Raw genomic sequence first — 55543 nt, 5'->3', positions numbered from 1 at the left:
GCCGGACCGTGCGCGTCGCCGCCACGCATGAATTGCACCGCCGGCGGCGTCCGCAGGAAACGCAGCGTGCCCGTGGAAGGCAGAAAGCCTTTCTCCGGATTCTCGGCATAGATCCGCGCTTCGATCGCATGCCCGTCGATGCGCAGCTGTTCCTGCGTCAATGGCAGCGGCTCGCCCGCGGCAACACGCAGTTGCCACTCGACGAGGTCCTGCCCCGTGATCATTTCGGTCACCGGATGCTCGACCTGCAGCCGCGTGTTCATCTCCATGAAGTAGAACGAGCCGTCCTGATTCGCGATGAACTCGACCGTACCCGCGCCGACATACCCCACCGCGCGCGCCGCGGCCACGGCCGCCTCGCCCATCGCGCGGCGGCGTTCCTCGGTCATGCCCGGCGCCGGGGCTTCCTCGAGGACCTTCTGGTGACGGCGCTGCACCGAGCAGTCGCGCTCGAACAGGTACACGCAATTGCCATGCGTGTCGGCAAACACCTGAATCTCGATATGGCGCGGCCGCGTGAGGTACTTCTCGACGAGCACCTTGTCGTCGCCGAAGCTCGCCGACGCCTCGCGCCGGACGGATGCCAGCGCGGCCTCGAAGGCGTCGCCGGACTCGACGACGCGCATGCCCTTGCCCCCGCCGCCGGCGCTGGCCTTGATCAGTACCGGATAGCCGATGCGATCGGCCTCCGCGCGCAATAGCGCGGGGTTCTGGTCCTCGCCGTGATACCCGGGCACCAGCGGCACCCCGGCACGCTCCATCAACTGCTTGGCCGCGCTTTTGCTGCCCATCGCGCGAATCGCGGACGCGGGCGGGCCGATGAAGACCATGCCCGCCTCGGCGCAGGCCTCGGCGAACGCGTCGTTCTCGGACAGGAACCCATAGCCGGGGTGAATGGCGTGCACCCCGGCATCGCGCGCCATCTCGATGATGTGGTCCGCGCGCAGATAGCTATCGCGCGCGGCCGCGCCGCCGATATGGATCGCTTCGTCGCAATACGCGACATGCCGCGCTTCCGCGTCGGCATCGGAATAGACCGCCACCGTGCGAATGCCTAGACGGCGGCACGTGGCGGCCACGCGGCAGGCAATCTCGCCGCGGTTGGCGATCAGGACCTTCTGAAACATGGCTCTCCTCCTTCTTGTGGTCGGGGGCGGCCAGTCTGCGTTGCACCGTCGGGTATTACCCCGCGTAGCCTTCCGCGCGAATGTCGAGGCGCGCGAGCAGCGCGCGATCGCGATCGGCCTGCGGGTTGCCGGTGGTCAGCAGCTTTTCGCCATAGAAAATCGAATTGGCGCCGGCCATGAAGCACAGCGCCTGCAAGGCTTCGTCCATGGCCTCGCGGCCAGCGGACAGACGCACCATCGCGCGCGGCATGGTGATGCGCGCCACCGCGATCGTGCGGACGAACTCGAACGGGTCCAGCGCCTCGGTGCCGGCCAGCGGCGTGCCTTCCACCTGCACGAGGTTGTTGATGGGCACCGACTCCGGATACGGATCCATGTTGGCCAGTTGAGCGATCAGGCCCGCGCGCGCCGCGCGCGACTCGCCCATGCCGACGATGCCGCCGCAGCACACGTTGATGCCCGCGTCACGCACGTGGCCGATCGTGTCGAGACGATCCTGATACGTGCGCGTGGTGATGATCTTGCCGTAGAACTCGGGCGACGTGTCGAGGTTGTGGTTGTAGTAGTCGAGACCCGCGTCCTTCAGGCGCTGCGCCTGCTCGGCCTTGAGCATGCCAAGCGTGACGCAGGTTTCCAGCCCCATGGCCTTGACCTCGCGCACCATGTCGATCACGGGCTCGAGGTGACGCTCCTTCGGGCTGCGCCAGGCGGCGCCCATGCAGAATCGCGTGGCGCCGTTGGCCTTGGCGGCACGCGCGGCCTCCAGGACCTCGTCGAGCGCCATCAGCTTCTCGGCCTTCACGCCAGCGTCGTGGTGCGCGCTCTGCGGGCAATAGCCGCAATCCTCTTCGCAGCCGCCGGTCTTGATCGACAGCAGCGTCGACAGCTGCACGGCGTTCGGGTCGAAGTTCTCGCGATGCACCTGCTGCGCGCGGAACAGCAGATCGTTGAACGGCAGCGCGAACAGCGCGGCCACGTCGTCGACGCGCCAGGCATCGGTGTCCTTGGGCGCGCCCGCGGCGATGTTGCGGGCGGACTGGCGAAGCGCGTCGGCGGAGACGGTGGCGACGGTGGTGTGGGTGGTTTGCGTCATGATCGTTTCAGTTTTCGTATTCGGTGGTGGACGGCTGGCCCATGCGTTCCATATCGCGAATGGTCGCATAGAGCGGGCCGAGATCGATCTGGCTCGCGGCAATGGCCGGTGCGACCTGCCACGGCAGCTGGCCGAGAAGGGGCACGCCGAGCGCGCCGAGCATGTCAATCAGCGTGACGATGTTCTCGTCGGGCAGCAGCATGTCCGGATCGATGCGATTGGCGATCCAGCCCGCAAGCCGCAGCCCGCGCGCGCGGATCGATTCCGCGGTGAGCATCGCGTGGCTCAGGCAGCCGAGGCGTACGCCGACGACCATCACGACAGGCAGGCCCAGCATGACCGCGAGGTCCGCGGTGCTCCAGCGCGCGGCGCCCACATCGAGCGGCACCTGGAAGCCGCCGACGCCCTCGACGACGACCGCATCGGCACGGCCTTGCAGCGCGTGGAAGGCATCGAGGATCGGTTCGGGCGCGATGCGCATCCCTTCCATCGCGGCGGCCAGATGCGGCGATACGGGCATGCGCATCAGGAACGGACACATCTCTTCCTGCGGCGCGATGACCGAGCCGGCCGCGCGCAGCTGTTCGACGTCGTCGTTCTGCCAGCGCTCGTCGAGCCATTCGCCGCCGCTCGCCACCGGCTTCATGCCCGTGGTGCTGTAGCCGCCGTGATGCAATGCATGCAGCAGCGTGGCGCTCGCGTGCGTCTTGCCCACGCCGGTGTCGGTGCCAGTGACGAAGCAGGCCACGCGTTCGGGACGCAATGCGGCGTTGCGTTCCTTCGTTTGCGACGTCACGTTCGTTTGCGACATCAGGCGGCCTCCTTGCAATCGATGCTGGCGCTATCGCGCTGCGTGAACGGCGCCGTCGCGCGCGTCAGGGCATCGAGCAGCCGGTGGACGTCGCCCTCGGTATGCGACGCCGACAGCGTGATGCGCAGGCGCGCGGTGCCGGCCGCGACGGTCGGCGGGCGAATCGCGCCCACGCGAATGCCTTCGGCCTCCAGCGCGGCGGAGAGCGCCAGCGAGAGCGCGTTGTCGCGCACGATCAGGGGTTGGATCGCCGTGTCGCTGTCGCCCAGCTCCCAGCCCGCCTGCGCGGCCAGCGCGCCAAGGCCTTCGCGCAATTGCGCGATGAGCCGCGCCAGGTGCGCGCGCCGGACGTGCCCTTCATCGCCTTCGATCAGGTCCAGGCTCGTCAGCAACGCATGCGCGACGGCGGGCGGCGCGGCCGTCGTGTAGATGTACGGGCGTGCCGTGTTGATCAGATGCTCGATGATCAATTCATGCGCGGCGACGAAGGCACCCGCCACGCCCGCGGCCTTGCCGAGCGTGCCGAGATAAATCAGCCGCTCGGACACGAGGCCCAGATGCTCGAGCACGCCGTGGCCCTGCTCACCGAGCACGCCGAAGCCATGCGCATCGTCGAGGATCAGCCACGCGTCATGCGTTTCCGCGAGGGCGAGCAGCGCCGACAGCGGTGCAATGTCGCCGTCCATGCTGAACACGCTGTCGGTGACGATCAGCTTCAGCGCGCTCTTGCTCTCGGCGAGCTGGTCGCCGAGCGCGGCCACATCGCCATGCGGATAGCGCACGACATCGGCCTTGGCGAGACGCGCCCCGTCGATCAGCGATGCATGGTTCAGCGATTCGCAGAACAGCGTCGCACCGGCCGAGCCAAGGGCGGTGAGCACCGCGAGATTCGCCATGTAGCCCGTGCAGAAGTACAGCGCGCGCGCGTTCGGAATGGAAGGCGCGAGCCATTGCGCCAGACGCTCCTCCAGCTGCGCATGCGCGATCGAATGCCCGCTGACAAGGTGCGACGCGCCGCTGCCCGCGCCATAGCGGCGCGCGCCATCGGCCATCGCTTCCGCGAGCGCGTGGTGATCGGCGAGGCCAAGGTAGTCGTTGCTGCAGAACGTCAGCAGCGAGGCCGGCGTCTCGCCCAGCGGGCCGACCGATTGATGCGGCGCGCATGCCGTGTGGGCAATGCGGCGGCGGCGCGTCAGCGCCTGGGCCTCGCGTTCGGCGGCCGCGCGTTTCAGATGATCAAGCAACACGGCGCACCTCCGGTTCGGGTTCGGTCACATGGGCGGACACCTCGTCGAGGGTGGCCAGCAGTTGTTCGCCAAGCCAGCGCGCCTGCGCGGCATCGAACACGTACGGCGGCATGACGTAGAGCGTATGGCCGATCGGGCGGACCAGCACGCCACGCGCGAGTGCCGCGCGGTGGAAGCGCACCGCGAAGTCGGTGCCCGCCGCGGCCGCGTCGATATCGGCGGCCCAGATCATGCCTTGCTGACGCGCGTTGCGCAGGCGCGCGTCGGCCGCCAGCGGCGTGAAGGCTTCCGCAAGCCACTGCGCGCGCTCGCGGTTGCGCGCCAGCACGCCGTCCTGCTCGAACAGGTCGAGCGTGGCCAGCGCCGCACGGCACGCGAGCGGGTTGCCCGTGTACGAATGCGAATGGAGGAAGCTGCGTGCAAGGTCGTCCGATACGAACGCGCGCTGGATCTCGGGGCGCGACAGCACGAGCGACAGCGGCAGATATCCGCCGCTGATGCCCTTGGACAGGCACAGGAAGTCGGGCCACGCATGGGCGGGCAGTGGCTCCGCGCCGGAGGCCGCATGAGTGGCGTCACGGGCGGGGTCATCCGCCTGCGAACCCGAACGCGACTGCTCCCACGCGAAGAACGTCCCCGTGCGGCCGCAGCCGACGGCAATCTCGTCCGCGATCAGGTGCACGCGATAGCGATCGCACAGCGCGCGCGCCCCTTCGAGGTACGACGGGTCGTACATCGCCATGCCGGCCGCGCACTGCACGAGCGGCTCGACGATCAGCGCGGCGATTTGCCCGGCGCGCTCGCGCAGCAACGCTTCCAGCTCGTCCAGCGCGCGCGCGGCCACGTCGGCGGCGGTCTCGCCCCGGCGGACCTGCCGCGCGTCGGGCGACATCACCACATGCGCGCGGCGCGTCAGCGGGTCGTACGCATCGCGAAAGACCTCGAGATCGGTCACCGCGAGCGCGCCGACCGTTTCGCCGTGGTAACCGTCGCGCAGGCACACGAACTCGCGCTTGGCGGAGAGGCCCGTGTTGCGCCAGTAGTGGAAGCTCATCTTGAGCGCGATCTCCACGGCAGACGCGCCATCGGACGCGTAGAACGCATGACCGAGCGCGCCGCCAGTCAAAGCCGACAGCCGCTCCGCGAGCGCGACGGCGGGCTCGTGCGTGCAGCCCGCGAGCATCACGTGCTCGAGCGTCTGGAGCTGATCGACCAGCGCGGCATTGATGGCCGGGTTGGCATGGCCGAACAGATTCACCCACCAGGAGCTGATGGCGTCGAAATAACGCTGGCCATTGGCATCGATGAGCCATGGCCCTTCGCCGCGCGCGATCGCGAGCGGCGGAATATTGCCGTCGGGCCGCAGGCGCGTGCACGGGTGCCACACGGCACGCGCGCTACGGGCGGCAAGTCCGGCCGGGGGGGACTGGTGTTCCAAGAGGACCCTCCTGCTACGTTGGCCGCCCGCATGCGCGCCGGGCCGGACGGAGCTGGCCGGGGCGGGATGAGCGGGCGGATTGGGGAGCCTCATGGTAGGGACGTTAGCAGGGTCTTGGCAAACCAAGGCCGGCCGGCGAGTTAGCGTCATGTTGCCGGGAGTTGCGCGATATTGGGCGCCTACGCAGCCCCGCGCTGGCCAAGCGCGCGCGTTCTGCGGGCTTTTCGCCGGAAAAGCGCCAAAAACCCGATGCGTCGCTGTGCACTCGCATTGCCGCGCTCAAGCGGGACGCCATGCGGGCGCCCGCTTTTCGAGGAACGAGCGCACGCCTTCGCGCCCTTCTTCCGACGACCGGATCTGCGCGATGCGGTCCGCCGTCAGCGCGAGCAGATCGTCGTCGATGGGCGCGCCGGCCACGTCCTGCACGAGCCGCTTGCTCTCCCGCACGGCGTTGGGGCTGTTGGCCACCAGCGCACCCGCGATCTCGGCGACCCTGGCGTCGAGCGCATCGGGCGCCGCCACCGCATGGACGAAGCCGAGCCGCAGCGCTTCGGCGGCATCGAACCGTTCGGCCGTGATGAAGTAGCGGCGCGACGCCTGCTCCCCCATCGCGCGGATCACGTAAGGGCTGATCGTCGCGGGCATCAGGCCGAGGCGCGCCTCGGACAGGCAGAACTGCACAGGCTGCGCCGCCACGACGATGTCGCACGCCGCGACGAGACCCACGCCGCCGGCGTACGTGTCGCCATGCACGCGCGCGATCACGGGCTTGGGGCAGGCCCAGATCGTGTGCAGCATCTGCGCGAGGGTCAGGGCGTCGGCACGGTTCTCGTCGTCCGAGTAGCCCGCCATCTTCTTCATCCAGTTCAGGTCGGCGCCCGCGCAGAACGCCGGGCCATTGCCCGCCAGCACGATCGCGCGCACGTCGGGCGTATCGCCGAGCGCGCGGAAGGCGCCGGTGAGTTCCGCGATCACGGTCTCGTTGAAGGCATTGCGCACGTCGGGCCGGTTCAGCGTGACCGTGGCGACGTGCGACGCGACGGTGACGGTAAGCGTGGTGAAGTTCATGCGGGCTCCAGATAGAGGGATGAGGTCACTCGGCGGGCATGCCCACGCGGCGCAGAAATGCTTCCACGGGCGGGAGCCACACACGAATGCCGTTGCGGCTGCTGAACAGCCGGTGCGAATCGAACTCGAAGTCCCCGACATCGACGAAGGTCGCGTCCATGGCCGAGCCGCTCACGGTGGACTTGTAGCTGTTGAACATCTTCTCGGGCAGCGGCCAGGGCCAGAAGCTGTCGTTGCTGCCGTAGATCCACAGCGACGGATACCGCGCGGTGCGGCCGTAGTCGGCAAAGGCGTCCACGAGATTGTTCTCCCAGCCATCGCAGCTTTCGTTGCGCAGGCCGCCCGCGAAATTGATCACGCCACGCACACCTGGATAGCCGATCGCGTTGAACGCCATCGTAGACAGCCCGCCATGCGACTGGCCGATCATCACGATGCGCTCCGCATCGACATACGACTGGCGCGTCAGGTAGTCGAGCGCGGCCACGAGATCTTCCGCCTGCACGAGGCCGTTGGCCTGTACGTTGCAGCCGCCCCCGATATACATGCCGCCCGAGCGCGAGAACCCCTGCCGCATCGGCAGCGCGACCACGTAACCGCGCTTCAGGAACTCGGCGCTCTGCGCCGCGAAGCGCGCGCGGCCCTGGAAAGCGGGCTTGCCGGGCGCCTTGCCGTGGCTGATGACGACGAGCGGAAACGGCCCCTCGCCCGGCGGCCGGAAGATCGTCGTCTCCAGCTCCACCGTGAACAGCGTGCCGACCTTCGGCACCATCACCACCTGCTCGGTCACACGCGGCGGCAGCGCGGTCTGCGCATGCGCGGACGTTGCCATTCCCGGCACCGCCACCGCTGCCGCCGACACCGCTACCGACACGAACGCTCGCGCCATCATCCGCGCGAGGCCACGAAACACGAAAGACATCGAAGGATTCCGCTCGGCCTCACATCCGGAACACGCCGAACTTCATGTCGTCGATCGGCGCGTTGAGGCTGGCCGAGAGGCCAAGGCCGAGTACCGTGCGCGTCTGCGCGGGGTCGATCACGCCGTCGTCCCACAGCCGCGCGCTCGCGTAATACGGATGGCCCTGCAGCTCGTACTGGTCGCGGATCGGCGCCTTGAAGGCTTCTTCCTCCTCCGCGCTCCACTGGCCGCCACGGCCCTCGATGCCGTCGCGCCGCACCGTGGCCAGCACGCTCGCGGCCTGCTCGCCGCCCATCACCGAGATCCGCGCGTTTGGCCACATCCACAGGAAGCGCGGCGAATACGCGCGACCGCACATGCCGTAGTTGCCGGCGCCGAAAGAGCCGCCGATGATTATCGTGAACTTGGGAACCTGCGCCGTGGCCACTGCCGTCACCATCTTCGCGCCATTGCGCGCGATGCCTTCGTTCTCGTATTTGCGGCCGACCATAAAGCCCGTGATGTTCTGAAGGAACACGAGCGGAATCTTGCGCTGGCAGCACAGCTCGATGAAATGCGCGCCCTTGAGCGCGGACTCCGAGAACAGGATGCCGTTGTTCGCGATGATGCCGACGGGGTAGCCCCAGATGCGCGCGAAACCGCAGACGAGCGTCGTGCCGTAGCGCGCCTTGAACTCGTCGAACTCGGAGTCGTCCACGATGCGCGCGATGACCTCGCGCACGTCGTACGGCTTGCGCGTGTCGGTCGGGATCACGCCGTACAGCTCTTCCACCGGGTAGCGTGGCGGCACGGGCTCGTGCAGGCGGATCTGGTCCGGTTTGCGGCGATTGAGGTGCTGCACGATATTGCGCGCGAGCGAGAGCGCATGCGCATCGTTCTGTGCGAAGTAGTCGGCCACGCCGGAGAGCCGCGTGTGCACGTCCGCGCCGCCGAGGTCTTCCGCGCTGACCTCCTCGCCCGTGGCCGCCTTCACCAGCGGCGGGCCGCCGAGGAAGATCGTGCCCTGATTCTTGACGATGATGGACTCGTCGCTCATGGCCGGCACGTATGCGCCGCCCGCCGTGCACGAGCCCATCACCACGGCGATCTGCGGAATGCCCTGCTTCGACAGGTTCGCCTGGTTGTAGAAGATGCGGCCGAAGTGATCGCGGTCCGGAAACACGTCATCCTGGTTCGGCAGGTTCGCCCCGCCCGAGTCCACGAGGTAGATGCAGGGCAGATGGTTCTGCTCCGCAATCTCCTGCGCGCGCACGTGCTTCTTGACGGTCATCGGGTAGTAGGTGCCGCCCTTGACCGTCGCGTCGTTGCAGACGATCACGCATTCCTGCCCGGCCACGCGTCCAATGCCCGTGATGATGCCCGCGCCCGGCGCCGCGTCGTCATACATGCCGTAGGCCGCGAGTTGCGAGAACTCGAGGAACGGCGTGCCGGGGTCCAGCAGTTGCTGCACGCGATCGCGCGGCAGGAGCTTGCCGCGCGACAGGTGCTTCGCGCGGGCGTCCTCACCGCCGCCCTGCGCCAGTCCCGCGATCTTCGCCTTCAGGTCCGCCACGAGCGCCTGCATGGCATCGGCATTCGCCTTGAAGGCTTCCGAACGCACGTTGAGTTTGGTTTCCAGCGTGGGCATGCGCTTTCCTCTCGTCTCTTCCTGTCGTTTCTTTTTGATATCGCCGTCAGGCGGCCTCGCCCAGCATGTCGCCGTCGACGTAGAGCCACCGCGCGGCTTCACCCGGTTCGCGCGACTCGAACACGAAGCGGCTGCGCTCGTGCAGGCGCCACGCGCGCCCGCCGATCTTGTAACGTGCGACGAACTCCACCGTCGCGTGCGTATCGTCCTGCTGCGCGTGCGCCTTGACCGTCAGGCCGAGCCAGCGCGTGCCCGCGTCGGGCGACACATCCGCCGGGCACGTACTCGCGTGCCAGGTCTGGCGCAGCCAGTCCGCGAGCCCGAGCACGTAGGCGCTGTAGCGCGACCGCATCAGCGCCTCGGCCGTGGGCGGCGATGCCTCGCCGCGATGAAAGCGTCCGCAGCATCCCGCATAGCTCGCATGCCCGCACGGACACGCGTTCGCGCCGGAACCGTTGGACGCCTTCTGGCGCGCGCTCATGCAACGAGCTCCGGCAGTGCGCGCATGTCCGTGAACGTGGTCGACGCGCCGGCCTCGCGCAGCATCGCCGCGTCGTTGCGCGCTGCATAGCCGAACACCGTCATGCCCGCGGCCACGCCAGCGGTAATGCCCGCCGGGCTGTCCTCGACGACCGCGCAGCGCGACGGATCGACACCCATCGTGCGCGCGGCCAGCAGATACACATCCGGCGCGGGCTTGCTGCGCTCGACTTCCGTCGAGGAGAAAATGTGCTCGCGGTCGTCCTGCCGGAACAGCTCCACGAGTCCCGTGCGCGTCAGCTGCAGCTTGACCTTGACGCGGTCCGCGCCCGAGGCCACGCAGATCGGCATGCCCGTGGCGGCAATCGCGGCGATCGCTTCCCGCACGTGCGGAATGGCCTCGACCTCCGCCTCCAGCATCGCATTGCGGCGCGCGAGCCAGGTCGACAGCCAGTTCTCCGGCAGCGGGGCGCCGCGCCGCCGTTCGATCTCGGGCAGTTCCTCGCGCACCGTGCGGCCGAGAAACCAGCGCACGGACTCCTCGAGCGTGATCTCGATGCCCAGTTCATTCAGCATCTGGTTGAGCAGCCGATGCACGAGCGGCTCGCTGTCGACGAGGACGCCGTCGCAATCGAAGATCACGCAGTCGAAACGGGAGGAGGCTTTCTGTACAGCAGTCATGCGGGTTTCTTTTCCTTGTTGATGTCGGGCACGGCGCGCAACTCGGTCAGGCGACCTTTCGCCAGCGCCTTCAGGTGCTCTTCCACCTGATCGAAGCGGTCGAAGCCCCAGAACGGTTCGCCGTCGACGATCACGAACGGCGAGCCGAACACTCCCTTGGCCAGCGCCACGTCGACTTCGGCTTTCAGCTGGTCCTTGATCTGGTAGCTCGACGCCCCTTCATTGAGTTCGTTGCCGTCGATGCCGAGCGACTCGGCGATGCGGGCGATCTCGGCCGGCTCCGCGATGTTCACGTCTTCCGCGAACAACGCACGGTAGACGGCCTTGCCGAACGCCGTCGCGAGATCGGCGCCGCGATGATTCTGCAGCCACAGCATCGCGCGCGCCGCATGCTGCGTCGGCAGCGGAAAGTGCGACGGGCGCTTGTAGTCGATGCCATGGTACTGCGCGGTGCGCTCGAAATCGCGCCAGCAGTATTCGCCCTTGAGCGGAATGCTCGGCAGCGGCGCCGACCCGGTCGTCTTGAACACAACGCCCAGCAGGATCGGATGCCACGCGACATACCGCCCGTACTTCTGCGCGATATCGTCGATGCAGGTGCTCGCGAAGTAGCCGTAGGGCGAGGAGAAGTCGAAGTAGAAGTCGATCGGTGCGGTCATGGCTGGGGGGCTCCGTGGGTCAGGGTAACGATGGGCGTGTAACCACTACCGCGCGCCTCATGCGAGCGCGCGCGCAATCAGTATCTTCTGGATGTCGCTGGTGCCTTCGTAGATCTGGCACACGCGCACGTCCCGATAGATCCGTTCCACCGGGAAATCGTTCACGTAACCATAGCCACCGAACACCTGGATGGCATCCGAGCATACCCGCTCGGCCATCTCGCTGGCGAACAATTTGGCCATCGCGGCTTCTTTCAGGCATGGCTTGCCCGCGTCGCGCAGCGCGGCGGCGTGCCAGACCATCTGGCGCGCGACGTCGATGCGCGTGGCCATGTCCGCGAGCCGGAACTGCACCGCCTGATGCGCGAAAAGCGGCTGGCCGAAGCTCTCCCGTTCCTTCGCGTAGGCCAGCGCCGCCTCGAACGCCGCGCGCGCCATCCCGACGCTCTGCGACGCGATGCCGATGCGCCCGCCTTCGAGGCCGGACAGCGCCATGCGATAGCCTTCCCCCTCCTCGCCGAGCAGGTTCGCGGCCGGCACGCGGCAGTTTTCGAAGACGATCTGCGCGGTGTCCGACGAATGCTGGCCGAGCTTGTCTTCCAGCCGCGCGACCACGTAGCCCGGCGTCGACGTCGGCACCACGAACGCGCTGATGCCGCGCTTGCCGGCCGCCTTGTCGGTGACCGCGAGCACAATGGCCACGTCCGCGTGCTTGCCGCTCGTGATGAACTGCTTCACGCCGTTGATCACGTAATGGTCGCCATCGCGCGTCGCCGTGGTCCGCAGCGCCGATGCGTCCGAGCCCACATGCGGCTCGGTCAGGCAGAACGCGCCGAGCATCTCGCCGCGCGCCAGTGGCGCGAGCCACTGCTGCTTCTGGACATCGTTCGCGAAGGCCATCAGCATGCTGCAGACGGGGCAGTTGTTCACGCTGATGACGGTCGATGTGCCGCCATCGCCCGCCGCGATCTCCTCGAGGATCAGCGCCAGCGACAGATAATCGAGGCCCGCGCCGCCGTATTCCTCGGGCACGGCCACGCCGTACGCGCCGAGCGCGGCCAACTCCTTGTGCACCGCATGCGGGAACGTCTTCTCGCGATCCCATTGCGCGGCCTGCGGCGCGATCACCTCCTGCGCGAACTGCCGCACGGCGTCGCGGATCATTTCCTGTTCGGTGCTCAGCAGCATGTCGTATCCCCTACCCCTGCCATGCGCCCGCGGGCGTCACCATGGCAGCGTGGTGCCGTCGTAGTTATGGAAGCTGCCGTGATGCTTGCGCGTGGCCGATGCGATCATCCGGCGCATGCCCGCCACGCTGTCGTGCGGCGTCACGTCGGCGTTGCCGCCACCCATGTCGGTCTGCACCCAGCCCGGATGGAAAGCGAGGCAGGTGGCATGCTTCGCGTCGATGGACACCGCGCGCAACACCGCGTTGAGCGCGGCCTTGCTCACGCGATACAGCCACGCGCTGTTCGCCTCCATCCCGCCGATGCTGCCCATGCGCGACGACAGCACCGCGAGCACGCCGCCGCGGCCGCCATTGCCCGTCTCTACGCTTGGCAGCACCATCGGCAGCGCCATCATCGCGCCGAGCACATTGACGTGCATCACGGTATCGAAGTCCTGCGGCGTGACCGGCTGCGCGCCCTGCGTGCGCGGGCTCATCACGCCAGCGTTGTAGATCGCCACGTCCAGCGCCTCGCCGTCGAGCTTCCACCCGAGGCCCGCCACCGCACCGGGGTCGGTGACGTCGAGCTTGTGCGTTTCCGCGCCGAGATCGCGCAGCGCGGCGAGGTCTTCGTCGCGCCGGGCGGTGGCGATCACGCGCCAGCCGTCGCCGCGATACTGACGCACGAATTCGAGGCCGATGCCGCGAGACGCGCCGAGGACGAGTACGGTGGGCATGGCGTCAGACCATCTCGATGCCGACGGCGGTGGCTTCGCCGCCGCCGATGCACAGCGTCGCGACGCCGCGCTTGCCGCCGGTCTTGCGCAGCGCGCCGATCAGCGTCGTGAGGATGCGCGCGCCCGACGCCCCGATCGGATGGCCCAGCGCGCATGCGCCGCCGTGGATGTTGACCTTCTCGCGGGGAATGCGGTGTTCGTGCATCGCGGCCATCGGCACCACCGCGAACGCCTCGTTGATCTCGAACAGGTCCACGCTGTCGGTGGTCCAGTCGAGCTTGCGGTACAGCTTGGCGATCGCCTCCACCGGTGCCGTCGTGAACCAGCCCGGCGCCTGCGCATGCGAGGTATGGCCGAGCATGCGGGCGATGGGCTGCAACCCCAGCGACTTTGCCGTGGACTCGCGCATCATCACGAGCGCGGCGGCGCCGTCGTTGATGGACGACGACGACGCGGCGGTGATGGTGCCGTCCTTCGCGAATGCCGGCTTCAGCGACGGGATCTTCTCCGTCTTGATGCGGCGCGGACCTTCGTCGCTGTCGATCGTCACGTCGCCGCCCTTCGCGGGCACCGTCACGGCGGCGATTTCCCACTGGAAGTCGCCATTGGCGGCGGCCTGCTGCGCGCGCTGCACCGATTCGATCGCGAACTGGTCCTGCGCCGCGCGCGTGAATGCGTACTTGGCCGCGCAGTCCTCGCCGAACGTGCCCATCGCGCGGCCCTTGTCATAGGCATCTTCCAGACCGTCGAGCATCATGTGGTCGTAGATCATGCCGTGGCCGATGCGATAACCGCCCCGGCCTTTCGGAATCAGGTACGGCGCGTTGGTCATGCTCTCCATGCCGCCGGCCACCGCGATGTCGAACGAGCCCGCCAGCAGGCCATCGAATACGGTCATCGCGGCACGCATGCCAGACCCGCACATCTTGTTCACCGTCGTGCAGGCCACACCGAGGGGCAGGCCGGCGCCCAGCGCGGCCTGGCGCGCGGGCGCCTGGCCCTGGCCCGCCGGCAGCACGCAGCCGAACACTACCTCCTCCACCTGCTCGGGCTTGAGGCCCGCGCGCTCCACGGCGGCGCGAATCGCCGCGGCGCCGAGCTGCGGCGCGGTCAGCGCCGACAGTTCCCCCTGGAACGCGCCCATGGGGGTGCGCGCGGCCGATACGATGACGATTGGGTCTAGCATGTCGTGTCTCCTGTTGTCGGAATGCGGGCGGTCAGCGAACCGCCACGTGAGGAGGATCGCCGTACTGGCGATAGACCGCCGAGATCTGTTCGTTGAGCTCGTCGTTGTTGCTGGCGGCCACGCCAAGGTCGCGCAGCAGCCCGTCGGACACGCCGTAGACCCAGCCGTGCACGGTCACCGCCTGGCCGCGCGCCCATGCATCCTGCAGCACGGTGGTCTGGCACAGGTTGTTGACCTGCTCGATGACGTTGAGCTCGCACAGGCGCGTATGCGCGTCTTCCTCGCGCAGCAGCGTGCCCAGATAGGCGTCGTGCTTGTCGGCGACGTCGCGAACATGACGCAGCCAGTTGTCGGCCAGGCCGATACGCTCGCGCTTGAGCGCGACCTTCACGCCGCCGCAGCCATAGTGGCCGACCACGGTGATGTGGCGCACCTTGAGCACCTCGACCGCGAACTGGATCACCGACAGCGCGTTCAGGTCGCTGTGCGAGATCACGTTGGCGATATTGCGGTGGACGAACACTTCGCCCGGGGCCAGGCCGAGAATCTGGTTGGCGGGCACGCGCGAGTCGGAGCAGCCGATCCACAGGTACTCGGGCGCCTGCTGGTTGGCCAGCCGCGTGAAGAACTGCGGGTCTTCCGCATTGACGCGGTCCACCCAGTCACGGTTGTTGCGGAACAGTTGGGCGATCGCGTCACTCATGCCGCTCTCCTTGGCTGCGGTTGCTGTGGATGGGGGTCGCCCAGGCTGCATGGGGCGCCCTGGCCATAGCGTTGGCTGAATCGTTCTTGAGTCTGGTAGGCAAAAAAGTCATAAACATGTCCGGCCAGCAGCCGGTCCTTGTGACCCTGCCACATGGCAGCGTCGAAAAAATCTGGATGATGCCGCATAAATGCGTCGCGCACGCGCGTATCGCCGAGCAGGAACGTGCGAAACGTTTCCGGAAACACGTCGTGCGGGCCCACGCTATACCACGGCTCGCCAGACATCTCCTCTTCCTCGTTGCGCGGCGCCGGCACGCGGCGGAAGTTGCAATCCGTCAGGTATTCCACTTCGTCGTAGTCGTAGAACACCACACGACCGTGCCGCGTCACGCCGAAGTTCTTGTACAGCATGTCGCCCGGAAAGATGTTCGCGGCCATCAGTTCCTTGACCGCATTACCGTATTCGGCGATCCCGTGATCGACCTGCTCATCGGTGCCTTCCTGCAGCCACAGGTTCAGCGGCGTCATGCGGCGCTCGATGTAGACGTGCCGCAGCACCACTTCTTCCCCGCCGTCGCGCGCGCGCTGGTATTCGATCATCGACGGCACTTCGCGTTCCAGTTCGCGCAGCAGCGCCTCGTCGAAGCGCGAGCGCGGAAACGCGACATTCGAATACTCGAGCGTGTCGGCCATGCGGCCCACACGGTCGTGCTGCTTGACCAGCTGGTACTTGTCCCGGACGAGTTCGCGCGTCGTTTCCTTCGGCGCCGGGATGGTATCGCGAATCACCTTGAACACGTACGGATACGATGGCAGCGTGAACACGAGCATGACGAGCCCGCGAATGCCGGGCGCCACGACGAAGCGGTCCGACGAATGCTGCAGATGATGCAGGAAGTCGCGGTAGAAGAGGTTCTTGCCCTGCTTGTGCAAACCCAGCGCGCTATAGATTTCCCCGCGCGGCTTGCGCGGCATCAGGTCGCGCAGGAAGGTCACGTAGGCGGACGGAATCTCCATATCGACCATGAAGTACGCATGCGCGAACGAGAACAGGACGAGGATCTGCGAGGCGCTCAGCAGCACCGTGTCGAGCACCAGCCGGCCCGACTCGCCATGCACGATCGGGATCACGAGCGGATAGGTACGGTCGCCGTTGACCATGCGGCCGACGATGAATGCCGACTTGTTGCGGAAGAACAGCGACGAGAGCGTATGCACCTGGAAATTCGGCGCGATGCGAAATTCGCCGTGATGCGCCTCGATCGCGCGCAGCACGTAGCCAATATCGCGGGACAGGTCCTCGAACGGGACGTCGAGCTGGAAGTTGTGGACGATGCGTTCGAAGCAGGCGGCCATGCCCTCGCGCGAGCCCGGGTAGTAGGCACGGTAGGTCGGCCGGAATGGCGCGAGGCCGGGCGCTTCCTCGTTCTCCAGATACTCGGTGGAGATCGCCGGGCGCAGGAAGATGAAGTCGTTGTTGAAGTACGAACGGTGCAGGATGCGCGTGCAGACCGAATTGAAGAACGTCTCGGCGAGCTCGGGCTGATGATGCCGCGTGAGCAGGCCGATGTAATGCAGCTTGATCTGCTGCCAGATCTCGTCGCCGATCGTCTCCGCGTCGAATTCGTCCACGAGCTGTGCGATCGTCTCGCCCACCCGCGCATGGTAGAACGCGATGCGGTCGCGCTGCAGCCGCTGCAGCGCGTGCCAGTCGCCGGCTTCAAACCGGACCTTTGCGTCCTTGGCCACATCGCGGAACAGCCGGTAATGCCGGTCGAAGCCGTCCAGCATCGCCCGCGCCACGTCATAGGCAATCTGCGAGGAGAGCAGCTTGGGAAAATGCGACATGGCGGCCGGCGTGCGGGTGACGGTGGACGAAATTGTAATGGGGTTTCCGGGCTTACATCCGTTGGCGACGCCCGGGGGTCACATCGTCTCGGCGAACAGTTCGCGGCCGATCAGCATGCGGCGGATCTCGGACGTGCCCGCGCCGATCTCGTACAGCTTGGCGTCGCGCCACAGGCGCCCGGCCGGATACTCGTTGATGTAGCCATTGCCGCCCAGGATCTGCACCGTTTCCCCGGCCATCCAAGTCGCTTTTTCGGCGGTGTAGAGGATGACGGCCGCGCAGTCCTTGCGGACCTGGCGCACGTGGTCCGTGCCCAGCGCATCGAGGTTCTTGCCCACGGTGTACAGGTAGCTGCGCGCGGCCTGCAGCGTCGTGTACATGTCGGCGACCTTGCCCTGGATCAGCTGGAATTCGCCGATGCTCTGGCCGAACTGCTTGCGGTCGTGGATATAGGGGGTGACCACGTCCATGCACGCCTGCATGATGCCGACCGGACCGCCCGACAGCACGGCGCGTTCGTAGTCGAGCCCGCTCATGAGCACCTTCGCGCCGCTGTTTTCGGCGCCGAGCATGTTCTCCACGGGCACCTCGACGTCCTGGAATACGAGTTCCCCCGTGTGCGAGCCGCGCATGCCGAGCTTGTCGAGCTTCTGCGCGACAGAGAACCCCTTCATGCCCTTCTCGACGATGAACGCGGTCATGCCGCGCGCGCCGAGGTCCGGTTCGGTCTTCGCGTACACGACGAGCACGTCGCAGTCGGGCCCGTTCGTGATCCACATCTTGGTGCCGTTGAGCACGTAGCGATCGCCCTTGAAGTCCGCGCGCAGCTTCATGCTGACGACGTCAGAGCCGGCGTTGGGCTCGCTCATCGCGAGCGCGCCGATCCACTCGCCGGAAACCAGCTTCGGCAGGTACTTCGCCTTCTGCGCGGCCGTGCCGTTACGATGAATCTGGTTCACGCACAGGTTCGAATGCGCGCCGTAGGAGAGTCCCACGGACGCCGAGGCGCGGCTGATCTCCTCCATGGCGATCATGTGGGCGAGGTAGCCCATGTTGGCGCCGCCATACTCCTCCGCCACGGTGATACCGAGCACACCGAGGTCGCCCATCTTCCTCCATGCGTCCATCGGAAAATGGTCCGTGCGGTCGATCTCGCCGGCGCGAGGCGCCAGTTCGGCCTGTGCCCAATCGCGCACGGCGCCGCGCAGCATCTCGATATCCTCGCCAAGATCGAATCTCAGGCCTGGCAGTTCGGTCATCTGGGTCTCCTTGTCTTTCGCGTGGTTCCGGTCGTTGTCCGCTATTCTATTTACGTTTACGTAAACGTCAATTGCGGCGATCCCGATGCGTGGGTCTTACGCGGCACTCTCCTGCCTGCCGGCAAGCAGCGTCCGGCACTGGCGCTCATGCGCATCGATCTCCGCCAGTTGCGCCTGGAGGTCTTCCATCTGGCGTTCGAGCGTTTCCCGGTGCTGGGCCAGCGCATGCAGGAAGCGTTCAAGCTGCGGCGCGGTGTCCCGCGGCGACTCGTAGAGATCGAGGATCTCCTTGATTTCATTGAGAGTCAGTCCGAGCCGCTTGCCGCGGAGCGTGAGCTTGAGCCGCGTCCGCTCGCGCCCGTTGTAGACACGCTTGCGGCCCCCGGGCCCCTGGCGCTCGGGCGACAGCAGACCCTGGTCCTCGTAGAAGCGGATCGCGCGCGGCGTCACGTCGAACTCGCGCGCGAGGTCGGTAATCGTATAGGTGGCGGAAGAGGACTGAGCCGGCATGGGTGCGTGATATCGGTTCGTTGGATCGGTCGTTGTGTCGTCAAGTTTTCGACTACCATGGGGCAGACAAGCGCCCGAATTGACGTTAACGTTAGCGTCAAGTCTATCCACTGACAATGACCCAAGAGCGCACTCTGAGACTTTCCATGAACGCCCTCGAACATCAGCTCCAATATCCCTTCGGCGACACCCTGCCCGAACCCGGCACCCGGCAGGAGGTCGCGCCCGGCATCTACTGGCTGCGCATGCCGCTGCCGTTCGCGCTCGACCACATCAACCTGTGGCTCGTGCGGGACCGGCTCGATGGCCAGGAAGGCTGGACCATCATCGATTGCGGCATCACGAACGACACCATCCAGGCGCACTGGGAAACCATTTTCGCGCGGCACCTCGACGGCCTGCCCGTGCTGCGCGTGCTCGTCACGCATTGCCATCCGGACCACGTCGGCCTCGCGCACTGGCTATGCAAGCGCTGGAACGTGCGGCTGTGGATGAGCCTCGGCGACTATATGACCGCGCGTGTCATGAACAGCGGCACCGGCGCGGGCTCCAATGCCGGCGGCGATTTTGCGGCGAGCCACTTCGAGCGCCACGGCCTGACCGATCCGGACCTGCTCGAGAAGCTGCGCGCGCGCAAGAGCTACTACCCATCGCTCGTGCCCGATCTGCCGGGCCAGTACCGCCGGCTGATGGACGGCGACGTCGTGAAGCTCGGCAACGACACCCAGCGCGCGGAATGGCGCGTGATCACGGGCTTCGGCCATGCGCCCGAACACGTGGCGCTCTACAACGCCACGACGAACGTGCTGATCTCGGGCGATATGGTGCTGCCCCGCATCTCGACCAACGTGAGCGTGTTCGACATGGAGCCCGAGGCGAATTCGCTACAGCTCTACCTCGATTCGCTGGGCAAGTACGAAGGCCTGCCCGACGACGTGCTGATCCTGCCGTCGCATGGCCGCCCGTTCCGCAATCTCCATACGCGGCTGCGGCAATTGCACGACCACCACGTCGATCGCCTGGCCGAAACCCTTGCCGCGTGCGCGGAGAAACCGTGCAACGCGCACGATATCGTCGGCGTGATCTTCCGCCGCCAGTTCGATATCCACCAGCTCACGTTCGCGATGGGCGAGGCGCTCGCTCACCTGCATGCGTTGTGGCATCGCGGACAGCTGGTGCGCGAACTCGGCGACGACGGCATCTTCCGCTTCCGGGCGGCTTAGCCTGTCGCTTAGCCTGTCCTAGAACCCTTCCCGCGCGAGGCCGGCCAGATAGCGCAGGCCGGCCACCGCGCGGCTGCCGTACCACGACAGCATCTCGCCATCCACGAGCAGCACGGGCACACCGAGCTGGCGCTCCATCGCATCCACATGGGTCTCGGTGAAGCGATACGGCTCGGTCGATAGCAGCACGGCATCGAGCTCGCGCACGAGCGCGTCGCTCCAGCGGAACGTCGGATACCGCTCGCCGGTCGCGTTCGGTCGGCTGCAATCGCCATCGACGCAGGCCTCGGGCGTCTCCGCGGGCCATGTCTCCCAGTTCACGCGCGCGAGCATGCGGCTGATGTACGTGCCGCGGGATACCGTCATCCACGGATCCTGCCAGATCGCGTAGAGGACGCGCCGCGCGGGCCATGCGGTGCGGCCGATCGCGTCGAGTTCGGTCTCCAGCGACGTGACCAGCGCGTCGGCCTGCGGCTCGCGTCCGAAGATCGCGCCGAGCAGCCGGTACAGCGGCACGTTGTCCTCCGGCGCGCACGGATGGGTCACGATGACGTGCGGCACGAAGGTGCGAATCTCGTCCACCGTTTCACGCCGGTTCTCGTCGATATTGACGATGACATGCGTCGGCGCGAGCGCGCGCAGCTTGTCGATCCGCACGTCCTTTGTCCCGCCGACCTTCGGCACCGCGCGCACGTCCGGTTCCGGATGGATGCAGAAGCCCGTGCGCGCGACGAGCCGGTCGCCGAGGCCGAGGGTGAACAGCAACTCGGTGATCGACGGCACGAGGGAGGCGATTCGCGCATCGCCGCCGGCCACCGCATGCACGTGGCCCAAGGCATCCGTGCGAGCAGGCGCGTGATTCAATGCGATCGCTCCTGCCGCGGCTTGCGCGGCGCGTTCGCGAACAACCGGTCGTACAGCCACCGCGGCATGACGTGCAGCACGGCGGCGACGATGCCCATCTGCCACGGCAGCACGCGATAGCGCCGTCCCGCGGCGATCACGCGCACGGCCTTGCGCGCGAAACGGTCGGCATCCATCAGGAACGGCATGCGATACGGGTTGTGCGCCGTCATCGGTGTGCGGATATAGCCGGGCGCGATCGTCACCACGCGGATCGCGTGCGGCTTCTGCTCGAGCCGCAGGGATTCGCACAACTTCACCACGGCCGCCTTGGAGGCGCTGTACGCCCCGCCGCCCGCGAGCCCGCGCACACCGGCGACGCTCGCGATGCCGACTAGCGTGCCGCGCAGGCCGCCAAAACCCGGCGCGCGCGCCTGCATCGCGGGGAGGAACGGCTGGAACGTCGCAAGGGTTCCGTACCAGTTCGTATCCATGACCGACCGGGCCACCTCGAGGTCCTCGGCGGACTCCGCCACCGTGCCGATGGAGATCCCCGCGCTGGCGATCACCACATCGGGACAGCCGACATGAGCGAGGAAGTCAGCCGCCGCGCGGGCCATCGCCTCGGCATCGCGCACGTCGGCGGCATAGACCTGCACCGCGTTGGGATTGGGCAGCGTCCCCGCGAAGTCGCGCAGGGCCGCCTCGTTGCGGCCGACGAGCCCGAGCATCGCGCCCTGCGACGCGTACTCGCGCGCAAGGGCCTGCCCGATGCCGCTGGATGCCCCGGTGAGGAAAACTTTCAGAGGTCGCATCGTTTCACTGTAAGCGCTGGGTCGGCCTGAAGACAAGACGGCCCGGCGCACCTTTCGGCGGGCCGGGCCGGCAGATGACGTTGGCTGGCGATCAGAGCTTCTTGTCGCGCACGCCGGTCACGAGGAAGTCCATCGCCTGGATGGCGGCGCCCTTCGTCCCCGCGATCGAGGGCGAGGTCACGTACTTGCCCTGCACCACGATCGTCGGCACGCCGTCGATCTTGTACGCGTCGGCGATCTTGTTCGCGCGCTGGGCGTTGGTCGTCACCGAGAACGAGTTGTAGGTATCGAGCCACTGCTTGCGGTCGATGCCGTTCTTGGCCATGAAATCGGCGATCTCGTCGGTGCTCAGCATCCGCTTGCGCTCCTTGTGGATCGCCTCGAACACCTTGCCGTGCAGCGCTTCCAGCTTGCCGAGCGCCTCCAGCGTGTAGAAGATCTTCGTGTGGGCCAGCAGGTCGTCGCGGAAGGCGACCGGCACGCGCTTGAACACCACGTCCTTGCCCTGCTTGTGCACCCATGCCTCGAGCTCCGGCTCGAAGTCGTAGCAATGCGGGCAGCCGTACCAGAAGAACTCGGTCACCTCGATCTTGCCGGCCGGCACTGGCTGCGGCGCCTTCAGGACCTGATAATCCTTGCCTTCGGTCGGCGCGGCCTGGGCGGCGGGCGCGGTCATCAGCAGACCGCTCACGGCGGCGATCGTGGCAAACAGGGCGGCGAGTTTCTTCATGGCGGGTTCTGCGTTGGTGGTGTGCGTTGCGTCGTAGGTGTGCGTTTAAGACCAGTCCGGCGGCCTCCGGTTCAACCGGAAGCCCGTCTCTGCTTACTGCTTGGTGAAGCGGATCACCGACGCCTCGAAGCCGGCCGACTGCAGCCGGTCCCGCGCGCGGTTCATGTCCTCGATCCGGTTGAACGGTCCCAGTCGAACGCGGTACATCTTCACGCCGTTGACATCGCGGTCCGTCACCTTGGCCTCGAATCCCTGCATGGCGAGGTTCGCCTTCTGGCGATCGGCATCGTCCTGCGAGCGGAACGCGCCCACCTGCAGCAGGTAGCCCACCTTGTTGGCGTCCGCCTGTGCGATCTCGGCAATCGGGTCGGCCACGGGCTTCTCGGCCGGACGGGCCGCCTGCGGCGGGGGAGAAGCGGGCGTCTGGGGGCGCGACGCGGCGCCACCGGTACCGGTTTCCGGCGGCCGGGTCACGGCGACCGGCGGCTGGGCCGGCGCGGCGGCGCCCGAAGGGGCGGACTCGGGCGGCTGGCCCACCGGCTTGGCCGGCGTCTTGCTCCACAGCGGCTTGTTCGGATCCGTCTGGTCGGCACCCTGCGCGGGCTGTTGCGGCTGGGTCGGCGGCGGCAGCGCGCTCGCGACATTGCCGGGTTCGCTCGGGCGCGGCGCCGCCGTACCGCCATTCGCGTTCTTCTGCTGGAACGGCGCCGGCGACTTGGTAATGTACAAGGCGACCACAACGGCGATGGCCAGGCCGACGATCAGGCCGAGCACGAGGCCCAGAAACGTACCGCCATGTTGACTGTCACGACGGCGGGTGCCCTGGGCACGCTTGGCTTTCTGTTGCATGAAGTCCTCTTCGGTGATGCTCGCGATTATAGGGCCAGTCCGAGACCACGCATGACGGCGGCGATCCGAAAATGCCGCCGCCGCGATCGCACCCGTCACGGCCCCTCACGGTTGGGCGGTCAGGCCGCCTGTTCGCGCTCCATGCGCTGCGGCGCGGAGACGCCGATCACGGCCAGGCCGTTGCGCAGGACCTGGCGGGTCGCGGCCAGCAGCGCCAGGCGGGCGCGCTTGACGGCTTCGTCGTCTACCAGCACGCGGTCGGCGTTGTAGAACGCGTGGAAGTCACCGGCCAGGTCGCGCAGGTAGAAGGCCACGGCGTGCGGCGCAAGCTCGCCCGCAGCCGCGGCCAGCATGTCCGGGAACTCGGCCAGCCTGCGGCCGAGCGCCAGCGCCTGCGGGCTGACGTCCGCGGCGGTCACGGCCGCCAGGTCGGCGCCGGCGAGCTCCGGCAGGCGGGCCGCCCAGTCCGCGCCGCCCCATGCCTCGAAGATCGAGCAGATGCGCGCATGGGCGTACTGGACGTAGTACACCGGGTTCTCGTCGTTCTGCTTCAGCGCCAGGTCCACGTCGAATACGAATTCGGTATCGGCCTTGCGCGACAGCAGGAAGAACCGCACCGCGTCGCGGCCGCGCGTGAACAGCGCCGGCCAGTCGGCCACGCCGGACTCCAGGCAGCCGCGGATCGTGCGGTCGCCGCCGTTGCTCCATTCGATCAGGTCCCGCACGGTCACGTACGAGCCCGCGCGCTTGGAGATCTTCACCTCCTCGCCGTTCTTCATCACGGTGACCATCTTGTGCAGCACGTAGTCGGGATAGCCCTGCGGAATGCCCATGTCCAGCCCCTGCAGACCGGCGCGCACGCGCGCGATGGTGCCGTGGTGGTCGCTGCCCTGCACGTTGATGACCTTGTGGAAGCCGCGCTCCCATTTGGTCGTGTGATAGGCGACGTCGGGCACGAAGTACGTGTACGTGCCGTCCGTCTTCTTCATGACGCGATCCTTGTCGTCGCCGTCGTCGGTCGTGCGCAGCCACAGCGCGCCCTCGTTCTCGTAGGTCTTGCCCTTGGCCACCAGCGTCCGCACGGCGTCTTCGACACGGCCATCGCTGTACAGGGACGACTCGAGGTAGTAGCGGTCGAACTTGACGCCGAACGCCTGCAGGTCGATGTCCTGCTCGTTACGCAGATACGTGACGGCAAACTTGCGGATCGACTCGAGGTCCTCGACGTTGCCCGACGCCGTCACCGGCTCGCCATCGGATGCGCTGACCGTCTTGCCGGCCAGGAAGTCCGCCGCGATGTCGGCGATGTAGTCGCCGTTGTAGGCGGATTCGGGCCAGTTCGCATCGCCCGGCTTGAGGCCGCGCGCGCGCGCCTGCACGGACGTGGCCAGCGTGTGGATCTGCACGCCCGCGTCGTTGTAGTAGAACTCGCGGTGCACGGCCCAGCCCTGCCAGCCCAGCAGGTTGGCCAGCGCGTCGCCAAGGGCCGCCTGGCGGCCGTGGCCGACGTGCAGCGGGCCGGTCGGGTTGGCGGACACGAATTCGACGAGCACCTGGCCGTGCGCGCCGGGGGCCTTGGCGCCGAAGCGGTCGCCTTCCGTCAGCACGGCGCGCAGAACGTCCGCGCGCGCCGCGGCGTTCAGCCGCAGGTTGATGAAGCCGGGTCCGGCGATCTCGAGCTTCTCCACGAGCGCCTGGGCGCGCGGGTCGGCCTCCACGGCGGCGACGATGCGCTGCGCCAGCTCCCGGGGGTTGCTCTTGAGCGCGCGCGCGACCTGCATGGCCACGTTGCAGGCCAGGTCGCCATGGGCGGCGACCTTCGGGCGCTCGAAGGTGACGGCGGGCAGGGCCGCATCGGCCGGGGCGAGCGACCGCACGGCGTCGGTGAACGCGGCGGCAAGAGTGGAGGTCTGAACAGGCAGCATGGTGTCGGGCCCTGGGTCCGCGGCGGCGCCGTCAAGTGAACGGCGCGCCGCGCGACTGAGTATGAATTCGGATAAACGCCGAATTTTATCAGGTGCTATGCTGACATCATGCGGTTGCGAATGCGTGCATCCTGAAGGACACCATGGAAAGCCATGGTTTCCGATGACTCGAAGAAAGGACACATCATGCTGATCACCTTCAAATCCCACGCGGCGCAGGACCTGATCATGATGAAGGACCTCGCCATCACGCTGCTTGGCATCATTGGCAAGCATCTGGGCGAGCGTGGGGTGATCACGACGGAAGAACTGCCGCGCGCGATCCAGAAACTGGAAGCAGCCGTCTCCGACGCGAAGAAGATTCACCCCGCGAACTCGTCGGTGAACGAAGACGACGAGCACGAGGAAGAGCCGCTGCACCTCGGCCAGCGCGCCTATCCGTTCCTCGACATGCTCCGCGCCTCGCAGAAGGAAGGCGCGGACGTGCTCTGGGGCGTTTGACGGATCCCTACGCCCTTCTCGGCCCCGCCATGGCTCCCCTCGGGAGCCGTTTTTCATGCTCCCCTAAAAAAAAGCGCCCGGCACACCGCGAGGTGGCCGGGCCGCCGGATCAGGGATATATCCGGAAAGGGGGGTGCTGCAGGGGTAAAACGGAAAAGCGGAAAAACGGAAGATCCGGTTCAGTCGCTGCGGCGTCCGGCCAGCAGCAAGCCGATGAACGCACCGGCCAGCGCCGCGATACCCAGCGCCTTCAGCGGGGACTCGACCACGCGCTGGCGGCCGACGTCCACCGCGGCGTCGACGTGATCGCGCGCCCAGTGGACACCGTCGTACGTCTGCGCGCGCACGCGGTCCGCAATCTTGTGGGCGCGTTCGCGCAGACGTTCGCCGGCCTGCATGCTTTCGGCCGAGCCTTCGTGCGCGAGCACCTCGATGGTTTGCTGCAACTGCGAGATCAGCGCGCGCACTTCATCGGACACCGGCGACGCGGCGTCGCGGGCGGCATCCCGCGTATCGCGCGCCGAATGCTTGATCTGGCGGACGGTGGCCTGGGCGCTGTCCGCGAGGTGATTCATTTCCTTCCGGATCTTGGGATTCTGCGTAAGCATGTTGGACTCCTTTTTCTCGGATCGGGCGCCTTCAAAACACGATGACCGCCCTCAGGCGGCCATCGTGCCGCTGCGCTTCACCTACCGGCGGCGTACCAGACCCATCACGAAGGTGACGAGCGCCACGACGAGGAAGATAAAGAACAGGATCTTGGCGATTTCCACGGCGCCGGCAGCAATACCGCCGAAGCCGAAGATCGCCGCGATCAGGGCGACAATGAAAAAGACGAGTGCGTAGTGCAGCATGGCCGGTCTCCCGAGGTTAGCGAAGTGCACCGGCTTTCGGCGCCTTCTGCTTGCGCCACGGTGCGCAAGCTCATAGGCTCATCGTAGGGGCCGGGTGCTTCACCAAAAACCGAAACGCCGCCGATTCACATGTCAGCCGAGTCCTACACCGCACCACGCTGCGCGCCGGATGCGGGCAATTGGGGGGCCCGGTACGATTGACCCCGCGCGCATGATGTGATCCTATGGCCGCGCATCAACAAAGGCTTCTTCGGTGTTTTCCGGGTTCAACGACATGGTCAAGCATTCCCTTCTCCTCAGAAACACGCTGCTGCTCGCCGGCGGCATCGTGCTGACGCTGGCCGTCCTCATCGCCTCGGAAACCGGCAACCTCCGCCTGCGCGAAGGCTATACGCAGGCCGTGCGCTCGCAGCAGCTGCAGAGCGATCTCGGCGCGCTCGTGGGCGAACTCGTCAATGCGGAAGCGGGCCAGCGCGGTTTCCTGCTGACGGGCAAGGAAAGCTACCTCGATCCCTATTACGCGGCGCTGCCGCGCATCACGCAGCTGATGCAGCAGATTCGCCAGCATTACGCCGACGATCCGGAAGGCCTGCGTCTGTTCGCGGAGACCTCGCAGTTCGTCACGCGCAAGGTCAACGAGATGGCGCTCACGCTGGTCTACGGCAAGCGCGACGTCGACGTGGCGCTCGACCTCATCCGCACCGACTACGGCAAGCAGACGATGGAGAACGCGCGCCGCGGACTCGAGCATCTGCAGGCGCGCGAATCCGGCACCGTCACGCATAACCTGGAAGCGGCCGAACACGATCTGCAGCTCTCGCGCTACGGCATCGGCCTGCTGACCGCGATCAACATCCTGCTGCTCGTCGCGGTGGGGCTCGGCCATTCGCGCCGCATGGCGATGGCGGAAGCGGCGCGCGTGCAGCTGGAAGAGGAAAGCGCGCGGCTGGACCGCAAGGTGCGCGCGCGCACGCGCCAGCTTTCCGCGCTGGCCGCCCACTTGCAGCGCGTGACCGAAGACGAGAAGACCCGCCTTGCGCGCGAACTGCACGACGAGCTCGGCGCGATCCTTACCGCCATCAAGCTGGACCTGCACTGGGTGCGGCTGCGCGTGCAGGAGACCCATCCCGAAGCGCGCGACAAGATCACCCGCGTGATGCTCCACGTGGACCAGAGCATCCAGATCAAGCGCCGGCTGATCGAGGACCTGCGGCCGACGGTGCTGCTGAACCTGGGCCTGCGCGAGGCAATCGTGCAGACCGTGGAGGACGTAGGCACGCGCAACGAATGGGAGACCACGGTCGATCTGCCGGAAACGGTGCCGCAACTGCGCGACAGCGCGGCCATCGCGCTCTATCGCATCGTGCAGGAGTCGCTCAACAACGCGAGCAAGTATGCGGAAGCGCGGCACGTGGCGGTCAGCCTCGCCTGCACCCCGCAGGCGCTCACGCTGGTGGTGCGCGACGACGGCATAGGCCTGCCGCCCGACTTCGACGCGGGCAGCACGGCCGGCCATCATGGACTGTTGGGGATGGAGCAACGCGTGACGGCGCTCGGCGGCACGATGCATATCGATTCCGCGCCAGGCAAGGGCGTGACGGTGCGTGTGGTGGTGCCGTTGACGACGACGGTGCTGGCGCCGCCCGAGGAGGAAGTCGAGGCGTGAGGGTCGAGGCCCGGGGCCTCTTTCCTACTCCCTGTTTTCCCTTCCGGGGCTCAGCGGTTACTGCGGAGAGGTGGCGTAGTCCTCGATGACGCGGAACACCTGTTCCAGCTCGAGCGACTTGTCAAAGAAGTAGTCGGCACCGGCCTCGCTGCACTGGCGGCGATACATCGAGACCTGCGCGTGGTTGGTGTAGACAATGCGGATGCCGGGCAACGCGGCTTTCTGCATTTCCCGCAGCACATTGATGCCGTTGCCCTGCCGGAGCTGCAGGTCGCAGATCACGACGTGATAGTTGCCCTCGCTCGCTAGCCGGATCGCCGTGCTTTCGGTATCGGCCCAGTCCACGCTCTCCACGAACGGAAACGCATCGAGGTACTCCAGCAACATGCCGCGCAGCACCGGCGAGTCCTCGATCAGGAGGACTCGCAGCAATCGGTGCGAAGAGGCCGCGGCTTGCTCCGGCATGGCTCTGGGGTTCGGGTACGGACTAGGCGATGGGCGTGGGTGCGATGAGGGTTGGCGCGGCTTACTCGACCAGGCCGTTCTTGATGGCGTAGTAGGTCAGGTCGGCATTGGTCTTCATGCCCATCTTCTCCAGGATGCGGGAGCGGTAAGTACTGACGGTCTTCACGCTCAGGAACAGTTCATCGGCAATGACGGAGACGGACTGGCCGCGCGAGAGTTTGCAGAAGATCTGGAACTCGCGCTCGGACAGCGTCTGGTGGACCGGTTGCTCGGTCGGCTTGTCGAGGCCGCCGATCAGCAGGTCGGCGACCGTGGCGCTCACATACCGGCGGCCCTGCGCCACGGTGCGAATCGCCTTGACGAGGTCGTCGGGCGCGCTTTCCTTGGTGAGGTAGCCTGAAGCCCCGGCGCGGATCAGGTTGATCGCGTACTGGTCTTCGGGGTAGGTGGACAGAATGAGTACCGGCAGATTGGGCAGACGTTGCCGAATCAGCTTGAGCACATCGATGCCGTTGCGGTCCGGCATGGAAATATCGAGCACGAGGACATCGAACTCGCTGTCGCGCAACTGCGCCATCACTTCATCGCCGCTCGCGGCTTCGCCCGTCACTTTGATGTCAGGCTCTTCGGAAATGAACTGGCGCAAACCCGCGCGCACGATCTCATGATCATCGGCGATCAAGACGCGGATCATCGGTGTCTCTCCACGGTAAAGGGGCAGCCCGGTGCGCTAGGCGGAACGGGCCGGTTTCTTGCATTGTAGTGCGGAGGCCTGCGCAAGGATGTCGGTGTCAGGCTGACATGACATGCAGGATTTACATGGGCTTGCGGGCGTAAAAAAGGGCGCCCGAAGGCGCCCTTGCTGGGGGATGGCGGTCTGCCGGTTACTGGATCTTGCTGCCGGCGTCCGTGCTGCCGCCCGTCACCGCGCTGGTGCCGAGGCTGGCCTCGGTGCCCTTCTTCGACTTGGCGCCCTTCGTTTCCCTGGTTTCCTTGCCGGCATGCTTGCCATGCTTGGCGCCCGTCTTGCTCTCTGCCTTCGTGTCTGCCTTGGCGTCCGCGCCGGTATCGGCCGCGCCCGGCGTGGCGACGCTCGCGCCTCCACCGGCCTGCGCTCCCGCTGACGTACCCGCGGTACCCGAGGACGTACCGGCCGCGGCCGGTGCCGTCAGGCCAGCGCCGGCCTGCGTGCCGGCGGACACGCCGGTGCCTTGTGCCATGGCGAGCGACGAGGCGGCGGCAATCGAGAGAGCGGACAGGGAGATCAGCAGCTTTTTCATGGGAGAGACTCCTTTCAGATGCACCGAGGCGAAACATTCGCCGCGGCATTCACGCGATGTCACGTGAACTGAGGCTCAGTCTATGGAGTCCGTCCCGCACCGTCTGTGAGCACTTGTGATGCCCTGTAAGCAGCGGTAAGCAGGATATTGCGGGAAAGCGGTGCCTTTCCCACGCCCTTCCCCACACCCTTCCCCACACACTCCCCGGCGCGCGCGTACCGGAAGGGGTACGGCGCGCGCGCCGGGCGTTGACATGCCGTTACAGGTTCGGCGCGAGCGCGCGCTCCATCGCCGCGCGGTCTTCGCCGCGGCGCACGGCCATGTCCTCGAGCTGATCGGTGCCGATCTTGCCCACACTGAAGTACGTCGCATCGGGATGCGACAGATAGAAGCCGCTCACCGACGCCGCCGGCGTCATCGCCAGCGCCTCGGTGATCCCCATGCCGATATCGGCGGCATCGAGGTACGCGAACATCGGTCCCTTCACCGTATGCTCGGGGCAGGCCGGATAGCCAGGTGCGGGACGAATGCCGCGATACGCTTCCTCGATCAGTTGATCGTTGTTCAGCGACTCGGCGGCGTCGTAGCCCCAAAGGTCCGTACGCACGCGCTGGTGCAGGCATTCGGCAAACGCCTCCGCCAGCCGGTCGGCCAGCGCTTTGAGCATGATCGCGCTGTAGTCGTCGTGGTCGGCCTCGAATTGCTTCTCCTTCTTCTCGACGCCCAGGCCGGCCGTCACCGCGAACAGGCCGATGTAGTCGGCGATGCCGCTCTCCTTCGGCGCGATGAAGTCCGCGAGCGAACGGTTCGGCCGGCGCACGCCATCGACGACGGGACGCTCGCTCTGCTGACGCAGGTTGTGCCACGTCAGCGCGACCTTGGTGCGCGACTCGTCGGTATAGATCTCGATGTCGTCGTCGTTGACCGTATTGGCGGGCAGGAGCGCGATCACGCCGTTGGCGCTGAGCCAGCGGCCCTGGATCAGACGGGCAAGCATGCTCTTGCCGTCCGAGAAGACGCGCCGCGCGGACTCGCCGACGATCTCGTCGTTGAGGATGTCCGGGAATTTGCCGGCGAGGTCCCACGTCTGGAAGAACGGGCCCCAGTCGATGAACTGCGCCAGTTCGTTCAGATCGTAATTGCGGAACACGCGGCGGCCGATGAACTTCGGCTTCGGCGGCACGTAGGTGCTCCAGTCGATCTTCGTCTTGTTCTCGCGCGCCTGCGCGAGCGTGACCATCGGCGTCGCCTTGCGGCCCGCGTGCTGCGTGCGGATGCGGTCGTAGTCGCTCTTGAGTTCGTCGAGGTACTTTGCCGCGCCTTCATCGGACAGCAGGCTCGACGCCACGCTCACCGAACGCGAGGCGTCCGGCACGTACACCACGGGACCTTCGTAGTTCGGCGCGATCTTGACGGCGGTATGCACGCGCGACGTCGTGGCGCCGCCGATCAGCAGCGGAATCTTCTTGAGGCGGAAATAGTCGTCGCGCTGCATCTCCGACGCGACGTAGGCCATCTCCTCGAGCGACGGCGTGATCAGGCCGGACAGGCCCACGATGTCCGCGCCCTCGACCTTGGCCCGCGCCAGGATCTCGTTGCACGGGACCATCACGCCCATGTTGACCACTTCGAAGTTATTGCACTGGAGCACCACCGACACGATGTTCTTGCCGATGTCGTGCACATCGCCCTTGACGGTCGCGATCACGATCTTGCCGCGCGCGCGCACGTCGCCGCCGGCCTCGGCCAGCAGACGCTTTTCTTCCTCGATGAACGGCAGCAGATGCGCGACGGCCTGCTTCATCACGCGCGCGCTCTTGACCACCTGCGGCAGGAACATCTTGCCCGCGCCGAACAGGTCGCCGACGACGTTCATGCCGTCCATCAGCGGCCCTTCGATGACCTCGATCGGACGGCCGCCGCGCGCGGCGATCATCACGCGCGCTTCCTCGGTGTCCTCGACGATGAAGTTGGTAATGCCATGCACCAGCGCATGCGCCAGGCGGTCGCCCACCGACACGGGCGCCTCGGGTGTGCCGCGCCAGGCGAGGTTTTCTTCCTTCTTCGCGGCGCCGCCCTTGAAGCGGTCCGCGATCTCGAGCAGACGGTCCGTCGCGTCGTCGCGGCGGTTCAGCACCACGTCTTCCACGCGCTCGCGCAGTTCGGGGTCCAGCTGGTCGTACACGCCGAGCTGGCCCGCGTTGACGATGCCCATGTCCATGCCCGCGGCAATCGCGTGGTACAGGAACACCGTGTGGATCGCCTCGCGCACCGTGTCGTTGCCGCGGAACGAGAACGACACGTTGGACACGCCGCCGCTCACCTTCGCGTACGGCAGGTTCTGCTTGATCCAGCGCGTGGCCTCGATGAAGTCCACGGCGTAGTTGTTGTGCTCCTCGATCCCGGTGGCCACCGCGAAGATGTTCGGATCGAAGATGATGTCTTCCGGCGGGAAGCCGATCTCGTTGACGAGCAGGTCGTAACTGCGCTTGCAGATTTCGGTCTTGCGCTCGAAGGTATCGGCCTGGCCTTTCTCGTCGAATGCCATGATCACCGATGCCGCGCCATAGCGGCGGATCAGGTTCGCGTGATGGCGGAACTGCTCCTCGCCTTCCTTGAGCGAGATCGAGTTGACCACGGGCTTGCCCTGCACGCATTGCAGGCCCGCCTCGATAACTTCCCACTTGGACGAGTCGATCATGATCGGCACGCGCGCGATATCGGGCTCCGACGCGATCAGGTTCAGGAACCTGACCATCGCGGCCTTCGAGTCGAGCATCGCCTCGTCCATGTTGATGTCGATGATCTGCGCGCCGTTCTCCACCTGCTGCCGCGCGACGGCCAGTGCTTCGTCGAACTGGCCCGCGAGAATCATGCGCGCGAACGCCTTCGACCCCGTGACGTTGGTCCGTTCGCCCACGTTGACGAAGAGCGTGCCTTCGTCGATCGTGAACGGCTCGAGGCCGGACAGGCGCATCGGGCGCGGGGGCAGGTTTTGCTGGCTCATGGCGAATGCTTTTGTTTTGACGCGATTTGTTAGGACGGGGCGCGGGATCAGGCGGCGTCGCGATAGTGGCCGGGCCACGCGCGCGGGGCCTTGTCGGCAACCCGCTTCGCGATGGCGGCGATATGCTCGGGCGTGGTGCCGCAGCATCCGCCCACCAGGTTCACGAGGCCCGAGGCCGCGAACTCCTCGACCAGCGACGACGTGACCTCCGGGGTTTCGTCGAAGCCTGTGTCGCTCATCGGGTTGGGCAGGCCAGCATTCGGGTAGCAGGAGATGGGCACATCGCAGACCTTGGCGAGCTCGGCCACGTAGGGGCGCATCAGCGTGGCGCCCAGCGCGCAGTTGAGGCCGAACGTCACGGGGCGCGCATGGCGCAGGCTGTTCCAGAACGCCTCCACGGTCTGGCCGGAGAGAATGCGGCCCGATGCGTCCGTGACGGTGCCCGAGATCATCACGGGCACGCGCTCGCCGGTGTCCTCGAACAGCTGGTCGATCGCGAACAGCGCCGCCTTGGCATTGAGCGTGTCGAAGATGGTCTCGACGAGGAACACGTCGGCACCGCCCTCGAGCAGCGCCTTGCCCTGCTCGTAGTACGACGCGCGCAATTCCTCGAAATCGACGTTGCGCGCGCCGGGGTCGTTCACGTCCGGCGAGATGCTCGCGGTCTTCGGCGTGGGACCGAACGCGCCTGCGACGAAGCGCGGCTTGTCGGGCGTCGAATATTTGTCGCACGCGGCGCGGGCAAGGCGCGCGGCCTCGACGTTCATCTCGTACGCCAGGTCGGCCATCTTGTAGTCTTCCTGCGCGACGCGCGTCGCACCGAAGGTATTCGTCTCGATGATGTCGGCGCCGGCCGCGAGATACTGCTCGTGGATTTCGCTGATGACCTGCGGGCGCGTGAGCAGCAGCAGCTCGTTGTTGCCCTTGACGTCGATGTGGTGGTCAACGAAGCGCGCGCCGCGATAATCGGCTTCCGACAGCTTGTAGCGCTGGATCATGGTGCCCATCGCGCCATCGAGAATCAGGATGCGCTCGCGCAGCAGTTGCGGCAGGCGGGCGCCACGCGTGTAAGGACGCGTGTCTGGGCGCGTGTCGGGTTGGACAGCTTGGATGTCGGCACTCATGTCGGAGCTCGGTTCGGTTCGATGCGGCAAGACCGCGATTTTACCAGTTGCGTCAATGGTTTGCGGTTGCGGACCGCGGGGCGTCGGCACTACACTGGGAGCCCTATCCGCCGCACGTCGTCCGCCCGCATGCAACCGCTGATTCCCACCGACGCCCGACAATTGCTCGACCGCGAGCCCGATGCGCTGTTCATCGACTGCCGCAGCGAGATGGAATACCTGTTTGTCGGCCATCCCAAGGGCGCCCACAACGTGCCGTGGAACGACGGCCCGGACTGGGAGGTCAACCCGCACTTCGTGCAGAACGTGAAGAAGCTCGCCGGCCATGTTTCGGCGCGGCCCGTCCTGCTGATCTGCCGCAGCGGCAACCGCTCCACCGCCGCGGCGCGCGCGCTCGAAGGCGCGGGCTTCGTCACCGTCTACTACGTCCAGCACGGTTTCGAGGGCGACCTCGATACCGACCGGCATCGCAACACGGTCAACGGCTGGCGCCACGACGGGCTACCGTGGGAACAGTACTGATGAAGAACGCCCAATGAAAAACGCCCGCTAAGCGGGCGGTTTTTCCATACTGCTTGCCGAGACCGTCGTTGCCCGCGTCAATGCATGACCAGCGGGTTGTTCATCACGGTGTCGAACTTGCCGAGAAAATCGTCCACTTCTTCCACGGAAGGCTCACTTTCAATCAGACGTTTCACGTCCGCGCGGAAGCTCTCGGCCATCTGGCCACCGAGGAAAATCTCGCGTTTCAGATTCTTGTCCACGATCTCAAAGCCGCCCGAGGCTAGGGGCGCATGCTCGACGTCTGCTCCAAACTCGACAATGCAATAATTGTCGCTGTTGTAGATCATTTGCATCGCACTACCTCCTGGCATTGGTTAGCGGCTATCGCACCGATAGTCGGCGCAACAACCGCGATTTCACCTCCAAGGTGAGGGTAGTCGCCCGTGATTCAAGTGCATGCGGTGGGCGCGCTTCGAAACGTCTTCGTCTCCCTCTTGTTTTCCCTCTTTATTTCCTGCCTGCATATCTTGGGCATCGGCAACGCGCACAAGTTTCTTGAGCCCTTCGCATCAGTGTGTTTCAACGCGCGTAACCGCGTTACGGGATATCACACTGGCCTCCGCACGCCGCATGGCCCAGGAACGCGTCCAGCGCCTCGTGAAACCGCTGCGGCTGTTCGATAAAAGCGAGGTGGGCGGCGTCCGGTAATACGACGAGCCGGGCTGCCGGAATCGCCCCCGCGATCGATTCGGCCATTGCCACCGGCGAACCTTCGTCATCCGCGCCGACCACCACAAGGGTGGGAACGTGGATGCGTGGCAATGCGTTGACCAGATCGAACGCCATGATCGCCTGCGCGACCCCAACGAACCCCTGCTCCGGCGTGCCGAGCAGCATGGCCCGGATACGTTCCACCTCTTCTGGATGCGACGCACGGAACGGCTCGGTGAGCCAGCGCTGGAGCGTGGCGTCCGCCACGCCCGCCATGCCATGCGCTTCCACCTGCCCGATCCGGTTCGCCCACATGGGATGCGCGCTCACCGGTGTATGGCTGATCGTATCGACAAGCGTCAGCGACAGTAACCGCTCCGCGTGCCGCACGGCGAAGGTCTGGCCGACCATGCCGCCGACCGATACGCCGCAAAAGTGCGCCTGAGCGATCTTCAGCGCGTCCATCGCGCTCGCAATGTCGTCCGCGAGCCGCGTCATCGTGTACGCCCCTACCGGGGCATCGCTGCCGCCGTGGCCGCGCAGATCCACGCGCAACACGCGGTAGCGCCCGGCGAGATGGGCCGCGGTCTCGTCCCACAGCGTGAGGTTCGCGCCGAGCGCATGCACCAGCACGACCCACGGCCCCTCGGTGCCGTCCACGCGGACGCGCACCTCGATATCGCCCACATGCACACGACGGGCACCCGGCGATGCGCCCTCAGATGCGCCCTCAGATGCGCCCTCATTCTCGCGATTCGTGGTGGTGTTGTTCGATGTCATAGCTTCATGGTTGGCGATGGAGAGCGTTTGAACAATCACCAACAGCCGATTTTGCTGTCGGAGGAATGCTGACGCTGTAGATCCGTTGCGAATTTCCCACCAGGATCAGCGCGCGGTCGCCTCGTGGGATCCGCCGCGATAGACGAGGTCGATCTGCGTGCCGTCCGGTTCCGTCTGCCGCAACCGCGCGGGCATCCAGCCGATCGACGGCGCCAGCCAGATCTCCACGCGGCGTTTGTCGCCGGCACGCCGCGGAAGCCGCACGAAATGCTTGGCGCGCGCGAGGAACTGCCCATCGCCGATGTCGACATCGTCCTCGCCCACGTATTGCACCTGGATGGCTTCCACATCGCTCGTGTCGGCCAGATGAAACGTCTCCGTCACACCCGGCGTGGCATAGCGGGACGGATCGCCCCGCACCCAGCCCACGATCTGCAGGAAAACGCTGAAGCGATCCTGGATGTCCGGAGGCAGCGGCACCTCGTTGCCGCGCGACTCGAACGCGACCACGCCCGCCGCGCGGTCGATACGCGTGGCGCGCACCCTGCCGCGCCAGTTCTCCTCGTACCGCTCCGGCGCTAGCCCCCGCGCGCTCAACGCCCCCGTGCTCTGGAAGGCGAAGCGGAACCAGAGCACGCGCGTCTCCACGGCCAGCCGGTAGTGCCCGCCGTCCTGCTCCCAGCGGATCAGTCCATCCGGGTTCTGCACGCCATTGACGAAGCTCGAGTACTGGAGCGTGGCGGAAGCCGGGGCCGCGTAGGCGGGCGCTGGAGGAGCGGCGGACGGACCGGACGCCGCCGCCGCGCCCCCGGCAGCCCCCGCGCCCGCTGCGCCCGCCTCCCCCGTTGCGTTGCCATCCGCGCCGCCACCGGTCGCCGCCGTGGTCTGGCCGCCCGCCGCGGTCGCCAGCGGGGGCGCTGGGGCGGGCGACGCCGGCGTGGGCGCGGGTTCAGGCGCTGCTTTGGTCGATGGTTTGGTCGATCGTTGGGTCGATGGCTGCGTCGAAGGCTTGAAAGCGGCGGGAGGCGATGGCGATGGCGATGGCGGCGCGGCCCGCGGTCTGGGCAAGGGCTGGGGCTGGGGCTGGGGCTGGGGCTGGGGCTGCGCGATCGAAGGCGGCGGCGGCGGGGGCAGCAGGATCGCTTGCAGCGTCGGCGCGTCGGGCATGTCCGGCAACGCGGGCAGCGGCATGCGCACGAGCCCCAGCAGCACCAGCGCATGCAGGCCGAGCACGAGGGCGATGACCGCGCCCCAGCGCCAGCGCCGGCGCGCGCGCCGTTCAGGCGATGCGGGAGGAGCCGGCGACGTCGGCCGGCGGGTTGCCGCCAAGATAGCCAAGTTCCGAAGAGATCCGTTGGGCGATATCGCGCACGCGGCGGTCGATCGCACCGCCCCATTCTGCATCGAATACGCTTTCCGCGCCCAACACGATCAGCGCGAGCGCGAGATGGCCGCTCGCATCGAACACCGGCACCGAGATCGCGTTGATGCCCGGCAGCACGCCGCCGAGCGTGCGGGCCGCGCCGTGCGCGCGCACGTCCGCGCAGATGGCATCGTATTCGGTCAGCGACGAGGGAGAAGAAGTAGACGAGGGCGCCGTGCGCCGCAGCGACAGTTCGCGGTCGATCATCGGCTGCGTCTGCCGGCGCGGCAGGTAGGCGCCATAGAGGCGGCCCGTGGCGGAATTGAGCATCGGCATCACGTCGCCAAGCCGCAGGCTTACGGTGACGGGATGGCTCGACTCTTCCCAATGCACGATGGTCGGCCCCTGATTGCCCCAGACCGCGATGCCCGCGGTGTGGTCGAGCTCGTCGCGCAATGCGGACAGTAGCGGCCGCGCCTTGCGCAGCGGATCGAGCCGGTTCAGACCCGCGAGGCCGAGTTGCAACGCAAAGGGTCCGAGATCGTAACGGCCGCTGACGGCGTCCTGCGTCACGGCACCGAGCCGCTGAAAGCTGACGAGATAACGGTGCGCCTTGGCCGGCGGCATGTCGGCGGCGGCGGCAAGGTCGCGCAGCATCATCGCGCGCGGCGACGCGGCAAGGGCCTGCAGGAGGCGAAATCCGACTTCGATGGACTGTATGCCCGCGCGCGTCTTCGAATCGTCGGCGTCCGGGTCGGTCATGGCCGATTCTGTCATGGCGAAGCGATGAAGGAGGATTGGCCAATTCTAACCGGGCGCTCCGTTACACTACCGCTCATCCCGCAATGCCAACGATATTCGCATGAAACTCGCCACCCTCAAGGACGGCTCCCGCGACGGCCAGCTCGTGGTCGTCTCCCGCGACCTCAAGACCGCGCATTTCGCCACCGCCATCGCCAGCACGCTGCAGACCGCGCTCGACGACTGGACGTTCTACTCGCCGCAATTGCAGGACCTTTACGAAGCGCTCAACGCGGGTCGCGCGCGACACCCGTTCCCGTTCGCGCCGAAGGACTGCATGGCGCCGCTGCCACGCGCGTATCAATGGGCCGATGGCTCCGCCTATGTGAACCACGTCGAGCTCGTGCGCAAGGCGCGCGGCGCCGAGATGCCCGCCGAGTTCTGGACTGATCCGCTCATGTATCAGGGCGGCTCCGACGACTTCATCGGCCCGCAGGACGACATCGTCTGCCCTAACGAGGCGTGGGGCATCGACTTCGAAGCCGAGGTCGCCGTGATTACCGGCGATGTGCGCATGGGATCGACGCCCGAGCAGGCCGCGGAGGCCATCCGCCTCGTGATGCTGGCGAACGACGTCTCGCTGCGCAACCTGATTCCCGCCGAGCTCGGCAAGGGTTTCGGTTTCTTTCAGAGCAAGCCGGCCACCGCGTTCTCGCCGGTAGCGGTCACGCCCGACGAACTCGGCGACGCCTGGCGCGAGCGGCGCGTGCACCGGCCGATGATCGTGCACTGGAACAGCAAGAAGGTGGGCGCGCCCGAGTGCGGCACGGACATGGTGTTCGACTTCGGACAGCTGATCGCGCATATCTGCAAGACGCGCAATGTGCGCGCGGGCTCGATCGTCGGCTCGGGCACGATCTCGAACGTCGATCGCAGCAAGGGCTATGCGTGCATCGCGGAGCAGCGCATGATCGAGACCATCGAAGGCGGCAAGCCCGTGACCGAGTTCATGAAGTTCGGCGACGCCGTGCGCATCGAGATGTTCGACGCGCAGGGCCAATCGATCTTCGGCGCCATCGACCAGGCGGTTTCACCACGCTGAGGTCGCGCCCCATCGCTCACGATAACGACAACGGAGACAACGATGGACGCAGCAGAACAAACCCTTCCCCCGCGCTTCGAGCGCTATCGCGCGCTCACGCTGCGCCGGCATGGACCGATCCTGGAGATCGTCATGGGCGCGGGGCAGTCGGCCAACGGCAAGCTCGCCACGGCGGACGCCAGCATGCATCGCGAGCTGGCCGAGATCTGGCGTGACATCTCCGCGGATTCCGATATCCGCGTGGCGCTGATCCGCGGAGAGGGCAAGGGCTTCTCGGCGGGCGGCGACCTCGCGCTCGTGGAGGAAATGGCCAGCGACTTCGCCACGCGCACACGCGTCTGGCAGGAGGCGCGCGACCTCGTCTACAACCTCGTCAACTGTGACAAGCCCGTGGTATCCGCGATGCACGGCCCCGCCGTCGGCGCGGGACTCGTGGCGGGGCTCCTTGCCGATATCTCGATCGCCGCGCGCGGCGCGCGTATCGTCGACGGCCACACGCGGCTTGGCGTGGCGGCGGGCGATCATGCGGCCATCGTCTGGCCCCTGCTGTGCGGAATGGCCAAGGCCAAGTACTATCTGATGCTGTGCGAGTCGGTCACCGGCGAGGAAGCCGAACGGATCGGACTGGTATCGCTGGTGGTGGACGAGGACGCGCTCGTCGCAAAGGCCTTCGAAGTGGCCGGGCGGCTCGCGGCGGGCTCGCAGACCGCGATTCGCTGGACCAAGTACGCGCTGAACAATTGGTTGCGCATGGCCGGCCCCGCGTTCGATACCTCGCTCGCGCTCGAGTTCATGGGGTTCGCCGGACCCGACGTGCACGAAGGCGTGGCGAGCCTGCGCCAGAAGCGTCCACCGGAGTTCAGGTAGTCCCCGTCATCAACCTGCCTTGAGGGAGTGCATGACCATGTTCGGACAGATTCCCGATTTCACGAATGGCTTCGAGTTCCTGCGCAACCTGTGGGGCGCGGGCAGCGGCATGCCAAGCGGCCTGATGCCCGGGCTGCAGGCGATGACGCCGCCGATGGACCTCGACGAGGTCGACAAGCGCATCCACGACCTCAAGGCCGTCGAGAGCTGGCTGCAGCTCAACACGAACCTGCTGCGCACGACCATCCAGGGCCTGGAGGTCCAGCGCGCGACGCTCGTCGCGCTGCAGACCTTCGGCAAGGCGCTCTCGCCCGATGCCATGCAGAGCGCGATGGAGAACGTCGCGCGTGCGGCCAACGCGCCGAGCGCGACGCCGCATCATGCGGCGTTCACGATGCCGACGCGCGCGCCGGAGCCCGACGTGGAAGATGAGATCGACGATGGCGACGATGACGGCGACATCGAATATCCGCCAGATGTGGGGACGGCGGCCGCCGCCGACACGGAAGGCGACGACGAGAACACCGAGGCGCTGCCCGACGACGCGCAGGCGGGCGATGCGTCTCCCGGTGGCTCCGCCGCCGATGCGGGGACTCACGCTTTGCCTCCCAATGCCTCGCTATGGTGGAACCTGCTGCAGCAGCAATTCAACCAGATCGCGAGCAGCGCGGCGGCGGCCAGCATGGTGCCGTTCGGCAACCTCGGCGCCGTAAGCCCGGGCGCGGGCATGGGCCAGCCCGCGCAGCCGGACGCCTCCCCCAAGGCAGCGACAACATCAGCGGCAGGCGGGAAGCCCGCGGGCAAGCGGGCCACGGCGGCAAAACCGGCCGCGAAAAAGGCCCCGAAAAAGGCCGCAACAAAGGCCGCAACAAAGGCCCCAAAAAAGGCCGCAAAAACAGGCACAAACCAGGGCGCCAGCAAGCCAGCCACGGCGAAGAAGACCGCTGCGTCCAAGCCTTCCCGCACGGCGGCGAAGCAGGGCGCAACGCCGTCGGCGCACCCGGTGCCGCCCGCCCCGAACGAGGACGACAGCGCGTGACCGCACCGTCGCCCCTGCCCGTTCCCCCGCCGGCCGCCACAACCACGCGGCGCCAGCAGACCGCGCTAATCATGATGGGCGGCGGCGCGCGTGCCGCGTATCAGGCGGGCGTACTCGCCGGTATCGCGCGCATTGCCGCGCGGCACGGCATCGCGCACGCACCGTTGCCGTTCGGCATTCTCGCGGGCACGTCGGCCGGGGCAATCAATGGCGCGGGACTCGCGATCGGCGCGGCCGACTTCCAGGCGGCCGCCGACAGCCTCGCCGCGCTTTGGCACAGCATCCACGCGGACGACGTCTACCGGACCGACGTGCTGCGCGTCGGCGCGTCCGGCGCGCGCTGGCTGTCCTCGCTCGCGTTCGGCTGGGCCACGCGACGGGCCCCGCGCGCGCTGTTCGACAACACGCCGCTCGGCGGCATGCTCGGCGAACTGTTCGACGGCGACCGCGTGCAGGCCAGCCTCGATGCCGGCGTGCTCAACGCGTTCGCGGTCACGGCGCTCTCCTATTCGACCGGTCGCCACGTCACGTTCTACCAATCGCACCGGCGCATCCATCCGTGGCATCGCAGCCAGCGCATGGCCGTGGAAGCGCGCATCGGCGTGGACCACCTGCTCGCGTCCTCGTCCATTCCTTTCCTGTTCCCGTCGATCCCGCTGGAGATCGAAGGCCATCACGAATGGTTCGGCGATGGCACGATGCGGCAGATGTCGCCGCTGTCCCCGGCCATCCATCTGGGCGCGTCACGCATCCTCGCTATCGGCGCGGCCTCCGGGGCTCGCCCGGGGCAGACTTCCGGATGGTTCGACACGGTGCCCGCGGGCGGCTATCCCTCGCTGGCCCAGGTCGGCGGGCAGGCGCTCGCGAGCATTTTCCTCGACGGCCTGCAGGCCGACCTCGAACGTCTGCTGCATATCAACCGGCTGCTCGCGCGCATGCCGGAAGTGGCGGGCGACGCGGAGGGCTGGCGTCCCGTCGAAGTCATGACGATTTCCCCGAGCGAGCCGATCGAGGCCATCGCCGCGGCGTATGTCGACCGGCTGCCGCGCACCGTGCGCGCGCTGATCGCTCCGCTTGGCGGTACCGAAGCCCGCGGCGCGGCTTTCGCGAGCTATCTGCTCTTCGAACCCGCCTTCACGCAGGCCCTGCTCGCGCTCGGCGAGCGCGATGCGGCGGCGCAGGCCGACGAACTCGCGGCCTTCCTCTACGGCGTGCTGCCCGCGAACGATCGGCGGTTCGAGCAGGCGCCGCCGGCCCGGCAGCCCGACGCATCACAGGCCGCATAGCACTTCCGGCACTTTGAACCTTCCGTCTGGCATCACTGTCAAGTCAAACAGGCGAATGGCGTAATCCGCAGTTGCAATCCCTCGCTTTACCGCTACAAAGGAATGAGAGAAAAGATTCGAGAATGATTCCCATCTGGTAGAATCCGCCCGTAATTTCAAAGGCTTACCATGCTCTACCCCGAACTGTTCAAATCGCTGGAATCGGTCCGCTGGCACATGGACAAGGACATCCCCTGGGATGACTTCGACGCCAGTCTGCTGACCGACGACCAGGCCAAGACCATTCGCATGAACGCCATCACGGAGTGGTCGGCACTGCCGGCGACGGAGATGTTCCTGCGCGACAACCGGCACGACTCGGACTTTTCGGCATTCATGAGCATCTGGTTCTTCGAGGAACAGAAGCATTCGCTCGTGCTGATGGAGTACCTGCGCCGCTTCCGCCCGGACCTCGTGCCGACCGAGGAAGAACTGCACGCCGTGCGCTTCGAGTTCGATCCGGCGCCGCCGCTGGAAACGCTCATGCTGCATTTCTGCGGCGAGATCCGCCTGAACCACTGGTACCGTCGTGCCGCCGAGTGGCACACCGAACCGGTGATCAAGCACATCTACCGCACGCTGTCGCAGGACGAAGCCCGCCATGGCGGCGCCTACCTGCGCTACATGAAGAAGTACCTGGCCCAGTTCGGCGACAGCGCGCGCGCGGCATTCGCCAAGATCGGCGTGCTGATGGCGTCGGCGCGCCGCACCGAAAAGCCGCTGCACCCGACCAACCTGCACGTTAACAAGGCCTTGTTCCCGAACGACACCGTGCAGTCGCGCCTGCCGGATCCGGACTGGCTCGAGCACTGGCTCGACGAGCAGATCCGCTTCGACGAAGGCTGGGAAAAGAAGGTCATCGAACGCATCCTGCACAACATGTCGCTGCTGTTCGAACGCACGTTCGACTCGGTGCAGGACCTGAACCGGTACCGCAAGGAACTGAACGCAAGCCTGCAGGGCGCGTAACCGCCCCCGCGTTCGTTCCCTCATGACCGCTCCCGCTTTCGAATCCAAGGTCGTTCCCGCGGACGACGTGGCCGCGCTGCAGGCCGCCGTCGCCGCGCTGCCGCGCCCCGTCGTGTTCACGAACGGCGTGTTCGATATCCTCCATCGCGGTCACGCGACCTACCTTGCGCAGGCGCGTGCAATGGGCGCCAGCCTCGTGGTGGGCGTCAACAGCGATGCGTCGGTGAAGATGCTCGGCAAGGGCGACGACCGGCCGCTGAACCAGCAGGACGACCGCATGGCGCTGATCGCGGCGCTGGGTTCGGTCGATCTGGTGGCGATGTTTCGCGAGAAGACGCCGGTCGAACTCATCCGGCTGGTGCGCCCCGACATCTACGTCAAGGGCGGCGACTACGACATCGATACGCTGGAAGAAACGCGTCTGGTGCGCAGCTGGGGCGGCGAGGCGTATGCGATCGACTTCCTCCACGACCGTTCCACCACGAAGCTGCTGACGAAGGTCCGCCAGCAGCGCTAATCAGCTGGCAAGGGCGCAGGCCTGCAGGTCTTCCGCGCCAAGCCGCTGCCTGACTTCCTCGAGCCTTGCCCGCAACGCGTCATCGACGCGGCGTACGCGCAGCCATTGGCGCGGCACCGCGCGGGGGGCGTCGCTGATCAGTGCCGTGCGGACACCCTGCGCGCGCAGCATCTCCAAATACCGCTCGGCGCGCTCGCGCTCATGGAACAGGCCGAGCGACACCGTGAACGACTGCCGCGCATCCGATGCGCCGCTGCTGACCACCGCCACGTCCGTGACATTGCGGCGGCGCAGTTCCGCGAGCTTGCGATCCGCGTTTTCGCGCGTCGCTTGCGCGGGCAGATGCACCCACCAACGGACCTGCTGTTCGCGTTCGAAGGCCTCCACCAGAACGTCGTCGCCAAGCGCCTCCGTCGCGCGCCGCGCGCCGGTGGCCGTGAAGCCGCCCATTTCGAGACAGACGCCCGTCGCGGCCGCGACGAGCCGCGTGGCGGCCGCGCCTGTGGCGCCGAGGCTGCCGCGCGGGGCGCTCCCGCTCCCCGGCCTTGCAGCCGGTTCGCTCGCCGGCACGATATCCATGCGCTCCCTGCGCACCTGCTGCTCCATCCGCTGGGGCTCGCGCGGGCTTTCCATCCAGCCGGCCAGCGGCTCGGGGCCGAACGCGCCCGACGCGGCGGCGATCAGCAGCGCGTTGACGACCAGCAGGATCAGCAGCGAGACGGTCAGGCCCTTGTTCGGCATCGGGGAGGTGTCGTTGGGATGAAGACGAAACCTCAGGCTTGCAGCGCGATGGCGTGCAGCCCGAGCAACACCAGATTATCGTGCAACTCGTACGGCATCGCGAGCGCGCCGGCGAGCGCATGACGCGCGCCGCCCGACACCACGCAGCGCACCGGACCGCGCGCGGCCAGCGCACGCCATGTCTGGGCGATCGCGCCGGTCTGCGCGGCAAGGCACCCTGCGGCGATGGCGTCGTGAGTGTTGTCCGCGCCCAACGCCACGCGCGCCGCGGCGGCGGCGTCCACGCCTTCCAGCGACGGAAGCTGGGCGGTGTTGCGGGCGAGCGAGCCAAGCATCAATGCCAGCCCGGGCAGGATCAGGCCGCCTTCGAAACGCGCGGCGTGGGGGCCAGCGGCATCCGCGTGAGCGGAAACGATGTCGAGCGTGGTCGCGGTGCCCGCAGTGACGAGCAGCAGCGTTTCATCGGGGTATCGGCGATGCGCCCCGATGGCGCCGACCCATCGGTCCACGCCGAGTTGCGTGGGCTCGCGGTAGCCGTTGATGAGATCGCCATACGGCGCCTGAAGCGGCGCCTGAAACACGGCCGCCGTGCGTACCCATTCCAGCGCGGCGGCGTCGCCGAACGCCTGTGTGACCAGCGCCGTCGCGCGCGCGGCGGCGCCCTCGCCCGCCACGTTCGCGATCCAGACGGACGGTACCTGCGCCCCCGCCGACGCCAACGCGCGCCATGCCTCGACGGTCTGTCCGAAATCGCTGGCCGCTTCCGGGGCTTCGTGGGCGATCGCGCCATCGAACTGCCACGGCCGCGCCACGGTCGGATCCGCCTCGAGCGCGGTGCACCACGCCCACTTGAGCCGCGTGTTGCCGATGTCGATCAGCAGCGCGCTCATGCCACGGCTCCGCGCAGCGAGACCTCGCCGCTCGTCACGCGCTGAAGGCCCGCGTCGGTCTCCAGCAGCAGATGCCCTTCCGCGTCGACGCCGCGCGCAAGACCCTCCGCGATCAATTGGCCGTCCTGAAGCAAACGCACGGGTTCGTCACGGAAGGCATCGCGCGCGGACCAGCGGGCGGTCATCGGTTCCAGCCCTTCCCTGACGAACACGGCCTGCATCGCGGCAAGCCGATCGAGGACGGCGGCGAACACGCGCGTCGCGTCGCGCTGGACGTCGAAGCCCGGCACCACCTCCGCCACACCCGCGAGCGCGCGGCCGAGCGCGGCTTCCGCTTCCGTGTCGCGCACGAGATTGAGGCCGATGCCGACGACGGCCCAGACGCGGCCGGCGCCCGCAGGCACCGTTTCGATGAGGATGCCAGCAAGCTTCCGACCGCCGACCATCAGGTCGTTGGGCCATTTGAGCTGCACGGGCGATGAGGTTCGCCGGGCGACTTCGCCTGCGTCGGGGCGGGTTGCCGCCGCGACATCGTCGATGCCCTCGGCGACCGCGAGTCCCACGGCGAGGCTCAGCCCGGCCAGGCGGGCCGGTACAAGCGGCAGCGGCAGGGCCACCGAGAATGTCAGGCCGGCCTGGCCCTGCTTCCACGGGCGCCCCTGCCGGCCACGGCCGGCGGTTTGCAGATAGGTATGCCGGACCTGCACGCCATTCGCCCCGTCCGCGGGCCACTCGGCCATGCGGCACGCATGCACGAGGTCCGCGTTGGTCGAACCCGTGGACTCGACCGTTTCCACCGCCCAGCCCCGCGCGGGCCCCGAGAGCGCCTCGCGCAGGGCGGCCGCGTCGATACGCCAGGGCCGTGGCCCGGTGGACGATTCGCGGGAAGCAGGGGAATGGAGCAGATCGGACATGAGCAGGCGGACGCCGCGGTGCGGAAAGGCAGGCCGGAGGCCGGAGAGCGAGCATTGTAGCCGTGCTCATGGAGAATCACCGTGTTTCCGCGTGTCAGAGGAACTCTCATCGCCACATCCCGATCCGTAGCATAGAATCGGGACTCACCCTCCGGGGCTCAACCATCACATCGCCGGTATTTCATTTGGATCGCCCGACGACGCCCGCCATCGACATCCAGCGCCAGGATGGAACCTGCAGGATCTCCCTGCAGGGGGATTGGACCGCGCTCGCGCTCGCGGACTGCGGCGGGGCGCGCGGCCTGCGCGCCCAGCTAAAATCGCTCGCGGCCACGCCCGACAGCGCCGAATGGTCGCTGGCCGGGGTCGGCCGCCTGGACCATATCGGCGGACAACTGATCTGGCAGGCCTGGCAGGGCAAGCTGCCCACGCACCTCGACGCCGACGACGGCCAGCGCCGGGTGTTCGACCGCATCGCCGGGCTCAAGACCGACGGCTGGAAGAAGCGCATGGTCGATCGGTTCAATCCGATTACCGTGTTCGGCGCGGGCATCCTGTCGACGATCATGCAGCTCGCCAACGGCGTCACGATGCTGGGCCAGTTGACGTTCGACCTGCTCCGCTTCGCGCGCGCGCCCCAGCGCGGCCCCTGGCGCGAGATTTCCGCGAATATCTACAGCATCGGCTACAAGGCGCTCGGCATCACGGCGCTGGTCGGATTCCTGATCGGCATCGTGCTGTCGTACCTGTCGTCCAACCAGTTACGGACGTTCGGCGCCAGCACGTTCATCGTGAACATCCTTGGCATGGCCGTGATCCGCGAGCTCGGACCCGTGCTCGCCGCAATCCTGATCGCGGGGCGCTCGGGGTCCGCCATCACCGCACAGATCGGCGTAATGCGCGTGACCGAGGAGCTCGACGCGATGAGCGTGATGGGCATCTCCCACGGTTTCCGGCTGATCATGCCGCGCGTGATCGCGCTGGCGATATCGATGCCGCTGCTCGTCGCATGGACCGACTTGCTGGCGCTGTTCGGCGGCATGACGGCCGCGCGCCTGCAGCTCGACATCAGCTATTCGTACTTCCTGCGCCAGTTGCCCGATGCGGTGCCTGTCGCCAACCTGTGGCTCGGTCTCGGCAAGGGCGCGGTGTTCGGCATGCTCATCGCGCTGACCGCGTGCCACTTCGGCCTGCGCATCAAACCCAATACGCAGAGCCTCGGCGAGGGGACGACCGCATCCGTGGTCACGTCGATCACCATCGTGATCGTCGCCGATGCGATCTTTGCGATCCTGTTCAAGGATGTCGGGTTATGAACGCGCCATCCAAAGCAGGCGAGGCCATCATCGAGGTCCGCAACCTCGTCAAGCGCTACGGCGATGCCGTAGTGCACGACGGGCTCAACCTCGACGTGTATCGCGGCGAAGTGCTGTCGATCGTAGGTGGCTCCGGCACGGGCAAGACCGTGCTGCTGCGCCAGATCGTCGGCCTCGAACGCCCCACGTCGGGCACGATCAAGGTCTTCGGCGAGACGCCCGCCTCGCTGCGTCCCGCGCAGCTGCAGGCGCTCCGCAACCGCTGGGGGCTGCAGTTCCAGCGCGGCGCGCTGTTCTCCGCGCTGTCGGTCATCGACAATATCGCCTTGCCGATGCGCGAGCTGCGCGCGCTGCCGGACAACCTGATCTGCCAGGCGGCGCTGCTGAAGCTGCAACTGGTCGGCCTGTCCGCGCGCGACGCGGACAAGATGCCGTCCGATTTGTCGGGCGGCATGATCAAGCGGGTGGCGCTCGCGCGCGCCCTGTCGCTCGAGCCCGAGCTCGTGTTCCTCGACGAGCCCACCGCCGGTCTCGATCCGATGGCTTCGGACGACTACGTCGCCCTGATTCGCGAGCTTCACACGGAACTCGGCCTGACCGTCGTGATGATCACGCACGACCTCGACACCCTCGTGGCGCTGTCGGATCGCGTGGCCGTGCTGGCCGATCACAAGGTGCTCGCGGCCGCGCCGATTGCCGAGGTGATCAAGGTCGATCACCCCTTCATCAAAGAATATTTCCTGGGCGAGCGCGCCCAGCGAGCGATGCAGGCGCTGGAAGTACCGCCTCACGGAGAAGCCTGATGGAAAACAAATCGAACGCCTTCCTCGCGGGGGTCTTCACGATCGGCCTGGCCGTGTTGGTGCTGTTCTCGGTGTTCTGGTTCAGCAGCGACCACGCGGTGCGGGTGCCCTACGACCTCATCACGCGGTCCACCGTCAATGGCCTCGGCCCGCAGGCCGACGTCAAGTATCGCGGCCTCGATGTCGGCAAGGTCGTGTCGATCCGCTTCGATCCGCAGGTGCCGGGCCAGATCATCGTGCGCATCAACGTGAACCAGGACACGCCGATCACGCGCACCACGTATGCCACGCTGGGCTTTCAGGGCGTGACGGGTATCGCGTATGTGCAACTCGACGACACCGCGCGGGAAGAAGGCGCGGGTCAGGCGTCGCCGCCGCTGCGCACGTCCGCGCGCGAGCCCGCGCGCATCGTGATGCGTCCGGGCTTCTTCGAGGAACTGGAGAAGCGCGGCGACTCGCTGCTGACGCAGACCGAAACGCTGATGTCGTCGCTGAACGAGATGTTCCAGACCACCAATCGCGACGAACTGATGGCGACGATCAAGTCGATGCACGAGACCGCCGAAAATTATTCGAAGCTCGCCAAAACGCTGCAGCCCACGGCGGAGAAACTGCCGAAGGCCGTGGATAACCTCAACGCGACGCTCGCCTCCGCGCGCCGCATGACCGACGAACTCGCCAGCCCCAACGGCACCGTGATGCGCACCGTGAACAAGGTCGGCACCGACCTGCAGGTGGCCGCGGACGCCGTGCAGGCGGCCGCGAGTACCATCAACGAAGAAACGCTGCCGCAGATCAACGGCCTCGCGCGCGATGCGCGCCAGACAGTGCGGAGCATCGACCGTGCGGCCGGCACGTTCGGGGATCAGCCCAACAGCGTGCTGTTCGGCGGCCCGACGCCCACGCCGGGCCCGGGCGAGTCCGGCTTCAAGACGCCATGATCCGCGCGACGCCCGCTTGCTGGCCCCGGCACGCGCCATGGCAAGCTTTGCCGCACGCATTAAGGCCCTCATCACCGCCCGCATTACGGCTCACCTTCGCGCGCGCCGACCGATGAACCGACTTCGAGAGTCCTCCGTCATGACCACCGCCGCCCCGCTCACCCGTTCCCTCGCCATGGCCGCACGCCGCCTGCCGCTGGCGGCGTCCGTGGCGCTGCTCGCGATCCCGCTGCTGCTGACCGGCTGCAGCGTGCTCTCGTCGAACCCGCCGTCCACGACGTACGATCTCGGCCCGCTCGCGGCCGCGCCCGCGCAACCGCCCGCGCCGCTGCCCAAGATGCGCGTGGCGCAGACCGAGGGGCCGGACTGGATGGACGGCAGCCAGCTCTATTACCGGCTGCAGTATTCGCAGCCGCAGCGTCTGCAGGCCTATTCCACGCAGCGATGGGTACAACCCGCGCCGCGCCTGTTCGACGACCGGCTGCGCGAGGCGGTGTCCGCGCGCGGCGCGCTCGGCTGGATCCGCGATGCGTCGGCGCCCGGCATGCGCGTCGATCTGCTCGCGTTCGAGCAGGTGTTCGACACGCCGACATCGAGCCGCGGCGTCGTGCGCGCGCGCGTGACCGTGTACCAGAAGGGCCAGATCGGACAGAAGACGTTCGTCGCGGAACAGCCCGCGCCCTCGGCCGACGGCGCCGGTGGCGTGCGCGCGCTCGCGGCCAGCAGCGATGCCGTGATCGCCGCGATTCTGGACTGGGTCGCCACATTGCCGATCGATCCGGGCCCGCCGGGCACGACGGTCAGCGCCGCGCCGCTGTTCCCGGGCACCACGATGCCGGTGGCGGAGGCGCCGAGACCTGTCATGTCGGCGCCCGTGTCGCCTTCCGTTTCCCCCGCTGCGGCCCCCTCGGTGCGGCCGGGCGCGGCGCATTAAACGCGCCCGCCCCTCGCCGCGCCCCTCGCCGTACACGGAGGAGATACCGCCCGCATCGACCATGGCGAAGCCCGCGCCCGCCCCACCGCCCAGCCCGCCGCGCTATCCCCGCCAGCCCGAACTCGAGGGCTGGCTGCCGCGCCATTCGCCGCTCGCGCGCGTGGGCCTCATCTGCTTCACGCTGCTTGTCGTCTATGCCAGCCTGTATCCGTTCTCCGGCTGGGTGAACAATGGCATCTCCCCGTTCGCGTACCTGACGGCGCCGAAGCCGCGCTACATCACGGACTTCGATCTGCTGACGAACGTACTTGGCTATTGCCCGTTCGGCGCGCTGGTCGTGCTGGCGCTGCATCCGCGCATTTCAGGCGCGCGGGCCACGCTGCTCGCGTTCATTTCCGGGGCGCTGCTGTCGTCGGTCATGGAGGCGATGCAGACATGGCTGCCCAATCGCATCCCGTCGAATATCGACCTGATCACCAATGCCCTGGGCGCGCTGCTCGGCGCGGCCGTCATCGCGCCGTTCAGCAGCGCGCTGATCGACCGGGGCACGCTCACGCGGCTGCGCATGGCGTGGTTCGAGCCCCATGCGAGCTTCGCCATCATCCTGTTGCTGCTATGGCCGTTCGCGCAGGTGTTTCCGCAGGAGCATCTGTTCGGCATGGGCGGCATCGTGCGCGAGTGGCTGACCGATCCCGATTCCTGGCCGATGGAATGGTTGCAGGGCATTTTTCCGATGCTGCTGACGTGGCAGGACTCGGTCGGCCTGCGTCCCGACGACATGCAGAGCCAGTTGCTGCTGGAGACGCTGGTCACCGCCAGCAGCTGGGTCGGCACGGGCCTCTTCGCGTCGCTGGCGATGCGGCGCAGCGCGCCGATGCTTCGCATTCTCGCAGGGCTGCTGGCCTCGGCGCTGCTGATCAAGGCGGCCGTGGCGGAACTGCAGTTCCCCGACGACAACTCGTTCAACTGGCTATCGGAAGGCGGACGGTTCGCGTTGCTGACGAGCTCTCTGCTGCTCGTGCTGCTGCTGCGACTGCCGCGCTGGCTGCGGGCGACGCTGGCCATGCTGGCGCTGGGTACGCTGGTCGTGCTGACCAACGTCTTGCCGTCGAACCCCTATGCGTGGATTTCCGAACAAGGCTGGCGCATGGGCCGCTTCGTCCATTTCAACAGCCTGGCGCAGTGGCTCGGCTGGTTCTGGCCATTGCTGGCCTTCTGCTACGTGATCTGGCGGTTGGAGCAGGTCACGCTGCGCCGCAAGCTGCAGCGCCGCGCGCAGCGCCGCGCCACCGCGCGCGCGGTGGCCGCGGCCACGGAACGTCACGAGACGAAATAACGCCGTGAGCCGAAATAACGCGGCTCAGTGAAGCTGGCCGCCCTGCTCGCGGACGTCGGCCGCCGTATTGAGCGTGGTCGCCACCGCAACGCGTAGACCCGCGATCAGCGTATCCAGCGCGAGGCTCGGCGCGCCCGGATGACGCGCGGCCTGCTCCGGCAGATAGGGAATGTGGATGAAGCCGCCACGCGTGCCGCCATGCCCGCCATGCCCCCGCTGGGCCAGCGCGTGCATGAGGCCATAGAACACGTGGTTGCAGACGAACGTGCCCGCCGTCTGCGACACCATCGCCGGCACACCCGCCTCCCGAAGGTCGCGCGTGATCGCCTTGATCGGCAGCGTGGAAAAATACGCGGCCGGTCCCTCGGTAGCGATCGTCGTATCGATCGGCTGCGCGCCCGCGTTGTCCGCGATGCGCGCATCGTCGACGTTGATCGCGATCCGCTCGATCGACATCTCCGTGCGACCGCCCGCCTGGCCGACCGCGATCACCACGTCCGGCTTGAGCTCGTCGAGCAGCGCGACCATCCCGGAGATTGCCGCGCCGAACACGCACGGCAACTGACGCGCCACGATGATCGCCGAACGCGCGGGGTCGTCGCCGATGCGCTGCCAATCGAGCGCGCGCACCGCCTCCCACGACGGATTGACCGGTTCTTTGTCGAACGGCTCGAAGCCGGTAAGCAGTACGGTGCGCATGGGCATTGCCTCGTTACATCAGGAAGTAGAGCAGGACGATATTGGCCACCAGGATGCCGAGCGCGGTCGGCACCTGCGCGCGGATCACGGCGTTCTTGTCTTCGAGCTCGAGCAGCGCGGCCGGCACGATGTTGAAGTTTGCCGCCATCGGCGTCATCAGCGTTCCGCAGTAGCCGGAGAACATGCCGATGGCCGCCATCACCGCCGGGTTCGCGTGGAACATGCCGACAAGGATAGGCACGCCAACACCGCCCGTCATCACGGGGAATGCCGCGAAGCCGTTGCCCATGATCACCGTGAACAGCGCCATGCCGATGCAGTACACCGCCACCGCCACGAGCTTGTAGTCCATGTTGATGTAAGCGGTAGTGAGGTGCGCGACGGCCTTGCCCACGCCCGCGTCGGCGAACACGAGGCCCAGCATCGCGAGCATCTGCGGCAGCACGAGGGCCCAGCCGAGAGACTCGATCAGGCGGCGCGATTCCTTGACGCCCTGCGTGACGGTGTCGCGCGTGAGCCAGCACACGACGGCCAGCGAGATCAGGCAGCCGATACCGAGCGACACGAACGTGACATTCTTCGGGTCGAGCAGCGCGAGGCCGGCGATCTTCACGTCCTTGAAGAACACCGTGCCGAGCACCGTCACGAGCGGAATCAGCAGCGCCGGGATGAACAGCTTGTTGCCAAGGCGCCTGGCGCTCGCGCGGCGTTCCGCTTCGGGCAGGCTGCCATGCTTGCCCTGGCCCACGCCGCCGAAGCCGGCGATGAGCGCCATGACGACGGCCGCGATACCGACGATGGCCGGCGGAATCTTGTCGCCGACCAAGAAGATGATCGCGTACAGGAGCCAGAACAGCCCCGTGGACAGGCGGCGCGGATGCGTCTTGTCCGTGAACGTCATCAGTGCCGTGATGGCCAGCACCAGGCCCGCGAGCCAGTAGAGATAGTCGATGGATACGATCATGATGTCCGGCTCCCGTTATTCGCTCTTGCCAGCGGCGGCGGGCGTGGCATTGGGCGGCACAGCCGAGCGGCCGGCCAGTTCACGCGCGAGCCAGCCGTCCAGGCGCTTCAGGCGCACGGCATGGATCAGGAAGGCGCAGATGGCCGTGGGAATGCCCCACACGGCGATGTGCAGCGGCTCCACGTCGATGTTCGACGACAGCAGGAACGTGTGCATCAGCGCGATGGCGCCGAACGCCACGAAGATGTCCTCGCCGAAGAACAGGCCGACGTTGTCGGTGGCGGCGCAGAACGCGAGCACGCGCTGGCGCACGGGTTCCGGCAACTGGCCGAAGCGGTTCTCGGCGGCACCTTCGGCCATCGGGGCCAGCAGCGGACGCACCATCTGCGGATGCCCGCCCAGGCTGGTCAGGCCGACAGCGGCGGTCAGCTCACGCACCGCGAGGTACACGATCAGCAGGCGGCCAACCGTGGCCGAGGCGATCCGGGAGATCCATGCCTGCGCGTGCTCGCGCAGGCCGTGGCGCTCGAGCAATCCGATGACCGCGAGCGGCAGCAGGATAATCAGGGGCAGGTTGCGTGCCTTGACGAAGGCGGTTCCGATCGCGGTGAAGATCTGCATCACCGGCATCGATGCGGCCAGACCCGTGGCGATGGCCGCGAGCGCGACCACGAGCATCGGGTTGAACCGCAGCACGAAGCCGATGATGATGACACCGACCCCGAGCAGGGGCCAAAGATTGACAGCTGATTCCATGAAGGACACCAGATATGGAGTGAGGTGGATCTATGCCAGCCTGCGGGGAATATCCCTCAGACGCCAGCCCGTACAGCAATGCCTTCCGAGCCGAGCCGTTCCCGGATACGGCGCGCGAACGCAAGCGCGTGAGCGCCGTCGCCGTGCAGGCACACGGTTTCGGCGCGGATGGGGACCCAGCTGCCGTCGATGGCGCGCACGCGCTGCTCGCGCACCATGCTCAGCGTCTGGTTCAAGGCCACTTCCTCGTCATCGTGCAGCGCGCCGGGCGTGCCGCGTTTGACGAGCGTGCCATCGGGGTTGTAGCCCCGGTCGGCGAACACTTCTTCCTTCACCCGCAGGCCGTGGGCGCGGGCGATGTCGATCATCTGGCTGTTGGCGAGGCCGAAGAACACGAGGTTCGGGTTGTAGTCGCGCACCGCGCGCACGATCGCCTCGCACAGCTTTGCATCGCGCACCGCCATGTTGTACAGCGCGCCATGCGGCTTCACGTGCGCGAGCTGGCCGCCCTGCGCGCGGACCATCGCATCGAGCGCGCCGATCTGGTACAGCACGTCGGCGTACACGGCCTCCGGGTCGCGCTGCATTTCCGTGCGGCCGAAGTTCTCGCGATCCGGAAAGCTCGGATGCGCGCCGATCGCCACGCCGTTGGCGATCGCCCATTTCACGGTCTGCAGCATCGTGGCGGCATCGCCCGCGTGCCAGCCGCAAGCGACGTTGGCCGAGCTGATCAGCGTGAGCAGCGTTTCGTCATTGCCGCAGCCTTCGCCGAGGTCGGCGTTGAGGTCGATTTCCATGGGGTTCTCCTGCGAGGGTCTTGGATTGTCTTGGGAAGCGCGCGCGTGTCCGGCCGGGTCCGCCAGGTCCGTTACGCCACGGCGCGCGTCTGGGTCCGCCGCCGCGCGGCGATGACCATGCCGTCGCCCTGCCATCGCAGGGCCTGATCGATCTGCCGCAGATAGCGGTCCACTTCCGCCTGCGCGGCCGCGGCCTCTTCCAGCGACACCTGCATGAAGCGCACTGCCGCGCCCAGCGGCACCTGCGCCAGACGCCACAGGTCCGCGCCGATCACGACGCCGATCTTCGGATACCCGCCCGTGGTCTGCGCATCGCTCATCAGCGCGATGGGCTGGCCTGCGGGCGGTACCTGCATGACGCCGGGCACCACGCCGTGCGACAGCAGGTCGGCGCTGCGCTCCGGCCGGCGCGCGAGCGACGGCCCCTGCAGGCGCAGGCCCATGCGGTTGCTTTGCGGCGTGATGGTCCACTCCGCCTCCCACAGCGCGGCCTGCGACGCGGGTTCGAAGTCTTCGTATTCGGGACCGGGCAGCATGCGCACGACCCAGGCATCGCCCTGCCGATTGACCGGCCGCGACCATGCGGGCGCGGCCACGCCGAGCCAGTCCTGCTCGCTCGCCAGCCCCACGCGCCCCACGGGCAGGCGATCGCCGTCGCGCAGCACGCGTCCCTGGAAACCGCCGT

At 67.2% G+C, this 55543-nt stretch carries 57 protein-coding genes (1 of these 57 cut by a window edge); 15 read left to right on the top strand and 42 right to left on the bottom strand.

The genetic code is table 11. The features are described from left to right. From KHP16_RS00285 to KHP16_RS00200, 18 genes are all read right to left on the bottom strand, one after another. Positions 1-1127 carry the 5' portion of an acetyl/propionyl/methylcrotonyl-CoA carboxylase subunit alpha gene (locus tag KHP16_RS00285; RefSeq protein WP_211959407.1) on the bottom strand. Its footprint begins 901 nt before the window's first position, so 1127 of the gene's 2028 nt are visible here — the first part of the coding sequence; its start codon is at positions 1125-1127; its stop codon lies off the left edge, out of view. A gap of 55 nt (positions 1128-1182) precedes the next feature. After that, the gene (bioB, locus tag KHP16_RS00280) at positions 1183-2220 is read right to left on the bottom strand and encodes a biotin synthase BioB (protein ID WP_109582349.1); all 1038 of its coding nucleotides are present in this window, start codon (positions 2218-2220) and stop codon (positions 1183-1185) included. Between the two features lie 7 nt (positions 2221-2227). Further along, positions 2228-3031: a dethiobiotin synthase gene (bioD, locus tag KHP16_RS00275; protein ID WP_211959406.1), complete on the bottom strand. Its 804-nt coding sequence runs from the start codon at positions 3029-3031 to the stop codon at positions 2228-2230. Then, positions 3031-4278, bottom strand: a complete 1248-nt coding sequence (bioF, locus tag KHP16_RS00270) for an 8-amino-7-oxononanoate synthase (protein WP_179592668.1) — start codon at positions 4276-4278, stop codon at positions 3031-3033. Before bioF ends, bioD begins: the two co-directional genes overlap by 1 nt. After that, a complete protein-coding gene (locus KHP16_RS00265) occupies positions 4268-5716 on the bottom strand; it encodes an aspartate aminotransferase family protein (RefSeq protein WP_415831310.1) in 1449 nt (482 codons plus the stop codon). The genes bioF and KHP16_RS00265 overlap by 11 nt, the downstream gene beginning before the upstream one ends. A gap of 279 nt (positions 5717-5995) precedes the next feature. Continuing rightward, a complete protein-coding gene (locus tag KHP16_RS00260) occupies positions 5996-6784 on the bottom strand; it encodes an enoyl-CoA hydratase/isomerase family protein (RefSeq protein ID WP_115953907.1) in 789 nt (262 codons plus the stop codon). Positions 6785-6809: 25 nt separating this feature from the next. Further along, positions 6810-7676 (bottom strand): dienelactone hydrolase family protein, encoded by an 867-nt coding sequence (locus KHP16_RS00255; RefSeq protein ID WP_109582811.1) that lies wholly within the window; start codon positions 7674-7676, stop codon positions 6810-6812. Between the two features lie 49 nt (positions 7677-7725). Further along, positions 7726-9333 carry a carboxyl transferase domain-containing protein gene (locus KHP16_RS00250; protein WP_211959405.1) on the bottom strand — a complete coding sequence of 536 codons (1608 nt, stop codon included), beginning with the start codon at positions 9331-9333 and terminating at the stop codon, positions 7726-7728. Positions 9334-9379: 46 nt separating this feature from the next. Beyond that, complete coding sequence (locus tag KHP16_RS00245; RefSeq protein ID WP_109582355.1) at positions 9380-9814, bottom strand: YchJ family metal-binding protein; 435 nt, start codon at positions 9812-9814, stop codon at positions 9380-9382. Continuing rightward, positions 9811-10494 carry an HAD family hydrolase gene (locus KHP16_RS00240; RefSeq protein ID WP_109582356.1) on the bottom strand — a complete coding sequence of 228 codons (684 nt, stop codon included), beginning with the start codon at positions 10492-10494 and terminating at the stop codon, positions 9811-9813. The genes KHP16_RS00245 and KHP16_RS00240 overlap by 4 nt, the downstream gene beginning before the upstream one ends. Then, positions 10491-11153, bottom strand: a complete 663-nt coding sequence (locus tag KHP16_RS00235) for a 2-hydroxychromene-2-carboxylate isomerase (RefSeq protein ID WP_109582357.1) — start codon at positions 11151-11153, stop codon at positions 10491-10493. The genes KHP16_RS00240 and KHP16_RS00235 overlap by 4 nt, the downstream gene beginning before the upstream one ends. Positions 11154-11210: 57 nt before the next feature. Beyond that, positions 11211-12341 (bottom strand): acyl-CoA dehydrogenase family protein, encoded by a 1131-nt coding sequence (locus KHP16_RS00230; protein ID WP_211959404.1) that lies wholly within the window; start codon positions 12339-12341, stop codon positions 11211-11213. 36 nt (positions 12342-12377) lie between these two features. After that, entirely contained in the window at positions 12378-13058 is a 681-nt protein-coding gene (locus KHP16_RS00225; RefSeq protein WP_115953911.1) for an SDR family oxidoreductase, read from the bottom strand. Between the two features lie 4 nt (positions 13059-13062). Next, complete coding sequence (locus tag KHP16_RS00220) at positions 13063-14244, bottom strand: acetyl-CoA C-acetyltransferase (protein WP_211959403.1); 1182 nt, start codon at positions 14242-14244, stop codon at positions 13063-13065. 31 nt (positions 14245-14275) lie between these two features. Then, the gene (gene can / locus KHP16_RS00215; protein WP_109582361.1) at positions 14276-14947 is read right to left on the bottom strand and encodes a carbonate dehydratase; all 672 of its coding nucleotides are present in this window, start codon (positions 14945-14947) and stop codon (positions 14276-14278) included. Further along, positions 14944-16797 (bottom strand): bifunctional isocitrate dehydrogenase kinase/phosphatase, encoded by a 1854-nt coding sequence (aceK, locus tag KHP16_RS00210; protein ID WP_115953913.1) that lies wholly within the window; start codon positions 16795-16797, stop codon positions 14944-14946. The genes can and aceK overlap by 4 nt, the downstream gene beginning before the upstream one ends. Before the next feature lie 78 nt (positions 16798-16875). Continuing rightward, positions 16876-18057, bottom strand: a complete 1182-nt coding sequence (locus KHP16_RS00205) for an isovaleryl-CoA dehydrogenase (RefSeq protein ID WP_211959402.1) — start codon at positions 18055-18057, stop codon at positions 16876-16878. Positions 18058-18153: 96 nt separating this feature from the next. Beyond that, entirely contained in the window at positions 18154-18567 is a 414-nt protein-coding gene (locus KHP16_RS00200) for a MerR family transcriptional regulator (protein WP_109582364.1), read from the bottom strand. 146 nt (positions 18568-18713) lie between these two features. On the opposite strand from KHP16_RS00200, the gene KHP16_RS00195 reads away from it, so the two are divergent. Continuing rightward, on the top strand, positions 18714-19790 hold the full coding sequence (locus KHP16_RS00195) for an MBL fold metallo-hydrolase (protein ID WP_115953916.1): 1077 nt from the start codon (positions 18714-18716) through the stop codon (positions 19788-19790). 18 nt (positions 19791-19808) lie between these two features. Here the strand turns inward: KHP16_RS00195 and KHP16_RS00190 are convergent, their stop codons facing one another. From KHP16_RS00190 to argS, 5 genes are all read right to left on the bottom strand, one after another. Further along, on the bottom strand, positions 19809-20654 hold the full coding sequence (locus KHP16_RS00190) for a helical backbone metal receptor (protein WP_109582366.1): 846 nt from the start codon (positions 20652-20654) through the stop codon (positions 19809-19811). Further along, positions 20651-21448, bottom strand: a complete 798-nt coding sequence (locus KHP16_RS00185) for an SDR family oxidoreductase (protein ID WP_115953918.1) — start codon at positions 21446-21448, stop codon at positions 20651-20653. Before KHP16_RS00185 ends, KHP16_RS00190 begins: the two co-directional genes overlap by 4 nt. Positions 21449-21539: 91 nt before the next feature. Further along, complete coding sequence (locus tag KHP16_RS00180) at positions 21540-22178, bottom strand: thiol:disulfide interchange protein DsbA/DsbL (RefSeq protein ID WP_109582368.1); 639 nt, start codon at positions 22176-22178, stop codon at positions 21540-21542. A gap of 93 nt (positions 22179-22271) precedes the next feature. After that, entirely contained in the window at positions 22272-23027 is a 756-nt protein-coding gene (locus tag KHP16_RS00175; protein WP_109582369.1) for an SPOR domain-containing protein, read from the bottom strand. A gap of 119 nt (positions 23028-23146) precedes the next feature. Then, complete coding sequence (gene argS, locus KHP16_RS00170) at positions 23147-24952, bottom strand: arginine--tRNA ligase (protein ID WP_109582370.1); 1806 nt, start codon at positions 24950-24952, stop codon at positions 23147-23149. A gap of 186 nt (positions 24953-25138) precedes the next feature. On the opposite strand from argS, the gene KHP16_RS00165 reads away from it, so the two are divergent. Continuing rightward, on the top strand, positions 25139-25453 hold the full coding sequence (locus KHP16_RS00165) for a DUF1840 domain-containing protein (protein WP_109582812.1): 315 nt from the start codon (positions 25139-25141) through the stop codon (positions 25451-25453). Between the two features lie 179 nt (positions 25454-25632). Here the strand turns inward: KHP16_RS00165 and KHP16_RS00160 are convergent, their stop codons facing one another. Both KHP16_RS00160 and KHP16_RS00155 read right to left on the bottom strand, forming a co-directional pair. Beyond that, positions 25633-26061, bottom strand: a complete 429-nt coding sequence (locus KHP16_RS00160; protein WP_109582371.1) for a DUF883 family protein — start codon at positions 26059-26061, stop codon at positions 25633-25635. Positions 26062-26142: 81 nt separating this feature from the next. Continuing rightward, positions 26143-26307 (bottom strand): DUF1328 domain-containing protein, encoded by a 165-nt coding sequence (locus KHP16_RS00155; protein WP_109582372.1) that lies wholly within the window; start codon positions 26305-26307, stop codon positions 26143-26145. Between the two features lie 274 nt (positions 26308-26581). Between KHP16_RS00155 and KHP16_RS00150 the strand changes: the two genes are divergently transcribed. Then, entirely contained in the window at positions 26582-27973 is a 1392-nt protein-coding gene (locus KHP16_RS00150) for a CHASE3 domain-containing protein (protein WP_109582813.1), read from the top strand. A 57-nt stretch (positions 27974-28030) separates the two neighbouring features. Here the strand turns inward: KHP16_RS00150 and KHP16_RS00145 are convergent, their stop codons facing one another. The 5 genes from KHP16_RS00145 to KHP16_RS00125 all read right to left on the bottom strand — a co-directional run bounded on the left by KHP16_RS00145 (position 28031) and on the right by KHP16_RS00125 (position 33849). Continuing rightward, positions 28031-28438: a response regulator gene (locus tag KHP16_RS00145; RefSeq protein ID WP_109582373.1), complete on the bottom strand. Its 408-nt coding sequence runs from the start codon at positions 28436-28438 to the stop codon at positions 28031-28033. Positions 28439-28499: 61 nt separating this feature from the next. After that, entirely contained in the window at positions 28500-29132 is a 633-nt protein-coding gene (locus tag KHP16_RS00140) for a response regulator (RefSeq protein ID WP_109582374.1), read from the bottom strand. A 190-nt stretch (positions 29133-29322) separates the two neighbouring features. Next, positions 29323-29718, bottom strand: coding sequence for a hypothetical protein (locus KHP16_RS00135; protein WP_109582375.1), 396 nt, complete (start codon positions 29716-29718; stop codon positions 29323-29325). 259 nt (positions 29719-29977) lie between these two features. Continuing rightward, the gene (gene metH, locus KHP16_RS00130; protein ID WP_109582376.1) at positions 29978-32725 is read right to left on the bottom strand and encodes a methionine synthase; all 2748 of its coding nucleotides are present in this window, start codon (positions 32723-32725) and stop codon (positions 29978-29980) included. 47 nt (positions 32726-32772) lie between these two features. Next, the gene (locus KHP16_RS00125; RefSeq protein WP_109582377.1) at positions 32773-33849 is read right to left on the bottom strand and encodes a homocysteine S-methyltransferase family protein; all 1077 of its coding nucleotides are present in this window, start codon (positions 33847-33849) and stop codon (positions 32773-32775) included. Between the two features lie 129 nt (positions 33850-33978). On the opposite strand from KHP16_RS00125, the gene KHP16_RS00120 reads away from it, so the two are divergent. After that, on the top strand, positions 33979-34371 hold the full coding sequence (locus tag KHP16_RS00120; RefSeq protein WP_109582378.1) for a rhodanese-like domain-containing protein: 393 nt from the start codon (positions 33979-33981) through the stop codon (positions 34369-34371). Between the two features lie 77 nt (positions 34372-34448). Here KHP16_RS00120 and KHP16_RS00115 read toward each other — a convergent pair whose 3' ends face one another. The 4 genes from KHP16_RS00115 to KHP16_RS00100 form a co-directional block, all read right to left on the bottom strand. Beyond that, complete coding sequence (locus KHP16_RS00115) at positions 34449-34706, bottom strand: BTH_I0359 family protein (RefSeq protein WP_109582379.1); 258 nt, start codon at positions 34704-34706, stop codon at positions 34449-34451. 244 nt (positions 34707-34950) lie between these two features. Further along, on the bottom strand, positions 34951-35844 hold the full coding sequence (locus tag KHP16_RS00110; RefSeq protein ID WP_211959401.1) for an alpha/beta fold hydrolase: 894 nt from the start codon (positions 35842-35844) through the stop codon (positions 34951-34953). Positions 35845-35949: 105 nt separating this feature from the next. Beyond that, entirely contained in the window at positions 35950-37173 is a 1224-nt protein-coding gene (locus KHP16_RS00105) for a DUF3108 domain-containing protein (RefSeq protein WP_244835608.1), read from the bottom strand. Further along, complete coding sequence (locus KHP16_RS00100; protein ID WP_121492203.1) at positions 37124-37969, bottom strand: IclR family transcriptional regulator; 846 nt, start codon at positions 37967-37969, stop codon at positions 37124-37126. Before KHP16_RS00100 ends, KHP16_RS00105 begins: the two co-directional genes overlap by 50 nt. Positions 37970-38069: 100 nt before the next feature. Between KHP16_RS00100 and KHP16_RS00095 the strand changes: the two genes are divergently transcribed. The 6 genes from KHP16_RS00095 (at position 38070) to rfaE2 (ending at position 43767) form a co-directional block, all read left to right on the top strand. Further along, complete coding sequence (locus tag KHP16_RS00095; RefSeq protein ID WP_115953925.1) at positions 38070-39050, top strand: fumarylacetoacetate hydrolase family protein; 981 nt, start codon at positions 38070-38072, stop codon at positions 39048-39050. 42 nt (positions 39051-39092) lie between these two features. Then, a complete protein-coding gene (locus KHP16_RS00090; protein ID WP_211959400.1) occupies positions 39093-39917 on the top strand; it encodes an enoyl-CoA hydratase/isomerase family protein in 825 nt (274 codons plus the stop codon). A 37-nt stretch (positions 39918-39954) separates the two neighbouring features. Further along, positions 39955-40956, top strand: coding sequence for a PhaM family polyhydroxyalkanoate granule multifunctional regulatory protein (locus KHP16_RS00085; protein ID WP_211959952.1), 1002 nt, complete (start codon positions 39955-39957; stop codon positions 40954-40956). A gap of 71 nt (positions 40957-41027) precedes the next feature. After that, positions 41028-42242, top strand: coding sequence for a patatin-like phospholipase family protein (locus tag KHP16_RS00080; RefSeq protein WP_109582818.1), 1215 nt, complete (start codon positions 41028-41030; stop codon positions 42240-42242). A 168-nt stretch (positions 42243-42410) separates the two neighbouring features. Continuing rightward, a complete protein-coding gene (locus tag KHP16_RS00075) occupies positions 42411-43250 on the top strand; it encodes a ferritin family protein (protein WP_109582382.1) in 840 nt (279 codons plus the stop codon). A gap of 22 nt (positions 43251-43272) precedes the next feature. Next, the gene (gene rfaE2 / locus KHP16_RS00070) at positions 43273-43767 is read left to right on the top strand and encodes a D-glycero-beta-D-manno-heptose 1-phosphate adenylyltransferase (RefSeq protein WP_109582383.1); all 495 of its coding nucleotides are present in this window, start codon (positions 43273-43275) and stop codon (positions 43765-43767) included. Here the strand turns inward: rfaE2 and KHP16_RS00065 are convergent, their stop codons facing one another. From KHP16_RS00065 to KHP16_RS00055, 3 genes are read right to left on the bottom strand one after another with little or no spacing between them, the layout of a single operon-like run. Continuing rightward, on the bottom strand, positions 43768-44508 hold the full coding sequence (locus KHP16_RS00065) for an SPOR domain-containing protein (RefSeq protein ID WP_211959399.1): 741 nt from the start codon (positions 44506-44508) through the stop codon (positions 43768-43770). It abuts the gene before it with no gap. A gap of 32 nt (positions 44509-44540) precedes the next feature. Then, positions 44541-45398, bottom strand: coding sequence for a type III pantothenate kinase (locus KHP16_RS00060; protein WP_211959398.1), 858 nt, complete (start codon positions 45396-45398; stop codon positions 44541-44543). Further along, the gene (locus KHP16_RS00055; RefSeq protein ID WP_211959397.1) at positions 45395-46312 is read right to left on the bottom strand and encodes a biotin--[acetyl-CoA-carboxylase] ligase; all 918 of its coding nucleotides are present in this window, start codon (positions 46310-46312) and stop codon (positions 45395-45397) included. Before KHP16_RS00055 ends, KHP16_RS00060 begins: the two co-directional genes overlap by 4 nt. A gap of 185 nt (positions 46313-46497) precedes the next feature. Between KHP16_RS00055 and KHP16_RS00050 the strand changes: the two genes are divergently transcribed. The 5 genes from KHP16_RS00050 to KHP16_RS00030 all read left to right on the top strand — a co-directional run bounded on the left by KHP16_RS00050 (position 46498) and on the right by KHP16_RS00030 (position 51642). Next, positions 46498-47628 (top strand): MlaE family ABC transporter permease, encoded by a 1131-nt coding sequence (locus tag KHP16_RS00050; RefSeq protein WP_244978933.1) that lies wholly within the window; start codon positions 46498-46500, stop codon positions 47626-47628. Then, positions 47625-48431 (top strand): ABC transporter ATP-binding protein, encoded by an 807-nt coding sequence (locus tag KHP16_RS00045; protein WP_109582388.1) that lies wholly within the window; start codon positions 47625-47627, stop codon positions 48429-48431. The genes KHP16_RS00050 and KHP16_RS00045 overlap by 4 nt, the downstream gene beginning before the upstream one ends. Beyond that, entirely contained in the window at positions 48431-49372 is a 942-nt protein-coding gene (locus KHP16_RS00040; protein WP_211959396.1) for an MlaD family protein, read from the top strand. Before KHP16_RS00045 ends, KHP16_RS00040 begins: the two co-directional genes overlap by 1 nt. A 139-nt stretch (positions 49373-49511) precedes the next feature. Then, positions 49512-50306: an ABC-type transport auxiliary lipoprotein family protein gene (locus KHP16_RS00035; RefSeq protein WP_415831290.1), complete on the top strand. Its 795-nt coding sequence runs from the start codon at positions 49512-49514 to the stop codon at positions 50304-50306. Between the two features lie 61 nt (positions 50307-50367). Continuing rightward, positions 50368-51642 carry a VanZ family protein gene (locus KHP16_RS00030; RefSeq protein ID WP_115953930.1) on the top strand — a complete coding sequence of 425 codons (1275 nt, stop codon included), beginning with the start codon at positions 50368-50370 and terminating at the stop codon, positions 51640-51642. 24 nt (positions 51643-51666) lie between these two features. On the opposite strand, the gene pcp is transcribed toward KHP16_RS00030, so the two are convergent. The 5 genes from pcp to KHP16_RS00005 form a co-directional block, all read right to left on the bottom strand. After that, positions 51667-52341 carry a pyroglutamyl-peptidase I gene (gene pcp, locus KHP16_RS00025; protein ID WP_211959395.1) on the bottom strand — a complete coding sequence of 225 codons (675 nt, stop codon included), beginning with the start codon at positions 52339-52341 and terminating at the stop codon, positions 51667-51669. Between the two features lie 13 nt (positions 52342-52354). Beyond that, the gene (locus KHP16_RS00020) at positions 52355-53305 is read right to left on the bottom strand and encodes a DUF979 domain-containing protein (RefSeq protein WP_109582391.1); all 951 of its coding nucleotides are present in this window, start codon (positions 53303-53305) and stop codon (positions 52355-52357) included. 15 nt (positions 53306-53320) lie between these two features. Beyond that, positions 53321-54061 carry a DUF969 domain-containing protein gene (locus KHP16_RS00015; RefSeq protein ID WP_109582392.1) on the bottom strand — a complete coding sequence of 247 codons (741 nt, stop codon included), beginning with the start codon at positions 54059-54061 and terminating at the stop codon, positions 53321-53323. A 56-nt stretch (positions 54062-54117) separates the two neighbouring features. Continuing rightward, positions 54118-54858, bottom strand: a complete 741-nt coding sequence (gene pxpA / locus KHP16_RS00010; RefSeq protein WP_109582393.1) for a 5-oxoprolinase subunit PxpA — start codon at positions 54856-54858, stop codon at positions 54118-54120. Between the two features lie 71 nt (positions 54859-54929). After that, a partial coding sequence (locus tag KHP16_RS00005) for a 5-oxoprolinase subunit C family protein (protein ID WP_415926783.1) occupies positions 54930-55543 on the bottom strand: 614 nt, incomplete at its 5' end.

Source organism: Cupriavidus plantarum, assembly GCF_905397285.1.
Classification (GTDB): Bacteria; Pseudomonadota; Gammaproteobacteria; order Burkholderiales; family Burkholderiaceae; genus Cupriavidus; species Cupriavidus plantarum.
This window is presented reverse-complemented; position numbering and strand designations above follow the sequence as displayed.

Bases quoted from the DNA above. Each gene is read 5' to 3' on its own strand.
- KHP16_RS00160 (WP_109582371.1), bottom strand. From the start codon at position 26,061: ATGCTTACGCAGAATCCCAAGATCCGGAAGGAAATGAATCACCTCGCG.
- KHP16_RS00075 (WP_109582382.1), top strand. From the start codon at position 42,411: ATGCTCTACCCCGAACTGTTCAAATCGCTGGAATCGGTCCGCTGGCAC.
- KHP16_RS00015 (WP_109582392.1), bottom strand. From the start codon at position 54,061: ATGGAATCAGCTGTCAATCTTTGGCCCCTGCTCGGGGTCGGTGTCATC.
- KHP16_RS00020 (WP_109582391.1), bottom strand. From the start codon at position 53,305: ATGATCGTATCCATCGACTATCTCTACTGGCTCGCGGGCCTGGTGCTG.
- KHP16_RS00155 (WP_109582372.1), bottom strand. From the start codon at position 26,307: ATGCTGCACTACGCACTCGTCTTTTTCATTGTCGCCCTGATCGCGGCG.
- KHP16_RS00060 (WP_211959398.1), bottom strand. From the start codon at position 45,398: ATGAGCGCGCTGCTGATCGACATCGGCAACACGCGGCTCAAGTGGGCG.
- KHP16_RS00235 (WP_109582357.1), bottom strand. From the start codon at position 11,153: ATGACCGCACCGATCGACTTCTACTTCGACTTCTCCTCGCCCTACGGC.
- KHP16_RS00140 (WP_109582374.1), bottom strand. From the start codon at position 29,132: ATGATCCGCGTCTTGATCGCCGATGATCATGAGATCGTGCGCGCGGGT.
- KHP16_RS00195 (WP_115953916.1), top strand. From the start codon at position 18,714: ATGAACGCCCTCGAACATCAGCTCCAATATCCCTTCGGCGACACCCTG.
- KHP16_RS00135 (WP_109582375.1), bottom strand. From the start codon at position 29,718: ATGAAAAAGCTGCTGATCTCCCTGTCCGCTCTCTCGATTGCCGCCGCC.
- KHP16_RS00260 (WP_115953907.1), bottom strand. From the start codon at position 6,784: ATGAACTTCACCACGCTTACCGTCACCGTCGCGTCGCACGTCGCCACG.
- pcp (WP_211959395.1), bottom strand. From the start codon at position 52,341: ATGCGCACCGTACTGCTTACCGGCTTCGAGCCGTTCGACAAAGAACCG.
- KHP16_RS00065 (WP_211959399.1), bottom strand. From the start codon at position 44,508: ATGCCGAACAAGGGCCTGACCGTCTCGCTGCTGATCCTGCTGGTCGTC.
- KHP16_RS00095 (WP_115953925.1), top strand. From the start codon at position 38,070: ATGAAACTCGCCACCCTCAAGGACGGCTCCCGCGACGGCCAGCTCGTG.
- KHP16_RS00035 (WP_415831290.1), top strand. From the start codon at position 49,512: ATGACCACCGCCGCCCCGCTCACCCGTTCCCTCGCCATGGCCGCACGC.
- KHP16_RS00220 (WP_211959403.1), bottom strand. From the start codon at position 14,244: ATGCTAGACCCAATCGTCATCGTATCGGCCGCGCGCACCCCCATGGGC.
- KHP16_RS00240 (WP_109582356.1), bottom strand. From the start codon at position 10,494: ATGACTGCTGTACAGAAAGCCTCCTCCCGTTTCGACTGCGTGATCTTC.
- KHP16_RS00125 (WP_109582377.1), bottom strand. From the start codon at position 33,849: ATGAGTGCCGACATCCAAGCTGTCCAACCCGACACGCGCCCAGACACG.
- can (WP_109582361.1), bottom strand. From the start codon at position 14,947: ATGAGTGACGCGATCGCCCAACTGTTCCGCAACAACCGTGACTGGGTG.
- KHP16_RS00255 (WP_109582811.1), bottom strand. From the start codon at position 7,676: ATGATGGCGCGAGCGTTCGTGTCGGTAGCGGTGTCGGCGGCAGCGGTG.
- KHP16_RS00230 (WP_211959404.1), bottom strand. From the start codon at position 12,341: ATGCTGCTGAGCACCGAACAGGAAATGATCCGCGACGCCGTGCGGCAG.
- KHP16_RS00245 (WP_109582355.1), bottom strand. From the start codon at position 9,814: ATGAGCGCGCGCCAGAAGGCGTCCAACGGTTCCGGCGCGAACGCGTGT.
- KHP16_RS00185 (WP_115953918.1), bottom strand. From the start codon at position 21,448: ATGCGACCTCTGAAAGTTTTCCTCACCGGGGCATCCAGCGGCATCGGG.
- metH (WP_109582376.1), bottom strand. From the start codon at position 32,725: ATGAGCCAGCAAAACCTGCCCCCGCGCCCGATGCGCCTGTCCGGCCTC.
- KHP16_RS00080 (WP_109582818.1), top strand. From the start codon at position 41,028: ATGATGGGCGGCGGCGCGCGTGCCGCGTATCAGGCGGGCGTACTCGCC.
- KHP16_RS00110 (WP_211959401.1), bottom strand. From the start codon at position 35,844: ATGACATCGAACAACACCACCACGAATCGCGAGAATGAGGGCGCATCT.
- KHP16_RS00045 (WP_109582388.1), top strand. From the start codon at position 47,625: ATGAACGCGCCATCCAAAGCAGGCGAGGCCATCATCGAGGTCCGCAAC.
- KHP16_RS00200 (WP_109582364.1), bottom strand. From the start codon at position 18,567: ATGCCGGCTCAGTCCTCTTCCGCCACCTATACGATTACCGACCTCGCG.
- KHP16_RS00120 (WP_109582378.1), top strand. From the start codon at position 33,979: ATGCAACCGCTGATTCCCACCGACGCCCGACAATTGCTCGACCGCGAG.
- KHP16_RS00250 (WP_211959405.1), bottom strand. From the start codon at position 9,333: ATGCCCACGCTGGAAACCAAACTCAACGTGCGTTCGGAAGCCTTCAAG.
- KHP16_RS00100 (WP_121492203.1), bottom strand. From the start codon at position 37,969: ATGACCGACCCGGACGCCGACGATTCGAAGACGCGCGCGGGCATACAG.
- KHP16_RS00055 (WP_211959397.1), bottom strand. From the start codon at position 46,312: ATGTCCGATCTGCTCCATTCCCCTGCTTCCCGCGAATCGTCCACCGGG.
- argS (WP_109582370.1), bottom strand. From the start codon at position 24,952: ATGCTGCCTGTTCAGACCTCCACTCTTGCCGCCGCGTTCACCGACGCC.
- KHP16_RS00085 (WP_211959952.1), top strand. From the start codon at position 39,955: ATGTTCGGACAGATTCCCGATTTCACGAATGGCTTCGAGTTCCTGCGC.
- KHP16_RS00090 (WP_211959400.1), top strand. From the start codon at position 39,093: ATGGACGCAGCAGAACAAACCCTTCCCCCGCGCTTCGAGCGCTATCGC.
- pxpA (WP_109582393.1), bottom strand. From the start codon at position 54,858: ATGGAAATCGACCTCAACGCCGACCTCGGCGAAGGCTGCGGCAATGAC.
- KHP16_RS00115 (WP_109582379.1), bottom strand. From the start codon at position 34,706: ATGCAAATGATCTACAACAGCGACAATTATTGCATTGTCGAGTTTGGA.
- KHP16_RS00040 (WP_211959396.1), top strand. From the start codon at position 48,431: ATGGAAAACAAATCGAACGCCTTCCTCGCGGGGGTCTTCACGATCGGC.
- KHP16_RS00150 (WP_109582813.1), top strand. From the start codon at position 26,582: ATGGTCAAGCATTCCCTTCTCCTCAGAAACACGCTGCTGCTCGCCGGC.
- KHP16_RS00165 (WP_109582812.1), top strand. From the start codon at position 25,139: ATGCTGATCACCTTCAAATCCCACGCGGCGCAGGACCTGATCATGATG.
- KHP16_RS00175 (WP_109582369.1), bottom strand. From the start codon at position 23,027: ATGCAACAGAAAGCCAAGCGTGCCCAGGGCACCCGCCGTCGTGACAGT.
- KHP16_RS00225 (WP_115953911.1), bottom strand. From the start codon at position 13,058: ATGCCCACCGTACTCGTCCTCGGCGCGTCTCGCGGCATCGGCCTCGAA.
- KHP16_RS00205 (WP_211959402.1), bottom strand. From the start codon at position 18,057: ATGACCGAACTGCCAGGCCTGAGATTCGATCTTGGCGAGGATATCGAG.
- bioB (WP_109582349.1), bottom strand. From the start codon at position 2,220: ATGACGCAAACCACCCACACCACCGTCGCCACCGTCTCCGCCGACGCG.
- KHP16_RS00145 (WP_109582373.1), bottom strand. From the start codon at position 28,438: ATGCCGGAGCAAGCCGCGGCCTCTTCGCACCGATTGCTGCGAGTCCTC.
- KHP16_RS00180 (WP_109582368.1), bottom strand. From the start codon at position 22,178: ATGAAGAAACTCGCCGCCCTGTTTGCCACGATCGCCGCCGTGAGCGGT.
- rfaE2 (WP_109582383.1), top strand. From the start codon at position 43,273: ATGACCGCTCCCGCTTTCGAATCCAAGGTCGTTCCCGCGGACGACGTG.
- KHP16_RS00030 (WP_115953930.1), top strand. From the start codon at position 50,368: ATGGCGAAGCCCGCGCCCGCCCCACCGCCCAGCCCGCCGCGCTATCCC.
- bioD (WP_211959406.1), bottom strand. From the start codon at position 3,031: ATGTCGCAAACGAACGTGACGTCGCAAACGAAGGAACGCAACGCCGCA.
- aceK (WP_115953913.1), bottom strand. From the start codon at position 16,797: ATGTCGCATTTTCCCAAGCTGCTCTCCTCGCAGATTGCCTATGACGTG.